The organism is Pseudarthrobacter kochi (assembly GCF_055412805.1).
The window spans coordinates 56,173-112,059 of the sequence record NZ_JBVAYV010000007.1 but is presented as its reverse complement, the minus strand read 5'-3'; the positions used below and the strand labels follow the sequence as shown (position 1 = coordinate 112,059).

The 55,887-nt window shown below is 67.1% G+C and carries 53 protein-coding genes (2 of these 53 cut by a window edge); 24 read left to right on the top strand and 29 right to left on the bottom strand.

What is annotated here, in order from left to right; genetic code table 11:
* The 4 genes from pucL to ACZY0Y_RS06070 all read left to right on the top strand — a co-directional run.
* Nucleotides 1-16, top strand: partial view of a factor-independent urate hydroxylase gene (gene pucL, locus ACZY0Y_RS06085; RefSeq protein WP_463957099.1) — the end only. 893 nt of this gene lie to the left of the window's left edge; the window shows 16 of its 909 coding nt (coding positions 894-909); the start codon falls outside the window, past its left edge; it ends in the stop codon at nt 14-16.
* Nucleotides 17-160: 144 nt separating this feature from the next.
* Complete coding sequence (aceB, locus tag ACZY0Y_RS06080) at nt 161-1,759, top strand: malate synthase A (protein ID WP_463885193.1); 1,599 nt, start codon at nt 161-163, stop codon at nt 1,757-1,759.
* A gap of 3 nt (nt 1,760-1,762) precedes the next feature.
* Nucleotides 1,763-3,061, top strand: a complete 1,299-nt coding sequence (locus ACZY0Y_RS06075) for a DUF6986 family protein (protein WP_463957098.1) — start codon at nt 1,763-1,765, stop codon at nt 3,059-3,061.
* A 24-nt stretch (nt 3,062-3,085) separates the two neighbouring features.
* Nucleotides 3,086-3,901, top strand: coding sequence for a bifunctional allantoicase/(S)-ureidoglycine aminohydrolase (locus tag ACZY0Y_RS06070; protein ID WP_463885197.1), 816 nt, complete (start codon nt 3,086-3,088; stop codon nt 3,899-3,901).
* Here ACZY0Y_RS06070 and ACZY0Y_RS06065 read toward each other — a convergent pair.
* On the bottom strand, nt 3,894-5,036 hold the full coding sequence (locus ACZY0Y_RS06065) for a 3-isopropylmalate dehydrogenase (protein ID WP_463957097.1): 1,143 nt from the start codon (nt 5,034-5,036) through the stop codon (nt 3,894-3,896). The two genes, ACZY0Y_RS06070 and ACZY0Y_RS06065, sit on opposite strands and share 8 nt — an antisense overlap.
* A complete protein-coding gene (locus tag ACZY0Y_RS06060; protein WP_463885201.1) occupies nt 5,033-5,749 on the bottom strand; it encodes a GntR family transcriptional regulator in 717 nt (238 codons plus the stop codon). Before ACZY0Y_RS06060 ends, ACZY0Y_RS06065 begins: the two co-directional genes overlap by 4 nt.
* Before the next feature lie 296 nt (nt 5,750-6,045).
* Here ACZY0Y_RS06060 and ACZY0Y_RS06055 point away from each other — a divergent pair, with 296 nt between their 5' ends.
* The 3 genes from ACZY0Y_RS06055 (at nt 6,046) to ACZY0Y_RS06045 (ending at nt 9,234) form a co-directional block, all read left to right on the top strand.
* Nucleotides 6,046-7,494, top strand: coding sequence for an aldehyde dehydrogenase family protein (locus tag ACZY0Y_RS06055; RefSeq protein WP_463885203.1), 1,449 nt, complete (start codon nt 6,046-6,048; stop codon nt 7,492-7,494).
* A 70-nt stretch (nt 7,495-7,564) separates the two neighbouring features.
* On the top strand, nt 7,565-8,338 hold the full coding sequence (locus ACZY0Y_RS06050) for an SDR family NAD(P)-dependent oxidoreductase (protein ID WP_024367975.1): 774 nt from the start codon (nt 7,565-7,567) through the stop codon (nt 8,336-8,338).
* 107 nt (nt 8,339-8,445) lie between these two features.
* Complete coding sequence (locus ACZY0Y_RS06045) at nt 8,446-9,234, top strand: FadR/GntR family transcriptional regulator (protein WP_084507675.1); 789 nt, start codon at nt 8,446-8,448, stop codon at nt 9,232-9,234.
* Nucleotides 9,235-9,311: 77 nt separating this feature from the next.
* Here ACZY0Y_RS06045 and ACZY0Y_RS06040 read toward each other — a convergent pair whose 3' ends face one another.
* From ACZY0Y_RS06040 to ACZY0Y_RS06020, 5 genes are all read right to left on the bottom strand, one after another.
* The gene (locus tag ACZY0Y_RS06040) at nt 9,312-10,736 is read right to left on the bottom strand and encodes an amidase (protein ID WP_463957096.1); all 1,425 of its coding nucleotides are present in this window, start codon (nt 10,734-10,736) and stop codon (nt 9,312-9,314) included.
* Nucleotides 10,737-10,807: 71 nt separating this feature from the next.
* Nucleotides 10,808-12,694 (bottom strand): dipeptide ABC transporter ATP-binding protein, encoded by a 1,887-nt coding sequence (locus tag ACZY0Y_RS06035; RefSeq protein ID WP_463957095.1) that lies wholly within the window; start codon nt 12,692-12,694, stop codon nt 10,808-10,810.
* 2 nt (nt 12,695-12,696) lie between these two features.
* The gene (locus ACZY0Y_RS06030; RefSeq protein ID WP_463885619.1) at nt 12,697-13,578 is read right to left on the bottom strand and encodes an ABC transporter permease; all 882 of its coding nucleotides are present in this window, start codon (nt 13,576-13,578) and stop codon (nt 12,697-12,699) included.
* Nucleotides 13,578-14,525, bottom strand: a complete 948-nt coding sequence (locus ACZY0Y_RS06025) for an ABC transporter permease (RefSeq protein WP_463885621.1) — start codon at nt 14,523-14,525, stop codon at nt 13,578-13,580. Before ACZY0Y_RS06025 ends, ACZY0Y_RS06030 begins: the two co-directional genes overlap by 1 nt.
* A gap of 51 nt (nt 14,526-14,576) precedes the next feature.
* The gene (locus tag ACZY0Y_RS06020) at nt 14,577-16,094 is read right to left on the bottom strand and encodes an ABC transporter substrate-binding protein (RefSeq protein ID WP_463885623.1); all 1,518 of its coding nucleotides are present in this window, start codon (nt 16,092-16,094) and stop codon (nt 14,577-14,579) included.
* A 204-nt stretch (nt 16,095-16,298) separates the two neighbouring features.
* Between ACZY0Y_RS06020 and ACZY0Y_RS06015 the strand changes: the two genes are divergently transcribed.
* Nucleotides 16,299-17,066, top strand: a complete 768-nt coding sequence (locus ACZY0Y_RS06015; RefSeq protein ID WP_463885625.1) for a FadR/GntR family transcriptional regulator — start codon at nt 16,299-16,301, stop codon at nt 17,064-17,066.
* A gap of 88 nt (nt 17,067-17,154) precedes the next feature.
* On the opposite strand, the gene ACZY0Y_RS06010 is transcribed toward ACZY0Y_RS06015, so the two are convergent.
* The 5 genes from ACZY0Y_RS06010 to ACZY0Y_RS05990 form a co-directional block, all read right to left on the bottom strand.
* Nucleotides 17,155-18,609, bottom strand: coding sequence for an amidase (locus ACZY0Y_RS06010; RefSeq protein WP_463957094.1), 1,455 nt, complete (start codon nt 18,607-18,609; stop codon nt 17,155-17,157).
* Nucleotides 18,606-19,871 (bottom strand): M20 family metallo-hydrolase, encoded by a 1,266-nt coding sequence (locus ACZY0Y_RS06005; protein WP_463885629.1) that lies wholly within the window; start codon nt 19,869-19,871, stop codon nt 18,606-18,608. Before ACZY0Y_RS06005 ends, ACZY0Y_RS06010 begins: the two co-directional genes overlap by 4 nt.
* Nucleotides 19,872-19,915: 44 nt before the next feature.
* Nucleotides 19,916-21,280 carry an MFS transporter gene (locus ACZY0Y_RS06000; RefSeq protein WP_463885631.1) on the bottom strand — a complete coding sequence of 455 codons (1,365 nt, stop codon included), beginning with the start codon at nt 21,278-21,280 and terminating at the stop codon, nt 19,916-19,918.
* A gap of 365 nt (nt 21,281-21,645) precedes the next feature.
* Nucleotides 21,646-22,563 (bottom strand): LysR substrate-binding domain-containing protein, encoded by a 918-nt coding sequence (locus ACZY0Y_RS05995; RefSeq protein WP_463957093.1) that lies wholly within the window; start codon nt 22,561-22,563, stop codon nt 21,646-21,648.
* A 35-nt stretch (nt 22,564-22,598) separates the two neighbouring features.
* Complete coding sequence (locus ACZY0Y_RS05990; protein ID WP_463957092.1) at nt 22,599-24,278, bottom strand: PucR family transcriptional regulator; 1,680 nt, start codon at nt 24,276-24,278, stop codon at nt 22,599-22,601.
* 115 nt (nt 24,279-24,393) lie between these two features.
* Between ACZY0Y_RS05990 and ACZY0Y_RS05985 the strand changes: the two genes are divergently transcribed.
* The 6 genes from ACZY0Y_RS05985 to bcp all read left to right on the top strand — a co-directional run bounded on the left by ACZY0Y_RS05985 (nt 24,394) and on the right by bcp (nt 30,326).
* Nucleotides 24,394-25,881, top strand: coding sequence for a CoA-acylating methylmalonate-semialdehyde dehydrogenase (locus ACZY0Y_RS05985; RefSeq protein WP_463885635.1), 1,488 nt, complete (start codon nt 24,394-24,396; stop codon nt 25,879-25,881).
* A gap of 28 nt (nt 25,882-25,909) precedes the next feature.
* Nucleotides 25,910-27,283, top strand: coding sequence for an aspartate aminotransferase family protein (locus tag ACZY0Y_RS05980; protein WP_463957091.1), 1,374 nt, complete (start codon nt 25,910-25,912; stop codon nt 27,281-27,283).
* A gap of 139 nt (nt 27,284-27,422) precedes the next feature.
* Nucleotides 27,423-27,584, top strand: coding sequence for a hypothetical protein (locus tag ACZY0Y_RS05975; protein ID WP_463885639.1), 162 nt, complete (start codon nt 27,423-27,425; stop codon nt 27,582-27,584).
* A 38-nt stretch (nt 27,585-27,622) separates the two neighbouring features.
* Nucleotides 27,623-28,414, top strand: a complete 792-nt coding sequence (locus ACZY0Y_RS05970; RefSeq protein ID WP_463957090.1) for a hydroxypyruvate isomerase family protein — start codon at nt 27,623-27,625, stop codon at nt 28,412-28,414.
* Complete coding sequence (gene allB, locus ACZY0Y_RS05965) at nt 28,407-29,750, top strand: allantoinase AllB (protein WP_463957089.1); 1,344 nt, start codon at nt 28,407-28,409, stop codon at nt 29,748-29,750. The genes ACZY0Y_RS05970 and allB overlap by 8 nt, the downstream gene beginning before the upstream one ends.
* Nucleotides 29,751-29,846: 96 nt before the next feature.
* Nucleotides 29,847-30,326 carry a thioredoxin-dependent thiol peroxidase gene (bcp, locus tag ACZY0Y_RS05960; protein ID WP_463957088.1) on the top strand — a complete coding sequence of 160 codons (480 nt, stop codon included), beginning with the start codon at nt 29,847-29,849 and terminating at the stop codon, nt 30,324-30,326.
* A 10-nt stretch (nt 30,327-30,336) separates the two neighbouring features.
* On the opposite strand, the gene ACZY0Y_RS05955 is transcribed toward bcp, so the two are convergent.
* Nucleotides 30,337-31,185 carry a class I SAM-dependent methyltransferase gene (locus ACZY0Y_RS05955; protein WP_463885647.1) on the bottom strand — a complete coding sequence of 283 codons (849 nt, stop codon included), beginning with the start codon at nt 31,183-31,185 and terminating at the stop codon, nt 30,337-30,339.
* A 98-nt stretch (nt 31,186-31,283) separates the two neighbouring features.
* Here ACZY0Y_RS05955 and ACZY0Y_RS05950 point away from each other — a divergent pair, with 98 nt between their 5' ends.
* The 3 genes from ACZY0Y_RS05950 to purM all read left to right on the top strand — a co-directional run bounded on the left by ACZY0Y_RS05950 (nt 31,284) and on the right by purM (nt 34,536).
* A complete protein-coding gene (locus ACZY0Y_RS05950) occupies nt 31,284-31,628 on the top strand; it encodes a hypothetical protein (protein WP_463885095.1) in 345 nt (114 codons plus the stop codon).
* Between the two features lie 65 nt (nt 31,629-31,693).
* The gene (purF, locus tag ACZY0Y_RS05945; RefSeq protein WP_463885094.1) at nt 31,694-33,376 is read left to right on the top strand and encodes an amidophosphoribosyltransferase; all 1,683 of its coding nucleotides are present in this window, start codon (nt 31,694-31,696) and stop codon (nt 33,374-33,376) included.
* Entirely contained in the window at nt 33,373-34,536 is a 1,164-nt protein-coding gene (gene purM / locus ACZY0Y_RS05940) for a phosphoribosylformylglycinamidine cyclo-ligase (protein WP_160663460.1), read from the top strand. The genes purF and purM overlap by 4 nt, the downstream gene beginning before the upstream one ends.
* 81 nt (nt 34,537-34,617) lie before the next feature.
* Here the strand turns inward: purM and ACZY0Y_RS05935 are convergent, their stop codons facing one another.
* Nucleotides 34,618-35,400 (bottom strand): VOC family protein, encoded by a 783-nt coding sequence (locus ACZY0Y_RS05935; protein ID WP_463885093.1) that lies wholly within the window; start codon nt 35,398-35,400, stop codon nt 34,618-34,620.
* A gap of 231 nt (nt 35,401-35,631) precedes the next feature.
* Nucleotides 35,632-35,865, bottom strand: coding sequence for a DUF3073 domain-containing protein (locus ACZY0Y_RS05930; RefSeq protein WP_024364970.1), 234 nt, complete (start codon nt 35,863-35,865; stop codon nt 35,632-35,634).
* Nucleotides 35,866-36,332: 467 nt separating this feature from the next.
* Between ACZY0Y_RS05930 and ACZY0Y_RS05925 the strand changes: the two genes are divergently transcribed.
* Complete coding sequence (locus tag ACZY0Y_RS05925; protein ID WP_463957087.1) at nt 36,333-37,046, top strand: septum formation family protein; 714 nt, start codon at nt 36,333-36,335, stop codon at nt 37,044-37,046.
* A 97-nt stretch (nt 37,047-37,143) separates the two neighbouring features.
* Here ACZY0Y_RS05925 and clpB read toward each other — a convergent pair whose 3' ends face one another.
* Nucleotides 37,144-39,813 (bottom strand): ATP-dependent chaperone ClpB, encoded by a 2,670-nt coding sequence (clpB, locus tag ACZY0Y_RS05920; protein WP_463957086.1) that lies wholly within the window; start codon nt 39,811-39,813, stop codon nt 37,144-37,146.
* Nucleotides 39,814-40,516: 703 nt separating this feature from the next.
* Here clpB and ACZY0Y_RS05915 point away from each other — a divergent pair.
* The gene (locus ACZY0Y_RS05915; protein WP_463957085.1) at nt 40,517-41,008 is read left to right on the top strand and encodes a carboxymuconolactone decarboxylase family protein; all 492 of its coding nucleotides are present in this window, start codon (nt 40,517-40,519) and stop codon (nt 41,006-41,008) included.
* A 40-nt stretch (nt 41,009-41,048) separates the two neighbouring features.
* On the opposite strand, the gene ACZY0Y_RS05910 is transcribed toward ACZY0Y_RS05915, so the two are convergent.
* Genes ACZY0Y_RS05910 through ACZY0Y_RS05895 form a run of 4 tightly spaced genes read right to left on the bottom strand, consistent with a single transcriptional unit; the run spans nt 41,049 to nt 44,130 of the window.
* A complete protein-coding gene (locus ACZY0Y_RS05910) occupies nt 41,049-42,098 on the bottom strand; it encodes a sulfate/molybdate ABC transporter ATP-binding protein (protein WP_463957084.1) in 1,050 nt (349 codons plus the stop codon).
* Nucleotides 42,095-42,898, bottom strand: coding sequence for an ABC transporter permease (locus ACZY0Y_RS05905; protein ID WP_463885096.1), 804 nt, complete (start codon nt 42,896-42,898; stop codon nt 42,095-42,097). The genes ACZY0Y_RS05910 and ACZY0Y_RS05905 overlap by 4 nt, the downstream gene beginning before the upstream one ends.
* A 54-nt stretch (nt 42,899-42,952) precedes the next feature.
* Entirely contained in the window at nt 42,953-43,723 is a 771-nt protein-coding gene (gene modA, locus ACZY0Y_RS05900) for a molybdate ABC transporter substrate-binding protein (RefSeq protein WP_463885076.1), read from the bottom strand.
* A complete protein-coding gene (locus ACZY0Y_RS05895) occupies nt 43,720-44,130 on the bottom strand; it encodes a TOBE domain-containing protein (RefSeq protein ID WP_160663436.1) in 411 nt (136 codons plus the stop codon). The genes modA and ACZY0Y_RS05895 overlap by 4 nt, the downstream gene beginning before the upstream one ends.
* 172 nt (nt 44,131-44,302) lie before the next feature.
* On the opposite strand from ACZY0Y_RS05895, the gene ACZY0Y_RS05890 reads away from it, so the two are divergent.
* The 3 genes from ACZY0Y_RS05890 (at nt 44,303) to ACZY0Y_RS05880 (ending at nt 47,817) form a co-directional block, all read left to right on the top strand.
* Nucleotides 44,303-45,637 (top strand): FAD-binding oxidoreductase, encoded by a 1,335-nt coding sequence (locus tag ACZY0Y_RS05890; RefSeq protein ID WP_463957083.1) that lies wholly within the window; start codon nt 44,303-44,305, stop codon nt 45,635-45,637.
* Nucleotides 45,638-45,728: 91 nt separating this feature from the next.
* On the top strand, nt 45,729-46,922 hold the full coding sequence (locus ACZY0Y_RS05885) for an AI-2E family transporter (RefSeq protein ID WP_463957082.1): 1,194 nt from the start codon (nt 45,729-45,731) through the stop codon (nt 46,920-46,922).
* Between the two features lie 25 nt (nt 46,923-46,947).
* The gene (locus ACZY0Y_RS05880) at nt 46,948-47,817 is read left to right on the top strand and encodes a DUF4031 domain-containing protein (protein WP_463885070.1); all 870 of its coding nucleotides are present in this window, start codon (nt 46,948-46,950) and stop codon (nt 47,815-47,817) included.
* A gap of 93 nt (nt 47,818-47,910) precedes the next feature.
* Here ACZY0Y_RS05880 and ACZY0Y_RS05875 read toward each other — a convergent pair whose 3' ends face one another.
* Entirely contained in the window at nt 47,911-48,423 is a 513-nt protein-coding gene (locus ACZY0Y_RS05875) for an SRPBCC family protein (protein ID WP_463957081.1), read from the bottom strand.
* Nucleotides 48,424-48,447: 24 nt separating this feature from the next.
* A complete protein-coding gene (locus ACZY0Y_RS05870) occupies nt 48,448-48,861 on the bottom strand; it encodes a YccF domain-containing protein (RefSeq protein WP_463885067.1) in 414 nt (137 codons plus the stop codon).
* A gap of 176 nt (nt 48,862-49,037) precedes the next feature.
* Here ACZY0Y_RS05870 and ACZY0Y_RS05865 point away from each other — a divergent pair, with 176 nt between their 5' ends.
* Entirely contained in the window at nt 49,038-49,433 is a 396-nt protein-coding gene (locus ACZY0Y_RS05865; protein ID WP_463885065.1) for a hypothetical protein, read from the top strand.
* Nucleotides 49,434-49,445: 12 nt separating this feature from the next.
* Here ACZY0Y_RS05865 and ACZY0Y_RS05860 read toward each other — a convergent pair whose 3' ends face one another.
* From ACZY0Y_RS05860 to ACZY0Y_RS05850, 3 genes are all read right to left on the bottom strand, one after another.
* A complete protein-coding gene (locus tag ACZY0Y_RS05860; protein ID WP_160663426.1) occupies nt 49,446-49,991 on the bottom strand; it encodes a YceI family protein in 546 nt (181 codons plus the stop codon).
* A gap of 147 nt (nt 49,992-50,138) precedes the next feature.
* Nucleotides 50,139-51,176, bottom strand: a complete 1,038-nt coding sequence (locus ACZY0Y_RS05855; RefSeq protein ID WP_463957080.1) for an LLM class flavin-dependent oxidoreductase — start codon at nt 51,174-51,176, stop codon at nt 50,139-50,141.
* A 46-nt stretch (nt 51,177-51,222) separates the two neighbouring features.
* Complete coding sequence (locus tag ACZY0Y_RS05850; RefSeq protein ID WP_463885836.1) at nt 51,223-51,834, bottom strand: phosphoribosylanthranilate isomerase; 612 nt, start codon at nt 51,832-51,834, stop codon at nt 51,223-51,225.
* A 202-nt stretch (nt 51,835-52,036) separates the two neighbouring features.
* Here ACZY0Y_RS05850 and ACZY0Y_RS05845 point away from each other — a divergent pair, with 202 nt between their 5' ends.
* Nucleotides 52,037-52,666, top strand: coding sequence for a HutD/Ves family protein (locus ACZY0Y_RS05845; RefSeq protein WP_463957079.1), 630 nt, complete (start codon nt 52,037-52,039; stop codon nt 52,664-52,666).
* Here the strand turns inward: ACZY0Y_RS05845 and ACZY0Y_RS05840 are convergent.
* The 4 genes in view from ACZY0Y_RS05840 to ACZY0Y_RS05825 are tightly spaced (at most 60 nt apart) and all read right to left on the bottom strand, a layout consistent with a single transcriptional unit that may run on beyond the window.
* On the bottom strand, nt 52,663-53,490 hold the full coding sequence (locus tag ACZY0Y_RS05840) for an ABC transporter permease (RefSeq protein WP_024365358.1): 828 nt from the start codon (nt 53,488-53,490) through the stop codon (nt 52,663-52,665). The two genes, ACZY0Y_RS05845 and ACZY0Y_RS05840, sit on opposite strands and share 4 nt — an antisense overlap.
* Before the next feature lie 22 nt (nt 53,491-53,512).
* Nucleotides 53,513-54,442, bottom strand: coding sequence for an ABC transporter permease (locus ACZY0Y_RS05835; protein WP_463957078.1), 930 nt, complete (start codon nt 54,440-54,442; stop codon nt 53,513-53,515).
* 1 nt (nt 54,443) lies between these two features.
* Entirely contained in the window at nt 54,444-55,631 is a 1,188-nt protein-coding gene (locus tag ACZY0Y_RS05830) for an ABC transporter substrate-binding protein (RefSeq protein WP_463885841.1), read from the bottom strand.
* A gap of 60 nt (nt 55,632-55,691) precedes the next feature.
* Nucleotides 55,692-55,887, bottom strand: the final stretch of a protein-coding gene (locus ACZY0Y_RS05825; protein WP_463957077.1) for an ABC transporter ATP-binding protein. The gene runs 878 nt beyond the window's last position; the window shows 196 of its 1,074 coding nt (coding positions 879-1,074); the start codon falls outside the window, past its right edge — the gene reads right to left on this strand; the stop codon is at nt 55,692-55,694.

Sequence of the window (55,887 nt, the reverse complement as noted above, 5' to 3'; positions counted from 1 at the left end):
TGCCGGGTTCTGCTAGGGACGGGCTCAGCCGTGACCGGCGGAGGGCGGCCGGAATCTAGCCCCGGGACGCTAGTGTGTTCGCCATGACCGACCCGCATCGCTGCTGCAGCATTCCCGCCGCCTGATTCACTGCCTTATTCACCGACCAGGAAGGACCACAATGGCACTCACCATTTCAGCCGCCACCCCCGTTGACCGTGCGGAGGAGATTCTCACCCCCGAGGCCCTGGCCTTCCTTGAGGAACTGCACCTGCGTTTCGCCGCCACCCGCGGGGACCTGCTCAAGGCCCGCGCCGTCAAACGCGAGGAGGTGGCCCGCACCGGCCGGCTCGATTTTCTGCCGGGGACCCGCGACATCCGCGAGGGCGAGTGGAGAGTTGCCGCGGCCCCCGCAGCCCTGCAGGACCGCCGGGTGGAAATGACGGGCCCGGCCGCACCGGCGAAGATGGCGATCAATGCACTGAACTCCGGGGCGAAAGTCTGGCTCGCCGACCTCGAGGACGCCAGCACCCCGACCTGGCCCAACGTGATCGAATCGATCCTGAACCTCCGCGACGCCGCGGCCGGCACCCTGGCCTACACGTCCCCAGAAGGGAAGGAATACACGCTCCGGACCGACGCCCCGCTGGCCGTCGTTGTGGCGCGCCCGCGCGGCTGGCACATGAGCGAGCGCCACCTGTTGATCGGCGGCGAACCCACCGTGGGCGCCCTGGTGGACTTCGGCCTGCACTTCTTCCACACCGCCAGGCAGTTGCTGGAGAACGGGCAGGGCCCGTACTACTACCTGCCCAAAATGGAGAGCCACCTCGAGGCCCGCCTCTGGAACCAGGTCTTCGTTTTTGCGCAGGACTACCTCGGCATTCCGCAAGGCACCATCCGCGCCACCGTCCTGATCGAAACCATCCCCGCAGCGTTCGAAATGGACGAGATCCTCTACGAGCTCCGCGACCACGCCTCCGGCCTGAACGCGGGGCGCTGGGACTACCTGTTCAGCATCATCAAGTATTTCCGCGACGCGGGCCCGCGCTTTGTGCTCCCGGACCGTGCCACCGTCGCCATGACCGCTCCGTTTATGCGCGCCTACACCGAACTGCTGGTCAAAACCTGCCACCACCGCGGCGCCTTCGCCATGGGCGGCATGGCGGCCGTCATTCCCAACCGCCGCGAGCCTGAGGTGACGGCCCAGGCCTTCGAGAAGGTGCGCGCGGACAAGACCCGCGAGGCGAACGACGGCTTTGACGGTTCCTGGGTGGCCCACCCGGACCTGGTGCCGGTCTGCCGCGACGTCTTTGACGCCGTCCTGGGCGAGCGGCCGAACCAGCTGGACAAGCAGCGCCCGGACGTGTCCGTCACCGCGGACCAGCTCCTGGACATCGCCTCCGCCGGCGGGACGGTCACCGAAGCGGGTTTGCGCCTGAATGTCTACGTCGCCATCGCCTACACCGCGGTGTGGATCTCGGGCAACGGCGCCGTCGCCATCCACAACCTGATGGAGGACGCCGCGACGGCGGAGATCTCCCGCTCGCAGGTCTGGCAGCAGATCCGCAACCAGGCGGTCCTCGCCGACACCGGCCGGACCGTGACCCGTGAGCTGGTGTCCGGGATCCTGGCCGAGGAAACCGCGAAGCTCCGCGGCGAGGTGGGCGAGGACGCGTTCGCGAAGCACTACCTGCCCGCCAGCAAGCTCATCGGCGGCCTGTGCCTCTCCGAGGACTACACGGACTTCCTCACCACCCCGGCTTACGAACTGCTGGGCTAATCCGTGACTCTTTCTCCCTCCGGGCGGCTCCCCGGGTCCTTCTCCGGGGCCGACCTGAGCCGGATCGACGCCCTGCTGGCGGCGACGGACCTGCTCCTGGAGCGGAACTATCCCGGCGACGACGGCTCCCGGCAGCCGGTCCACACGGTCTATGTCCCGGCCGACCGTTTCACTCCGACCACCGCCGCCGACTGGGGCGCCCAGGCGCTGGCTGTGGCCGAAGCCCATGGCGGGCTGGAGCAGCTGGGCGCCCTGCTCGGCCAGGACCCCGCCCTGGCTGCCGCCGTCGCCTCCCGCGTGGCCGCGAAGCTGGGCAGCGAACCGATCGAGGACCTTCGGCTGGACTTCGAGGACGGCTACGGGGACCGGGGTGACGACGCCGAAGACGCCGACGCCGTCGCGGCGGCGGCCGCCGTCGCCGCTGCGGTGGCGGACGGGAGCGCCCCGCCGTTCATCGGCATCCGGTTCAAGTGTTTTGAAGCAAACACCCGTGCCCGCGGGCTGCGCACCCTGGACCTCTTTGTCTCCGGCCTGGCCGCGGCCGGGGAGCTCCCGGACGGGCTGGTCCTCACCCTGCCCAAAGTCACCACCGTGGCGCAGGTCCAGGCGATGGACTATGCCGTGTCCCGGCTGGAGGACATCCACTTCCTGCCCGCCGGCCGCCTGCGGTTCGAGGTCCAGGTGGAAACGCCGCAGCTGATCCTGGGCCCGGACGGCACCTCTCCGGTGGCGCAGCTGCCGCACGCCGTTCCGGGCCGGATCAGCGCCCTGCACTACGGCACCTACGACTACTCGGCATCCCTGCAGATCCCCGCCGAATACCAGTCGATGGAACACCCGGTGGCGGATTACGCCAAAGAGGTCATGCAGCTGGCCGTCGCCGGTACCGGCATCCGGCTCTCCGACGGTTCCACTAACGTCATCCCCGTCGGCGACGGCGTGCAGGACGCCTGGCGGCTCCATGGCCGGCTGGTCCGCCGCTCGCTGGAACGCGGCTACTACCAGGGCTGGGACCTGCACCCGGCGCAGCTGCCGAGCCGCTTTGCCGCCACCTACGCGTTCTACCGGCAGGGACTTCCGGCCGCCGCCGCGCGGCTGCGCAACTACGTGGAGCGCACCGAGGGCGGCGTCATGGACGAACCCGCCACGGCCAGGGCACTGGCGGCTTTCGTGCTCCGCGGCATCCAGTGCGGTGCCGCAGGCGCGGAGGAAGTCCGCGCACTGACCGGCGTCGGGCTCCCGCAGCTGACGGTCCTGGCACACCCCCGGCTGGCACCGCCTGCAGCCTCCCGCACCCACTGACCCTTCTCACAACGGAGCACACCCGTGAGCAACTACTTTTCACCCGAAGGCGGCCTGCCGCCGCAGACCCAGCTCCTCACCGACCGCGCCGTGGTCAAGGAGGCCTACACGGTCATCCCCAAGGGGGTGCTGCGCGACATCGTCACGTCCAACCTGCCCGGCTGGACCAGGACCCGCGCCTGGATCATCGCCCGGCCCATCGCCGGCTTCGCCACGACCTTCTCGCAGCTGATCGTGGAAGTGGCACCGGGCGGCGGCAGCGACAAGCCCGAGGCGGAGGCCGGCGTCGAGGGCGTCATTTTCCTGACCAAGGGCGAGCTGACCCTGACGCTCGACGGCGGGATCCACCGGATGGAGGCCGGCGGCTACGCCTACCTCGCGGCCGGCTCGGACTGGAAAGTGTCCAACGACGGCGCCGCGGAGGCTGCGAGTTTCCAGTGGATCCGCAAGGCCTATGAGCCGCTGGAGGGGTACACGGCGACGTCCTTCGTAACCCGGGACCAGGACGTCGAGCCGCGGCCCATGCCCGGCACCAACGGCGTCTGGGCGACCACCCGTTTCGTGGACCCGGACGATCTGGCCCACGACATGCACGTCAACGTCGTCACGTTCCAGCCCGGCGGGTCCATCCCCTTCGCCGAGACCCATGTGATGGAACACGGGCTCTTCGTCCTCGAGGGCAAGGCCGTCTACCGGCTCAACGACGACTGGGTGGAAGTCGAGGCCGGCGACTTCATGTGGCTCCGAGCCTTCTGCCCGCAGGCCTGCTACGCGGGCGGGCCCGGCCCGTTCCGCTACCTGCTCTACAAGGACGTCAACCGCCAGATCCGCCTCACCTGAGCCCGAGCCCGCCCAACTCCCGCATCCCCGCTAGTTCCCCCATGATGGACCGCCCTGGCACTGGAGGCACGGATCCGCTGACGCCCAAAAGAGCCGCGATTTCAAAGCCCAGCTCCGAGGTGGATCTCCCCATCCCCGCGCCCGACGGTGCGGGCAGCTGGGACAGAACGTGCACGGCCGCGGCCTCCACCGCAAGAGCGGCTTCCCCCTCACCCAGATGTGCCAACATCATGGCGGTGGAGAGGATTGAGCCGATCGGGTTGGCCCATCCCCTGCCCGCAATATCAGGGGCGGACCCGTGAATGGCCTCAAACATGCTGGGCGCGGATCCATCCAGATTCAGGTTGGCGCTCGAGGCAACGCCAAGGCCGCCCTGGATCACGGCGCCAAGGTCCGTGATGATGTCGCCAAACAGATTATCGGTCACAACAACGTCGAAGCGTTCAGGTGAGAGCGGAAGGTGGAAGCACATGGCATCCACGTGCACGTAGTCCAGCTCGACGTCGGGGTACCGCTTGCTGAGGTCGTTGACCGTCTCCTGCCAGAGCCTTCCGGCTTCGACCAGGATGTTTGTCTTGTGGCAGAGAGTCAACTTGCGCCGTCGACTCTGGGCCAGCCGGAAGGAAAAGTCCACCACTCGCTCCACACCCACCCGCGTGTTGACTGATTCCTGCACGGCAACGGCGTAAGGCGTCCCGGCATGAACTGTGGAGCCCCGACCCACGTAGGCGCCTTCAGTATTTTCCCGCACAATAATCATGTCGCATCGCTCGGGTGTAAGCCCCGAGATGGGCGTCTTGACACCGGGATAGAGCTTCACAGGTCTCAGGTTTACCGCCTGCTGGAAAGTCCGGCGCATCTCCAGGATGAAGCCACGTTCCAGAATTCCCGGCGGCACGGCAGGGTCTCCCATAGCGCCGAAGAGGATTGCGTCCTGACCGCGGAGCCGCAGCTCCAGCTCCGGGGTCCACAGCTCTGAGGTGCGCAGATAGTGCTTGGCCCCGGCCTCCACCTCCATCCGTTCGGTGCTGAAGCCGAAGACGGATTCGGCGGCGTCGAGGACCGCCAGCGAAGCTTCGATGACTTCCGGGCCGATTCCGTCTCCGCGGATGATGGCTATCTTGTGGGTTCTCATGGGGCTCCTGGTTCTGATGGTTTGGATGAGGTCATGGCGCGGCGGACCAGGGATGCTGCGCCGCGCAGCCGAGCACGGGCCAGCCGTTCGGCGTCGTCCGCGTTTCCATGTTCCAGCGCTACGACGAGGGCGGCATGTCCTGCTTGCGCGGCGGCCACGGCCTCGGTTGTTGAAAGGACAGGCGGCCTGAAGAGCTGCTCGGTAAGGCGGATGAGTCCGCTCTGCCGCTGCACGAAACTGTTGCCCGAGGCCCGCAGCAGTCCCTCATGGAATCTTCCACTGAGCTGGGCAAAGCGCTTCTCCCGGCCAGGCAGCAGTTCCCGGGTCTCCGCTTCGGCAAGCTCGCGCAACTCCACCAGGGCGATCGGCCCAGCCGACGAGCCCTGGCGGACAGCGGCAAACCGGGCGCAGGCGAGCCGGGCGGCCAGTCCCTCCACGGCCTCGCGAAATTCCAGCGCGGCAAGCATCTCCTCTGCGCCCATCGTGGAAACGCGTGCACCGCCGCGGTCGTCCGTGCTGACGAGGCCCTGTTCCTCCAGCAATCGCAGCGCTTCCCGCAGCGGTGTCCGGCTCAGGCTGAGCTCAGCCGAGAGCTCCGCCTGGGGTAGCCGCTCGCCTGGCGTATAGCGGCCTTCGAAGATGCGTTCCCGCAGCAAGGCGGCCGTCTCTTCGACAAGGGGCACCGCACTGCGCCAGGCCGCCGTCTGGACCATCTACATTGCCTCTTTCCATTCCTGCTCGCTGACTGCGCGACGGCCGGCCCCGGGGTTATCCGGCGATCTGGACAGTGACCGGCCACCACAACCGCGTTGAAGCTTAACGGGATCCCATCCCGGTTCGTCAGTGCGACTTTGCCGCCGAACGTCGTTGATTGTCAATAGAGGCCCAGAATTCAGGCTCTTCTTCCGAATGTCGTCCGGATCGTTGACCGCGAGCTCCACCCACGTCTAGTCTGAGATCGTTACTGGTCAGACCACTAGACAGCCGCTCGCGGCAGGAAGCGGGCACCATGTCCACCTTCACGGCCCCATACCCGGATGGCCTCCCAATCGGCGATGGGTGGGCCGCCTGCACGGACCATCAGAAGATCGTCTTCCCCTATGACGGTTCGCTTGTGGCGGATTCCCCCGTGGGCAGCGTTGACCACGCCCGGCGTGCCATGGATGCAGCGGCCGCGGTGCGCCGCGAAATGGCTGCGCTGAGCACCGGGGCCAGGCGCGCCCTCCTGATGGCAATCCACGACGCCCTGGCCGCTCACGGCCCCGAGCTCATCGACTTGCTGATCCTGGAAACCGGCAAGCCGCGCGTCGACTGCAACACCGAGTTGGCCAGGTCGCTGACCACTTGGGCGGCCAGCGCCGAGGAGGTGGCCCATACACATGGCGAGACTGTCCCGCTGGATCTGCAGCCGCTTGGCGAGGGCATGTTCGGCTTCTGGACCCGCCGGCCGGCCGGAGTCGTCGTCGGCATTACGGGTTTCAACTACCCGTTGCTGCTTGCGAGCCACAAACTGGCCCCCGCGCTCGCCGCTGGCTGCCCTATCATCGTCAAGCCTGCACCGAACACGCCGCTGGCCTCGCTCTGGGCCGTGCACCTGATCCGCCGGGTCCTGATATCACACGGAGTTTCTGCCGCCGCCGTGCAGCTTGTCACGGGCGGCGTCGAGGTAGGTGCCAGCCTGGTTGCCGATCCGCGTACGGCGGTCGTCTCCTTTACCGGGTCCGCCGCTGTGGGCCACCAGATAGCCCGGGATGCCGCGCCGCGCAAGACAGTTCTGGAACTCGGATCCAATGCCGCTCTCATCGTCGCCGACGACGCCGTAATTGCGGACGCCGTCGACGCTGTGATCCGCGGCGGTTTCTACGCCAACGGCCAGGCGTGCATCTCGGTGCAGCGCGTGGTCCTGGTTGAAACCATCGCTGAGGAGTTCGAGCAGGCGCTGATGGCCCGTCTGGGCGAGGTGCGCGTGGGAGACCCTCGGGAGGAAGGAACCCGTGTCGCCCCGGTAATAAACGAAACGTCCTCGCGCCGGATCACCGGCTGGATCGCCGCCGCCATAGCGGACGGGGCGCGCCTTCTCAGTGGCGGGACCCTTATTGGTCGCAGCATCGCACCCACCGTGATCGCGGAGATTCCCGACGACGCAGAGCTTTGGTGCGAGGAAATTTTCGGCCCAGTGGTCTGCCTCCGGCGCGCGCCGGACGTGGCGTCCGCGATCGAGCTGGTCAACAGATCGCGTTATGGGCTGCAAGCCTCCATCTACACCAAGTCGCTTGAGTCGGCGTTCGAGGCCATCAACCAGCTGGACGTAGGCGGCGTCGTGGTTAACGAAATCCCCGGCTTCCGCTCCGACATCATGCCCTACGGCGGCGTCAAAGACTCCGGGATTGGCCGCGAGGGCCCGCGCTTCGCCATCGAGGAATTCACCGTGACCCGAATGGCTATGATCCGCCCCTAGCCAATACTTTTGGCAACCGCCACGCGCCCTGCCTCAAGTCGAATTCCAACCCAACGAAGAGAGTCGTGCTTTGGATTACAGTCAGCTTTTCCACCTTTCTGGCCGCCGCATTATGGTGATCGGCAGCGGCAGCGGCATCGGCCGCGAGTCCGCACTGGCCCTCGGCGCGCACGGCGCGGCCGTCATCTGCGCGGACCGCGACGGCGCGACGGCCGCCGAGACCGCGGCAATGATCGGGAACAACGCCACTGCCATCACCTTGGACGTGCTGGACCATAAGGCCGTGGGCGCCGCCGCCCTGGAGTTCCGTGATATCGCGGCGCTCGTTTTCACCGCGGCGACCAATGTGCGAAAGCGCATCGCAGACTACACGATGGATGAGTTTGACCGTGTGGTGAACCTGAACCTGCGCGCCTCATTCAGCGTTATCCAGTCATTTGCGCCCGCAATGGCCGCGAACGGCGGCGGCAGCATCATCGGATTTGCCTCCATCCGTGCGGTCACTGTGGAACCGGGGCAAGGCGCCTACGCGGCCACCAAGGCCGGCCTCGTGCAGCTGTTGCGCACCGCAGCAGCCGAATATGGTCAGTCCGGTGTGCGTGTGAACGCCATCTCCCCGGGGGTGGTGGAGACTCCGCTGACCGCGCAGATCAAGGACAACGCCGAATGGTACGACGCGTACGCGAGCAAGAGCGCGTTGGGCCGCTGGTCCCGGCCGGAAGAGCTGGCCGGCGCCGTCGTCTACCTTGCCTCCGACGCCTCCAGCTTTGTCACCGGTTCTGTGCTCACGGTCGACGGCGGCTGGACTGCCGTCGACGGCCGCTTCGATCCGCCCGACGCCTAGGCGGACACGACAGGCCGCCCCGCGGCCGGCAGGGATCGCCACGGCCGGTGCAACGTCTTCTAGAATGACACCAGTAGATCATGTGCACCAGCTAAGGGAGATGGACAGTGGCCGATGCTGTACCCGCTGTGCCGCGCCCTAAACGCGCCTTCGAGGCGGTCGTCGATCATATTGAACAGGCCGTACTCCGCGGCGAGCTGAAGGCCGGAGACCGGCTCCCCAGCGAACGGGAATTGGTTACCCGTTTTGAGGTGGGACGCTCGTCGGTGCGGGAGGCCATGCGCGTGTTGGAAAGCGGCGGGATCGTCGCTTCCCGGCCAGGCGATCCGCGTGGGGCCGTGATCTTGGCTCCCACCGCAGCGCCACTCAGCAAACTCATGACCCGGCTGACGGTCTCAAGCAGCAGCAGCCTGGCCGATCTGCTCATCTATCGTATGACGCTTGAGTCGGCCGCAAATTCACTCGCTGCCTCCCGTCGCAGCGACGCCGATCTGCTCAGACTGGAAAAGGCCATGGCACGGATGCGCCATTGTGTGGCCCTGGGACGACGCGAGTTTAGCCGGGCCGACCTCGACTTCCATGACGTGGTCGCCTGGGCCAGCGGGAATGCCATGATCAAGGTTTCCGCCGAAGCGGTCCGGGACTCCATCGAAACTCTCATCGAAAGTTCCATCCGCGGCAGCGGTGACGACGACGAACTTATGCTGCGCACACTCTCCCACCACGCGGAAGTCTTCGCCGCGATCCGCGATCGGGACGCGCACCGCGCGGAATATCTCGCACGCAGCAGCCTTTTCGAGTACTACGGCCAGCTGCTCGCGGAAGACGACCGTGCGGCCCTGGCCGCGCTGGCATCCTTCGGGGCGCCGGTTCCCCACACCGCAGGCACCGACTAAGGCCACCCGGCGGGGCCCGGACTGCGTTGATGGTCGCAGGAGCCCTCCGCCGCGGAGGGCCCTGTGAGAGTCGCAGCCTAGTCCAGCGCCGCCCAGTTCGGCACCGCTGAAGCCGGGCGCACTGATTCGTACCAGGCTGCAGCGCGCAGGACCTTGGCGTCTGCGCCCACCGGGCCCGCCAGCTGCACCCCGATGGGGCGGCCGTCGGGGGTGAAGCCGCAGTTGACCGTGGCAGCGGGTTGTCCCGACATATTGAACGGCACAGTGAAGGCGATATGCGCCATGGTGCTATCTGGATCGTCAATCGGCATAGGCTGCTCGGCGGCAAAGGCTGCCATGGGCGCTACGGGCGAGAGAACGACGTCGAAGCCTGCCGTGGCGGTGATGGTCGCCTTCTGCATCCGGTCGATGCAGTTGAAGTGGCTTATGGTCGCGGCCCCATCGAAGCTGGCTCCACGGGAGCACCATCGGACAATGTAGGGCAGCACCAACGCCTGATGATCTCGCGGCAGGGCGCTGTAGTCCGCCCAGGATCGGGTTCGCCAGAAGTTGTCGAGGCCATCGAGCATGTCCTGGTTGATGAAGGCGTCCAGATGGGTAACCTCAGCGCCGTGCCGGGCGAAGACCTCCGCAACGGCTTCCACGGCCGCCAGAACTTCCGGGTCTGCGTCGGCGCCCGCCCCGGCATTGGTCTGGAGCGCCACCTTCATGCCTCTGATGTCAGCTCCGGCAATCCCGCCGTCAGGGTCCAGCCAGTTCATCGGAGGGTATGGGCGAGCCGTGTAATCGCGAATGTCGGGCCGGGCCAGCACGCTCATGAAGAGCGTCACGTCTGCTGTGGTGCGGGCCATCGGGCCTGCGGCCCGGCCAATATACGGGACGTCCAGCGGTATTAGGCCGGCGCTGGGCTTGATCGTGGCCAGACCCTGCCAGGTTCCGGGCAGCCGAACAGACCCTCCGATATCCGTTCCGACGTGCAGTGGGCCATATCCCGCCGCAGCGGCCGCGCCGGCGCCGGCGCTCGAGCCGCCCGTCGTCCAGGCGGGGTTCCAGGCGCTGCGTGTCACCCCATGCAGGCTTGAGACGCCAGAGGAAAGCATGCCCCAGTCCGGCATCGTGGTGGAACCCATGATGACGCCGCCACTCTCCAGGATGCGGTCCGTGATCGGCGCATTGACGGTCGGCACCCGCGGACGGGGAAGGGCAGTGCCGCTGGGCATGGGCACGCCCGCGCGGGCAACATTCTCTTTGACTGTGGTGGGAACGCCGTCAATCGCGCTCAGGGGGCTGCCCGTGCTCCAGCGATGCTCGCTTGCCCGCGCATCCCGGAGCGCTTCCTCGGGGTTGAACACGAAGAGCGCATTGAGCACCGGCTCACGCTCCTCGATCCGGCTGACCACGGCGGCGCAGACTTCCACGGGAGAGAGCTCCTTTGCCGCGTAGGCCGCGCCGAGATCCCGGGCGCTTAGAAGGTGGATTTCGGTGAAAAGGGTAGCGGCCATGGGTGGTTCCTCACGTCGTTCGCGGCGGGGGGTTCCCTTCGGAAAAGCCCCGGCCTTGGGTGCTGGAATATCTAGTGCTGCAGGGCAGCCTCACGGGCCGCCATTTCAGCCCGCAGGGACATGGTGGCACCAACCAGTGTGCGGGTGTACTCATGCTGCGGCCGCTCGTAGATCTGCTCCGTGCTCCCGCTTTCCACAATCTCCCCCGACCGCATGACCACCACGTTGTCGCAGATGTGCCGGACCACGCCCAGATCGTGGGAGACGAAGACCAGAGTCAGTTGGTACTGATCCACCAGATCGGAGAGCAGGTTCAGCACTTGGGCGCGGACGGAAACGTCCAGGGCGCTGACCGGTTCGTCCGCGACAAGGACCCGGGGTCTGCAGATCAGCGCGCGGGCGATTGAGATGCGCTGGCGCTGACCGCCGGAAAACTGATGCGGGAACCGCTCAGCAGAATCGGCTGGCAAATCCACTGCGGCGAGCATTTCCCGGACTTGCCGGCGCTGGAGTGCGTTGTTTACCCGTTTGCCCGGGGCCAGCAGCGGCTCGGCGATGATGTCTTCGACCCGCATCCGGGGGTTGAGCGAACCCATGGGATCCTGGAAAACGATCTGGAGTTCGCGGCGCAGCTCGATGAGTTGGCTCTCGCGCGCCCCTGCCACCTCGTTCCCGGCCACGCGCACGCTGCCTGCGCTGGGCTGGTCCAGCCCGGCCAGGATTCGCAGCAGTGTGGATTTGCCGGAACCGGATTCCCCCACTACCCCGAAACGCTGCCCGGCATGAACGTCAAACGAGATGCCACGCAGCGCATTCACCTCGCCGGGCTTCTTGAACAGCGACGTCCGGCCGCGCTCGTAAGTGCGCACCAGATTGTTGACGCTGATGATGGGTTCCGTGGCTGCCTCCTTGCCCGTCGACACCGCGGGTCCGCCGTCGTTCGGCTGCACGCCCAACTCGGAGCCGTCCCGCCGGCCCGAGGAGGGCGGGTGCTCGTCGACTCCGGCCCCGCCGGTCCGGGACTCCTCGGCCGCCCTGGCAGAGGTCTTGAGCCGCAATACGCTCGACGGAACCGTGGACAGGACATCCTGGATGCTTGGCGGAACATAGGCCGCGGCCGAGGCCACCGTGAACAGCCGTCCATTCTCATCTGAGGCGTCCAAGTCGGACGCCGCGAGCAATCCGCGCGTGTAGGGGTGCTGGGGGCGTGTAAAGACCTCCTCCGTGGAGCCCTCCTCCACCACGATGCCGCGGTTCATGACCAGGACACGGTCGCAGCCGTTGGCCACAACGGACAGGTCGTGTGTGATGAACAACAACCCCGTGCCGCGCAGCTGCACAGATTCAAGAATCAGATCCAGCACCTGCCGTTGGACCGTGACGTCCAGCGCCGTCGTCGGCTCATCGCAGAGCAGCAGCTCGGGGTCGTTGGCCAATGCCATTGCCAGCATGACGCGCTGGCGCTGACCGCCGGAGAGCTGGTGCGGGTAAGCCTTGGCTGCCTCGGCGGGGTCCGGCAGCTTGACGCTGGCCAGCAGCTGAACTGCCTTGTCCCGGGCCTCGCGGCGTCCGGACACTGTCTTGTGCTTAAGCATGACCTCGGCGACTTGAGGGCCAACCTTCATCAGCGGATTCAGGGCTGTGAGCGGCTCTTGGAATACCATCGTCATGTCGTTGCCGCGGATCCGGCACATCTGCCGGTCCGAGGCCGTGACCAGGTCCTCATCACGCCCGGCGAGCCGGACAGAGCCAGTGGCGTTGACGCCCGGTGGCAGCAAGCCCATCAGGGCCGTGGTGGTCATGGACTTGCCGGAGCCGGATTCTCCGATAAGCCCTACCCGCTCGCCGCGGTCCATGGTTAAGTTGAAGTCCCTCACCAGGGAACGGTCCTTCGTGGCGATATTGAGTCCGGTCACCTGCAACAACGGTCCGGTAGTTGGTTTCTTCGAGATGGGCACGCTTACCGTTCTCCATTCAGCTTCGGGTCAAAGCGGTCCCGCAGGCCGTCGCCCAGCAGGTTGAAGCCCAGTACCGCGACCGCAATCGCGGCACCCGGCCAGACGACAAGCATCGGGAAAGTGCCCAGGAACTGCTGCGATTCCTGCAGCATGCGCCCCCAGGATGGCACCGGCGGCGGCGTGCCGAGACCCAGGAAGGACAGCGCGGCCTCGGCCAGCACGGCGAGCGCGAAGGTAACAGAGCATTGCACCACCACCATCCCCGCGATGTTGGGCAGCACATGGCGGCGTGCGATGCGGAAGGCGCTTTGGCTTGAGGCCCTCGCAGCGAGGACATACTCGGTGCTCATCACCTGGAGGGTGCCGCTGCGGGCCACTCGGGCGAAGCCAGGGATTGAGCCGATGCCAATCGCGACCATCGCCGTCGTCGTGCTCGCGCCGAAGACGGCACCAAACATGATTGCAAGCAACAGCGCGGGGAAAGCCAGCAGAATGTCGGCCCCTCGCATCGTGATCTCTTCAGTGGCGCCGCCGCGCATTCCGGCGAGGATACCCAGCGGCGTGCCGACCACCACGGCGATTCCCACCGAGATGAGTCCCACCATTAGTGTGATTCGCGCGCCATAGAGAATGCCCGAGAAGACGTCGCGACCGAACTTGTCGGTGCCCATTAGGTGTAAGGCGCTGGAGCCTTGGAGCCGTTCTGCGGGGAAGGCCTTGACCGGGTCGTACGGGGTCCAGAACAGGGAAATTAATGCGGCAAGGACGACGATGACCACGATTGTGGTTCCTACCGCCAAAGTCGCCGAGAGCCTCCGGAGGGGACGCCTGACGACGGCATCCGACTCCCCGGGAGGCGATGCAATGTCGGTGGACTGGGACATTAGGCCTTCTTCCGAATACGCGGGTCCAGGACTGTGTAGAGCAGATCGACCACCAGGTTGATGATGAGCGTGATAGCCACTAGCACCATGACGACCGATTGAACGGTGAGCATGTCGCGGTTGCCTACGGCGTCCAGCAGCATGGAACCTAGGCCGGGGATGACGAAGACGCGCTCCACGACGACGGCCCCGACGATCAGCGCGGCCAATTGCACGCTCGTCACGGTCAAGACCGGGATCGAGGCGTTGCGCAGGCCGTGGCGCACCAGGGCCTCCAACGGTCCCAGGCCTTTGGCCCGTGCCGTTCGCAGATAGTCTTCGCTCATGACCTCCAGGACCGCGGAGCGTACATACCGGGTCAGGATCGCTCCCTGCACGGAAGCCAGGGCCGCAACGGGGAGGACGAGGCGACGCAGGAAGTCCCCGAAGTCCTCGCCAGGCGGGGTCCAGCCGTTAGAAGGGAGCCACCCCAGCCCCACGGCGAATACTACGACGAGCAGGATGCCGGCCAGGAAGCCGGGAATGGCAACACCCAGCTGGCTCATTGCGCTGATCAGGACACCGCTGGGCTGCCGGTGCCGTACAGCGGCCAAGGTGCCGAAAGGAATCGCGATGAGCAGGGCCACGACCATGGACAGCATCACCAGGATCAGGCTCACCTGAACGCGGTCCGCGATCATCGGGCTGATATCTTGCCGCGTGACGAAGGAGACGCCGAAGTTGCCCTGCGGCAGGCCCGTGACCCAGTCGACGTACTGGACTGACAAGGGCCGGTCCGTGCCGAGCTGCCTTCGGGTCTCCTCGAGAAGCTCTGGTGAGGCATTGACGCCGAGGGCGATCTGCGCTGGGTCACCCGGGATGGCGCGCATGAGCAGGAACACCGCCACCGTGGCCGCAAAAAAGGTCACGATAAACCTGCTCAGGTTAACTAATAGCCGTACTACCATCCCGGCCCCCTTTCTAGAGCTCTACCGCTTGGTTGCGGACGTTCGGGCGTGTTACTTCCAGCCGGTTGCGGTGAGATCAAGAGCCTCGGTGACTGAATTGGCGGGTAGGCCGGTCACGTCGGCCTTGGCTACTACCAGGTTCGGAAAAAGGAAGAGGACATTGGCGGGGGCATCCGCGGTAATCGTGCGGACCACCTGTTTCATGCCGGCCACATATCCGGCCTGATCCGCCGCGTCAGCCGCTGCGGCGACGTCCTTGATCTTGGAATTGTCGTAACCGATGTAGTAGTCCGGGTTATTAAAGACCGTCAGCAGATCCCGGCTCTCAACGGCCAGCACCACCGACATTTGGTAGTCGTGCTTAGTGAAGACCTTGTCGAGCCACACAGCGGGGAATTCCGCCGTCTCAATCTTGGCGTTAATGCCGACCTCTGCGAGCTGGGATACAACAATTTGGGATACGGCATTGGCGTAGGGCCGAGTGGGGACAGTGAAGGTGATCTGCAGGTTTTCCGCGCCCGCATCTTTGAGCAACTGCTTAGCCTTAGCTGGATCGTAGGGGTATGCGTCGTTGTGATCCTCGTAGTACGGGTCGGTTGGCGGAACCGGGGCACCCAGCAGGGTACCGTACCCGCTCCAGGCGGTATCTAGAACGGCTTTTCGGTCGAGCGCGTACATGACGGCCTGGCGGACCCGCACGTCGTTGAACGGCGCCACCTTGTTGTTCATGGTTAGCTCCACCTTGCCATTGGACGTGCCTTCCAAAATCTGGAAGGCCTTGTCCTGCTCAAAGGTGGGCAGCAGTTCCGGTGCCTGCATGTTGTAGACGACGTCCACGTCGCCCGAACGCAGGGCATTGGTGGTGGCCGTTGCATCGGCGAAGTAGCGCAGGGTAACTGTCTTAACCTTTGGTGCGGTCCCCCAGTAGCTGTCCCGGGCGGCCATCTTGATCGCCTCTCCCCGCTTCCATGACTCAATGGTGAACGGGCCGGTCCCGATGGCAGTGTTGGCTAGATCCCCCACACCAGAGGGGTCAAACATGGCACCCACCGGGGTGCCGAGATCGAAAAGCCAAGCGTTGCTGGGTCTGCTCAGAACAACTGTCACCTCCGTGTCGCTCACGACATTGACGGCGTCCACGACGTCCATCTTCTTCTTGAGGCTGGAGACCCACGAAGATTTGACGCGTTCCAAGCTGAACTTGACGTCCTCAGCAGTGAACGCCTCGCCGTTCGAGAACTTGACATCCTTGCGCAGCTTAAAGGTGTAGCTCCTACGGTCATCGCTCAAGGTCCAGGACTCGGCCAGCGACGGTTGGATCTTGCCCTGCTGATCGATCTTCACGAGGCCCTCGTAGACGTTCGCCATCAGAGCCTGCGGGATTGCGGCGCCCGCCGTCTTGGTGAAATCCAAGTTGCTCGGCTCGCCCGTCAACGCAACCGTCAGCGAGGTCTTGGCGTCAGCCTTGTTAGTGGATCCTGCGCTTGAGCCGGCCGAACAGGCCGTCAGGGACATGGAGGCTGCTGCAAGGACGGCGGCGGCCGTTTTGAAACGCTTCGAGCTGCGCATATGGGCTCTCCTTCGGCGATGGGGGTATCTGCGGTGGAAGAAACGGTGTGACCTGCATAACATGAAACTAGATCGACCTTACTACCAGTTCACTGGTCTGACCAGTGAACTGGGTAAACGAGTTAATCACGTCAATTTGGGTCCGGGTGAGCCGTATGCTTTCCTCAAGCCAGCACCCGAGGTGGCCCTGCCGAAGGATTTCAAATGAACAACGTGACATTCACACCTGCCGTTGCGGTCCTGACATACGAACGCGTCGTGGAACAGATCGAGCACGCCATCGTCGCCGGGGATATACAGCCGGGCCAGCGACTGGCCAGTGAACGAGAGCTCATGGTGCAGTTCTCCGTCAGCCGCCCGACAATCCGGGAGGCCCTGCGTGTCCTTCAGGCCCAGGGACTGATCGCCTCCAAGCATGGCGGGCGAGGCGGACCCGAGGTTCTGGCTCCCTCCCCCGAAACCCTGACCCGGTCTTTCACCACGATGGCGCGCGTCGCGTCGCATTCACTCTCGGAGCTGGTCCAGTTCCGCATCGTGCTGGAAAGCTCGGCCTGCCAGCTCGCCGCCGCCCTGCACACACCCGAGCAGCTCAGTGCGATGCGCGAGGCGATCGGGCGGATGGAAGCGGAGGTCACCAACGGCTCGGACAGCTTCAACCGCGCCGATCTGGACTTCCACGCGAGCATCTGGGCGGCAAGCCACAACGACCTTCTGCAGATCTGCGGCCAAGCCGTTTCCGGCTCCATCCTTAACCTCATGGACGACCGGATGGGCCGCGCCTCGAACAAGAGCCGGGCCATGCAAGAATCCCTGGAGCGAGACCGTGCCATCTTTGCCGCCATCGCGGAGGGCAATAGCGCCGCCGCCGGCGACTCCGCGCGCAATGCAATCGCCTCTTATTTCGAGCAGTACCTGAACGACGAGGGCACAAGGGGCCTACAGGCTCTCGGCGCCGTGATCGACCCCCAATAGGACGTTTGGTGGTTGCCTGGACTTTGAATTGACGCAGCCAAGACGTCTCCGGATTTGGTCTGCATGACATAGAGGGCGGCCATGAGATTCAGATCATGACTCGTGACTCACCCAGCCCAAGGAGGCTGGGCCGGCGGTCCGCCCATGGCCGTAATTCCTCGACGGCAGCACCCACCGCGAAGACCGTCGCGTCATCGAACGGATGGCCCACAATCTGGACCCCCGTGGGGATGCCGCAGTCGGCCATGCCGCTTGGCACCGCGAGTACCGGGCAGCGGTTGGTGATGTTGAAGGGTGCCGTCATATGGCCCTGCCAGTAGTGGTCAAGCCGCACACCGTCCGCGGCCTCGATCCCGTCAAGGTACATTCCGTCGGCATCGAGGGCAGCGACGGCGGACGCCGGGCAGATCAGGGCGTCGAAGCCGTCCATCGCCGCGGCAAGCTCGGCCTGGATGCGGGTTTCCGCCCGGATCCCGTCGATGAAGCGGTTCTCCCCGGCCGCTTTGCGCGCGTCGGTCATGAATCGCCGGGTGTAGTCGGCAAGAAGCTCGGGTGCTTCAGCGGTCTCGTCTTCCATGGCCGGGCCCAGAAGATAGCCGAAATGGATAAACATCGTCCGGCTGATCTCCTCCGTGGTCCAGGGCAGGCCGATCTCCTCCACCACGGCACCCGCTGAGCGCAGGGCAGACGCCACGGCGCGCGTGTTGGCCTCCACGTCCGCGGCCACCGGGTAGTTCCCCAGCCGGACGCACAACGCGATCCGCAGGCCGGCCACCGCGGCGGCTCCAGCGGCCGGCGCGGAAAACGCCAGTCCGCCGTCGAGCGACGCGTGGTCCCCGGGATGCCGGCCGGCCATGACGTTTGCCAGGAGGGCCGTGTCTGCTACGGTCCGTGCCATCGGGCCGTCACCGCGGTAATGGTCCGCGGAGAGCGGCGCCAGGCCGGGAATCCGTCCGTAGGGCGCCTTGTAGCCGACAGTCCCGGTGAATGACGCCGGGAGCCGCGTTGAGCCGGCGATGTCGGAGGCCGTGGCGAGCGGCGCGAGTCCGGCGGCCAGCGCCGCCCCCGAGCCGCCCGAGGAGCCGCCCGGGGAGTACTGCGGATTCCAGGGGTTGCGGGTGACACCCCACAAGGGGCTATGCGTGACCGTGGCGCAGCTGTATTCCGGTGTTGTGGTGCGGGCATGAATGATTCCGCCTGCACGCCGGATCCGTTCGATGACGGGGTGGTCCGCCGTGGCACGATCCGCCTTCCGGGCGACCAGCCCCTGCGAGAGTGTGCGCCCCTTGAGCCCGTGCTTCTCCTTGGCCGCTACCGGCAATCCGAGCAGTGGCGTCAGGTCGCGGCCGCGGGCGTAGCTGGCGGCCGCCTGCCGGGCGACAGGGAGTGCTTCCTCGAACAGGGTTTCCGTCAGGGCATTGATGCCCCCGTTGACGGCTTCCGTCCTCGCGGCCACTGCTTCCAGCAGTTCGACGGGTGAGAGCTCCCTAGTCCGGAAAAGCCGCAGTGCCGTCGTGGCGTCGAGGTAGTGCAGTTCCGTCATGCCAGGACCGCAGCCGGCAGGGCGGCGGATTCGGCGAGGGCCCCGCCGATGAGCTGGCGGGCGACTCCGGTGAGCATGTCCACTCCGGTCACCATGTCGGCGTCGGTGGTGAATTCGCGCTCACAGTGGGATACGCCGTCCACACTGGGGATGAACAGCATGACGGACGGCGCCACGGTGTTTATGGCAACAGAATCGTGGCCCGCCATGGTCTGGATGCGCCGCGAGGAGAGGCCCAGGTCGGCGGCCACTTTGTCCGCGAGTTCCAACCCGGCCTCGGGAAAGCGGCGGATGGGGCGGATGTCAAAGTCCGTGACATTGACCTTGATGTCGTGCGCGCGGGCCAGCGCGTCGATGTCCGCAAGGAGCTTGGCGCGGGCTGCCTGGACGATGTCCGGATCGCCCGAGCGAAGGTCGGCTACGAGATGCACTCTGCGCGCCACGACGATGGGTGAGTTCGGTTCAAGGGTTAGCTGGCCCACGGACGAGACGAGGGCCTCGTCTGCGAAATCCTGGGTGACATCGTGGACCATGAGGATGATCTTGGACGCCGCCACCAGGGCGTCATGCCGGTCGGCCATGGCAGTGGCTCCGGTGTGCGACTGTTCGCCCAGCACTTCAATGTCCAGCTTCTGGGTGTACCAACTGCTGTCGACTAGGCCGATCGTGATCCCCTCCCGCTCCAGGATCCGGCCCTGCTCGATGTGGATTTCGGCGTAGCTGGCGACATCAGGTCCCTCGGATGTGCCGAGGTACCCGATGCCTTCCAGCGCGTCGCGGACGGTGATGCCCTGCAGGTCGGCGACGTCCAGCATCCGCTCCCGCGGCAGCAATCCGGCGAAGACCGAGCTTCCCATGATGCTCGGGGCGAAACGGCCGCCCTCCTCGTTGAACCAGTTCACCACCGCCAGGTTGAACCGAGGTGCCGCGCCGCCCTCGGCGACCTCGGCCTCGAGCCGCCGGGCCGCGTGCATCGCGGCGATGACACCATATGCTCCGTCGAATCGCCCGCCGAGCGGCTGGCTGTCCAGATGCGAGCCGATGAGCACATACGGCGCCCCCGGTGTCCACTCCAGCAGCCCGAACATGTTGCCGATTCCGTCCACCCGAAGTTCCCATCCGGCGTCGTGCACCCACGTGGAGAACCAGTTTCGCGTCTGCGCGTCCTCCGCCGTGGCGGCCTGGCGGTCAACACCGCTCTGGGAGGTGGCGCCGATGGTCGCGACGTGGTGGAAGTCTTGAAGGAAAGCTGCTGAGTTCATGGGAAGTCCTTTGTGTGATGCGGTGGCGGGGAACAGGCGGCGGCTTAGCCCATGCGCCCGCGGGTCTCGGGAACCTTGGTGAACAGCACCAGGAGGAGCACGACGAGGGCGGCGGCCGCCATGTAGAAGCCGGGGGCGTGGGGCACGCCGGTGCCCCCGACGAGGGCCGTGCCGATGAACGGTGCGGTGCCGCCGAAGAGTGCATAGGCGCCGTTGTAGCTGATGGCGGCGGAGGTGAAACGCGTCCGGGTCGTGAAGATCTCGACGAAGAAGGTGTAGCAACCGCCGCCGTAGATGCAGAGCGCGACTACGAAGAGCGCCTGACCCAGCAGAGCGAGGGGCAGGCTGCCGCTCGTGACAAGCATGAAGCTCGGAACCGAGCACAGGGCCAACGCGGCGGAACCTGCAATGAGCATCGGTTTACGGCCGAATCGGTCGCTGAGCCGGCCGCCGATGGGAAGCAAAACGGCGTAGAGGGCCAGTGCTGCGGCATTGGCCATCAGCGATTGCTCTCGGCTCAGGTGACCGGTGGTCTGGACGTAGGACACGAAGTAGGCCGAGAGGAAGTAGAAGCCCATCGCGGTGAGACCCATAACGAACATGACCTGCACCATGCGGAGCCTGTTTTCGCGGAAAGACTCCCGGACCGGGCTGAATTCCTTGGTCTGTGCGGCCTTGGCCTCGTTGAACGCGTCGCTTTCCACGGTGCGGCTGCGAATCCACACGCCGAAGAGGGCCAGTGGCAATGCCAGCAGGAACGGCACGCGCCATCCCCACGCCATGAATTCTTCGTTCGGCATGGACTGGCTGAGGATGAGGATCATCGAACCGGCTACGACGGAGGGCAGCGCCGTGGCGGCGATGGTGATGTTGAGCCAGAACCCGCGGCTCTTGACGGGGGCGTGCTCGAAGACAAAGGACGGCGCCCCCACGGATTCGCCGCCGGCGGAGAAGCCCTGGATGAGGCGGCAGAGGACCAGCAGGACAGGTGCCCAGGCGCCGATCTGGCCGTAGGTCGGGAGGAGCCCCATCAGTGCGGTTGCCCCGCCGATGGCGATGAGTGTGATGGTCAGGACACGGCGGCGGCCGATCCTGTCGCCGAGGGCGCCGAAAAACAAACCGCCGATGGGGCGGACAACGAACGCTACGCCGAACGTCGCGAAGGTGGCCAGCAGCGCCGTGACGGGATTGCTGCCCGGAAAGAACAGCTGCGAGAAGATGACGGCGGTAAGGCCGTAGAGAGTGAAGTCGTAAAACTCGATGAACTGGCCGATGCTGCCACCCGCCAGAACCCGCTTCTGCATCTTGCTGATGCGTGGGGTTGCGGGGGCGGAGGCCTGGTCCTGGGCAGTTGTCGTCAGCGCGGCTCCGGGGAGCGGTGGCTGGTCCTTGATGTCGTTGATCGTCATGACAGCCACGCTAGAGGCGCCATGTTTCCGAAGCCCTGTGGCGCGTTACGGCCCAGGGAAATGAATTCAGCCGTTGTTACCGCGGTGTTGCCGCCCTGGCCGTGTCTGGATACGTTGCGGACACATGGGGCGTGAATCGGAACCATTGAATCTCCTTTGATCAGCGTGGCGTTCAAGCTCAAGGATTCGGCCTAGGCCGTCGCTGCGGGGATTTTCTCGCTGGAGGGACTCCGGCATCACCGCACTGCAGCAACTGTGTGTGATCCGCCTCACATCTGTCCAATTGATAGTTTTTGGCGAATCAATCGATTTTGTCGATGCGTAATTTTGGGGTTTGCGGCCCCAGTGCTGCCCTCATTGCCCGGCTAGTGCCGAGCGGCGCCATAAAGACGGATGCACGTCTGTTCAAAGGCGAGCGCCCTGCGGGTCGGGGTGACTCCCTCCGGCCGGACCAGCATCACTTCGATCGGGGGGAAATCGTCGGTCAGGGTGAGCGCCACAACCCGTCCCCCGGAATACGTCAGGTCGCTGTGGAGTCGCTGGTTGAGCATCGCGTACCCGTGGCCCTTCGCCACAAATGACCGGACCGTTTCATAACCGGCGAATCGGTGCCGCACATTGGGTGTCACTCCGGCGATGGCGTAGAGCTGCTCGTAGTATTCGCGGCTGTGCGGCAGGTCCAGCACCACCGATGGTTCGCCGTCGAGATCCTTCAGCGCGATGCTCCGCTCGGGGCTGGACGCTGCGGGATGCTCGGCGTGGACCAGCACGTGGGGCGGCACCCGCTCCAGCACGGTGCTGGTGAACCCTCGGCCCAGACCGAGGCCGTACATCAGGGCCACATCGCACTGCCCTTCCAGCAGGGCGGTCTGCAGGCTCGCCAGGTCAGCTTCGAGGAACGAGACCTCGACTCCCGGATGTTGGCGTTCGAAGGTCTGAAGAATTGCCGGGAGCCTGAACGGTGCCAGCGGCGAAAAGACGCCGACTTTGAGCTCGCCGACGAGGCTCGTCGCAAGCCCCCGGGCCGACTCGTACAGGGAATCGGCATGTTCCAGCAGCACCTTGATGTCCTGGGCCAACTGCCGGCCTGACGGCGTCAGCCGCAGGCCACGCGCCCGCAGGCGAACAAACAACTGCGTGGCCAGGCTGGCTTCAAGCTGGGCCATCGCGGTGGAGAGGGTGGACTGGGTAACGAGCAGCCGTTCGGCCGCAGCCGTCATATTTTCGAGCTCTGCCACCACCGCGAAATACCGAAGCTGGGTCAGGGTAAAGGGCTTCGCCATTCGTCAATGATCGCATTCTGGCTGGATCGGGATGGTCACAGGGTTCGCAGCCGGTACAGGAGGAGTGCGACATGCAACGAGGTCCTCGATTCGGCGTCGTCGAGGTCGACGGCGAGAAGCTCCTCAAGCCGGCCCAGTCGGGCGTAGAGAGTCGGCCGGCTGAGGTAGCCGTTGCGGGCGAGGGCGGCCTTATTGCCACCGGACTCGAGGTACTGCCCGAGCAGCTCAAGGTAGCCTTCCGCGCCCCGGGCTTCGGCGTGCAGCACACCGGCCAGCTCGGACTCGACGAACTGCTGCACGCGGGGGTCTTTGCGCAGCAGGGCCAGCAGCCCCCGCAGTCGAACGTCGGTCGCCCGGTAGAACGGTTTGCGGTCCCCCGGCAGGGTCGCTGCCGTTTCGGCAACATGGGAGGCCTCGTCAATACCCGCTGCCGCCTCCAGCAGGGAACCGCGAAGGCGGCCGACGCCGATGCTCCACTCCACCTCAGCGTGGCCGGGGGGCCGGCTGCCAGCCAGGGAAGGGCCGGACGGGGGAATGTCCCCGGCAAGGGCGCCAGCGAGGCGCTGGAGCATCGGATCTTCGAGTTGCTTCGCCGGGATTGCCAGGATCATGCCGACCGAGCCTGAACGGATACTCGCTGTCAGCGCGGTGCCCGAGACGGACTTGAGGGCACGGGCGAGCTGCTCGAGCAGTGCGCGCTCCTCCTGCTGACCGGCGAGCGGATCTCCCCCGGGCGCCTGGTGGTCGGGTGAGGCACCGGAGCTTTCTCCGCCGCTCCTGAACACAACCGGCACATAGTATGGCGAGCGTCTGAGGCCAAGCGCGGCGGCACGCGCCTGCGCTTCGCCCTCGCTCAGCCCGCGGGGCTGCCGCAGGGCATTGAGGAGCCCGGCCTGCGCCTGGTGGCTAAGCTCGCGCCGGTCCCGCTCAGCCAGCCGGTTGATGGCAAGAGTCTGCGCCGCGCGTTCCAGCACCATGGCCGCCGCCTCGTCGTCCTCGAGCGGCACGGGAACCACGAGCCGCCCCCAGAGTTGCCGGCGCACGCCCACCGGCGTCTGCAACCACGCCTCGGGCCCGCTCCGCGTTGTCTCGGACGCGGACGGCGTGGTCCGCGACCTCCGTTCCCAGTCCTCGAGGAGCTCGGTGGTCTGGAGCTTGCGGGCTGAATATGCGAGGACAAGATGCGAGAGGTCCTCCAGAACCACGGGAGCACCGATCATGGCGGCCGCCCGTTCCACGACTTGCTCCGTCCCCGCGCTTTCCAGGCTCAGCACGGTAAAGGCTTCGTGGACGTCCCGCGCCCGTTCGACGCGCTCCAACTGCTCGGCCACGATCATCCGGTGCACGATCTCCGTAATCTGCACGAAGCGCACGCGCCGTTCGACGACGATCACGGGCAGCGCCGTGCCAAGCGCGGCCGCGCGCAGGGCGGCCATGCTGCCCATTCGGTTTCCGATGATTTCCACGATCAGGCCGGAGGCTCCCGCCTCCTCCAGGGAACGGACAAACGATGCCGTGAGACCTGGCGCATTCTCCAGCTCAAGACCCGTGGTGAGCACCAACTCGCCGCCGGACAGCAGCCCGGAAATGTCGAGCACTTCGCTGACATGGACCCAGCGGACAGGGTGATCCAGGGCTCCTTCGCCGCCGAGGATCTGCGGACCTGCGTCGCGCAGCACGGGAAGGCCAAGGATTGAGCGGACGGTGGGCAACATTTACAAAGTGTAAAGCACGCCACAATTCTCTTTACACACCGGCTCTTATGGTGTGACTCCGTGCCGGACACACTGGACGAAAGACACCGCCCGTCCCTCTCACTAGGAGAATTACTTGAACGTCATTGAGCACTGGATTAACGGCAGCTACGTTCCGGCCGGCAGCCGGTCTGCCCCCGTGACGAACCCGGCGACGGGTAAGATCACCGGCCAGGTTTCCCTGGCCAGCCACGAAGAGAGCCGCGCCGCCGTCGCGGCGGCCAAGGCCGCGTTCCCCGCCTGGCGGGACACCTCCATTGCCCGCCGCACACAAATCCTCTTCTCCTTCCGCGAACTGCTCAATGCCCGCAAGGGCGAGCTGGCCGCCATCATCACGTCCGAGCATGGCAAGGTCCTCGATGACGCCCTCGGCGAAGTGACCCGGGGGCAGGAGGTCGTGGAGTTCGCCTGCGGCATCCCGCACCTGCTCAAGGGCAGCTACACGGAGAACGCGTCCACCAATGTGGATGTCCACTCCATCCGGCAGGCACTCGGACCGGTCGCAATCATCAGCCCGTTCAACTTTCCGGCCATGGTGCCCATGTGGTTCTTTCCACTCGCCATCGCCGCCGGGAACACCGTTGTCATCAAGCCCAGCGAAAAGGACCCCACGGCCATCAACTGGATGGCCGAACTCTGGAAGGAAGCCGGCCTGCCGGACGGCGTCTTCAACGTCCTGCACGGCGACAAAGTGGCTGTCGACGCCCTGCTCAGCGACCCCGACATCAAGGCCGTCTCCTTTGTCGGATCCACGCCGATCGCCAAATACGTCTACCAGACCGCGACCGCGAACGGGAAGCGTGTGCAGGCCCTCGGCGGCGCCAAAAACCACATGATTGTCCTGCCCGACGCCGACCTCGACCTCGCCGCCGACGCGGCTGTGAACGCGGGGTTCGGTTCGGCCGGAGAGCGGTGCATGGCCATCTCGGCGCTCCTCGCCGTAGGCGGCATAGCCGATGAGCTCGTGGCGAAAATTGCTGAGCGTACACGGTCGCTCCGCACCGGCGACGGCCTTCGAGGCTGCGACATGGGCCCGCTCGTCACGGCGGTCCACCGCGACAAGGTCGCAGGCTACGTCGACGCCGGGGAGGCCTCCGGTGCCACGCTGGTAGTTGACGGACGCAACGTGGCCCCCGACGCGGAAGGTGACGGCTTCTTCGTCGGCCCCACCCTCTTTGACAACGTCACGCCGGACATGTCCATCTACCAGGACGAAATCTTCGGCCCCGTCCTGGCCGTGGTCCGGGTTGACGGCTACGAACAGGCCCTGGAGCTGATCAACACCAACCCCTACGGCAACGGCACCGCTATTTTCACCAACGACGGCGGCGCGGCCCGCCGCTTCGAGAACGAGGTGGAAGTGGGCATGGTCGGCATCAACGTCCCTGTGCCGGTCCCCATGGCCTACTACTCCTTCGGCGGCTGGAAGAACTCGCTGTTCGGCGATACCCACGCCCACGGCACGGAGGGCGTCGGGTTCTTCACCCGGGGCAAGGCTGTGACCTCCCGCTGGCTGGATCCCAGCCACGGCGGCATCAACCTCGGCTTCCCGCAGAACGCCTGACCGGCGCCACAACAGAAAGGCACTTGACATGACTTCCACTCTTGACAGCGGCGTCCTGCCGCTGCAGCACGGCCCCGAAGGCGCCCGTCGGGCGTACGAACTGGACCGCAAACACGTCTTCCACTCCTGGTCCGCCCAGGACCTCCTGGACCCCATGGTCATCACCGCGGCCCAGGGATCCCATGTATGGGACGGTGAGGGCAACAAGTATCTGGATTTCTCCTCCCAGCTGGTCAACACAAACATCGGCCACCAGCACCCCGCCGTCGTATCCGCGATCGCCGCCCAGGCCGCGAAACTGTGCACCATCGCCCCGAGCTACGTCAATGACGCCCGGTCGGAGGCAGCCCGGCTGATCGCGGAGCGGACCCCCGGCGAGCTGGACAAGATCTTCTTCACCAACGGCGGCGCGGATGCCAACGAGCACGCCGTCCGCATGGCCCGGCTCCACACCGGCCGGCACAAGGTCCTCTCGGCCTACCGCTCCTACCATGGCAGCACCCAGCTCGCCGTGAACCTCACAGGGGATCCGCGCCGCTGGGCCAGTGACCACGCCAGCACCGGGACCATCCACTTCTTCCCGCCCTACCTGTACCGCACCGCGTTCCATTCCACGACGCAGGAAGAGGAAAGCCAGCGCGCCCTGGAACATTTGGAGCAACTGGTCAGTTTTGAAGGTCCGTCCACCATCGCGGCGCTGATCCTCGAATCGATTCCGGGGACCGCCGGGATCTACCTGCCCCCGCCCGGCTACCTTCAGGGCGTGCGGGATCTCTGCACCAGACACGGCATCATCCTGATCGCCGACGAGGTCATGTCGGGCTTCGGACGGACCGGCAAGTGGTTCGCCATCGAGCACTTCGACGTCGTCCCGGACCTGCTCACGTTTGCCAAAGGCGTGAATTCCGGCTATGTCCCGCTGGGCGGCGTAGCCATCAGCCCCGAAATCGCGGCCACTTTCGGACAGCGTGTCTACCCCGGGGGCCTGACCTACTCCGGCCATCCGCTGGCAACAGCGGCCGCTGTGGCCACCATCAACGCCATGGAGGACGAACAGATCGTGCAACATGCAGCGACTCTCAGTGAGACCGTCATCGGGCCGGCCCTGTCCGACTTCGTGGAAAACCACGCGTCCGTGGGCGAGGTGCGCGGAACAGGGGTCTTCTGGGCCATCGAGCTGGTCAAGAACCGTGAAACGCGCGAGCCAATGGCCCCCTACGGTAGTTCCAGCCCGGAAATGAATCAGCTTGTCGCCGCGTGCAAGTCCCGCGGCTTGCTCCCGTTCGCGAATTTCAACCGTATCCATGTGGTTCCTCCGTGCAATATCAGCACAACCGACGCCCAAACTGGCTTGGCCATCCTGGATGAAGTTCTTGAGATCGCAGACGGCCTAATCAGCTGAGCATATTGACAGGCGGTGACTTGCTGTCCCGTTTTGGGACAGCAAGTCATGTGGGCGCGCAAGCCGGGAACCAAACATCGGCGGCGCGGGCAACACGAGCGTCGGGCACCTCCTAGGCGCAGCTTGCTAGCCTGAGGGGGTGAAGTACGAATCGCTGTGGATCGGAATGCTGGTTGGCGCGGCCCTCGGCTTCGCCATCGGCGTGGCCACCGCCGACAAGCCGTTCACGGGCCTGCTAATCGGCATTGCCGTCGGGGCGCTGGTGGGCCTGGCGGCCCGCAAGGACCCCAAGAAGGGGTAGCCCTGGTCCAGCCCCGCCCGCACCGGAAAGAACCCACCATGACGTATTCCGTGAACTGCTCCATCCTGCTGACCGAACTGCCCCTCCTCGAGCGGCCTGCCGCGGCGAAGGCCGCCGGCTTTGACGCCGTCGAGTTCTGGTGGCCGTTCGCAACCTCCGTCCCCGGCGATGCCGAGCTCGCCCGCTTCGAGCGGGCTATCACCGACGCGGGCGTCCAGCTGGCCGGCCTGAACTTCAACGCCGGCGACATGCCGGCCGGGGACCGGGGCCTGGTGTCCTGGCAGGGCCGTACTTCCGAGTTCAGGGACAACATCGACGTGGTGGCTGGCATCGGTGGACGGCTCGGCTGCACCTCCTTCAACGCCCTCTACGGGAACCGGCAGGACGGGATCACCCCCGAGGCCCAGGACGAGCTGGCAGTCGCCAACCTCACGGCTGCGGCCGCTGCCGTGGCCCGGATCGGCGGCACCGTGCTGCTCGAACCGGTCAGCGGCGCCCCGCGCTACCCGCTCCTCACGGCCGACGACGCCCTCCGGGTCATCTCCCGCGTGCAGGAGGAAACCGGCGCGGAGAACATCAAGCTCCTCGCCGATTTCTACCACCTCTCGGTCAACGGTGACGACGTCGCCGCCGTCATCGAACGGCACGCCAAAGACTTCGGCCACATCCAGATCGCCGACAGCCCCGGCCGCGGGGCCCCCGGAACCGGCGGGCTGCCCCTCGGCGATTGGATCGCCCGCAGCCGCCAACTCGGCTACGAGGGCTACATCAGCCTCGAATACAAGGAACCGTTGGCAACCGCCTTCGACTGGGAGCGCCTGAATGTCTGAAGAAACCTTCGACCTCGTCATCCGGGGGCAGCGCGTCCTGACGACGGCGGGCATCGCGCCGCGCGAGGTGGGGGTGCGCGGCGGCAGGATCGTGGCGATCGAGCCGCTCGGCAACGGGCTGTCCGGCGCCGAGGTCATCGACCTCGCGGACGACGAAATCCTCCTTCCCGGGCTGGTGGACACGCACGTCCACGTCAACGAACCCGGCCGCACCGAGTGGGAGGGCTTTGCCTCGGCAACCCGGGCCGCGGCGGCCGGCGGTGTGACCACCATCATCGACATGCCGCTCAACAGCATCCCGCCCACCACCACGGTGGACGCCCTCAAGCTCAAGCGCGAGGTCGCCGGGGACCAGGCGTTCGTGGACGTCGGGTTCTGGGGCGGTGCCGTCCCCGGCAACAAGGCGGACCTCCGCCCTCTGCACGACGAGGGTGTCTTCGGCTTCAAGTGTTTCCTGCTGCACTCCGGAGTGGACGAGTTCCCGCACCTGGACGCCGAGGAGCTGGAGGAGGACCTGGCCGAGCTGAAGTCCTTCGATTCGCTGATGATCGTCCATGCCGAGGACTCCCGCGCGATCGACCGTGCCCCGCACCCGGGCGGTGACCAGTACGCGACGTTCCTCGCGTCCCGGCCCCGCGGCGCGGAGAACAAGGCCATCGCCGAGGTGATCGAACGGGCCCGCTGGACCGGCGCCCGCGCCCATATCCTGCATCTGTCCTCCTCCGATGCCCTCCCGATGATCGCCAGCGCCAAGCGCGACGGCGTCCACCTCACGGTGGAGACCTGCCCGCACTACCTCACCCTGATGGCCGAGGAAATCCCTGACGGGGCCACCGCGTACAAGTGCTGCCCGCCGATCCGCGAGGCCTCGAACCGGGAGCTGCTCTGGAAGGGCCTGCAGGACGGCACCATCGACTGCATCGTCTCGGACCACTCCCCGTCCACCCTGGACCTCAAGGACCTGGAAAACGGCGACTTCGCCGTGGCCTGGGGCGGGGTGTCCTCGCTGCAGCTGGGCCTGTCCCTGATCTGGACCGAGGCCCGGCACCGCGGCATTCCGCTGGAACAGGTGGTGTCCTGGATGGCCCGGAAGCCGGCCGAACTGGCGAGGCTGAACACCAAGGGCCAGCTCGCCCCGGGCTACGACGCGGACTTCTGCATCTTCGCGCCCGAGGAGGCCTTCGTGGTGGACGTCTCCAAGCTGAAGCACAAGAACCCCATCACCCCGTACGACGGCAAGGCACTCTCCGGCGTCGTCCGCCGAACCTTCCTGCGCGGACACGAAATCGACGGACGTACGCCCGGCGGAAGGCTGCTCCGCAGCGGCGTTAGCTGACGGCTCCATCTGACGGCTCCCCGGAATACCGGGTCTGGTCCGGTGGTTGTGCCACGGAACAACGCATTTTCAGTCCACAGACCCCGAAGGATCCCCATGAGCCCCAACCCGACCATCAAGCTCCAGCCCGGAACCCCCGCCCCGGAATTCACGCTTCCGGACGCCGCGGGGCAGAAGGTCTCGCTGGCCGACTACCGCGGCAAGAACGTCATTGTGTACTTCTACCCGCAGGCCGCCACCCCGGGCTGCACCACCGAGGCCTGCGATTTCCGCGACAACCTGGCCTCCCTGCAGGGTTCCGGCTACGAGGTGCTGGGCATCTCCCCCGACGCCCCCGAGTCGCTGGCGCACTTCACCGGCGACTTCGCGCTGACTTTCCCGCTGCTCGCCGATGAAGACCACGCCGTGGCGCTGGCCTACGGCGCCTGGGGCGAGAAGCTGGTCAACGGCGAAGTCACCGAAGGCATCGTCCGCTCCACGGTGGTCCTGGACCCCGAGGGCAAGGTGAAACTGGCGCGGTACCAGGTCAAGGCGCAGGGCCACGTCGCCGCGCTGAAGGAAGAACTGGGCGTCTAGGCCAGCGGCGTTAAGCCCGCGTCCCTGCCACGATGGTGGCCGTTGAACGGAGCCTGATGGCGCCGTCGTGTTCGTAGCGGCCCAGCAGCGCGAAGACGTCGGAGCGGATCAGCTCGCGGGATTCCCGGTCCGCCCTCGCCAGCCCCACCCCCACGGTGGTCGCAATCTCGGTCATGAACTCCCAGTAGAGATCCGGCGACGCCTGGACCAGGTCCGTGCTGACTTTCCGCTCGCTGACATCGACCAGTCCCGCCTCGGTGAAGACCCGGGCCATAAACCCCGGCGCAGCGCAGCGGTACAGCCCGGGTGCGCCGGTCGACGGCACCGGCAGTTCGGTATGGCGGGCGATGGTGCCGAGGATCAGTGTGGCCCACGGGTTCTCGGCGGCCCGGCCCCAGACGGCGGAACTGATCCGCGCACCCGGCTTGGCGACACGCACCATCTCATCCACCGCGGCGGACACTCCGGGGAAGAACATCAGCCCGAAGCGGCAGAGGACGGCGTCGAAGCTGCTGTCGCCGAAGGGCAGGGCGGCCGCGTCGCCGACGGCGGTGCGCACGTTCGCCAGCCCGCGGGCGGCCGCCTTTTCCGATGCAACCCGCAGCATCCCCTCGGAGAGGTCCAGTAGGACGACGCTGCCCCGCCGTGCGAGTGCTGCCGCCGTGAGGCCCGGTTCGCCCGTGCCGGATGCAACGTCGAGGACGGCGGAGTCCGGGCGGAGCCGTGCCTCCTGGATGACGGCGTCGCCGAAGGGGGCATGCCAGCCAAGCACTTCGGCATCCCATTTTCGCCAGCCTGCGGAGAATTCATCCCAGGTGCTGCGTTGCTGGTCCCTGATCCGCTCCGCTGAGGCTGACATGGCGCTCCTCTTGGCTGTTCCGTGCCCTCCCCCAACCCCTAGTGTGCTCCCGCCGCCCCGGCGGTAGCAATGGCTGCCGGGGCAGTAGGCTTAACGGCATGTCTACCCCCGAAAACTCCGGCACCGCAGGCGAGCAGCACGTCCCCGAACGGCGCCAGGTCACCGTGCGCCGGGCGCCGAAGTACGTGCCGTTCCTGGTCCTGGGCGGGCTCCTGGGCTTTGCCGTCGCCGCGTTCCTCGCCTACGGCCTCCCGGGCGATGAAAGCTACGACGCCGGTTCCGTGTTCGGTTTCTTTATGATCCTGTGCGGCGCGGGCGGCGTCATCCTGGGCGGCCTCGCAGCGCTCATCCTGGACCGCCTGAGCGTCCGCCGGGCCAGGCGCGCCGTCGTCGAATCCGTTCCGGATTCGGTGCCCGATCCTGAGGATCAGCCGGGGGCCTGAGCGGGCCGCAGGTCATAAACCGGCCGCCGGGAAAGTCCTAGCGCACAACGTGAGATAATCGACCAGTGGCACGCGGCGATGGAAAACTTTCTCATGATCTTCTCTCTGGCGAAAAAGGCCCGCAGGACGCATGTGGCGTCTTCGGGGTCTGGGCTCCCGGTGAAGAGGTTGCAAAACTCACCTATTACGGGCTGTATGCACTGCAGCACCGCGGTCAGGAGTCGGCTGGTATAGCCACCAGCGACGGCAAGCGGATCAACGTCTACAAGGACATGGGACTCGTCTCCCAGGTCTTCGACGAGACCACGCTCAACACCCTGACCGGGCACCTGGCCGTCGGCCACTGCCGCTATTCCACTACCGGCGCGAGCCACTGGGCCAACGCGCAGCCCACCCTGGGCGCGACCGCGACCGGCACCGTGGCCCTGGCCCACAACGGCAACCTGACCAACACCGCCGAGCTCAAAGCCATGATCGTGGACCGCAACGGCGGCCAGCTCACCGGCGAAATGAAGCAGGGCAACACCTCGGACACCGCCCTCGTCACCGCCCTGCTGGAGGGCGAAGAGGGCAAGTCCCTCGAACAGACCGCCATGGAACTGCTGCCCAAAATCAAGGGCGGCTTCTGCTTTGTCTTCATGGATGAAGGCACCCTCTACGCGGCCCGCGACACGTATGGAATCCGTCCGCTGTGCCTGGGCAGGCTGGAGCGCGGCTGGGTGGTCGCCTCCGAGCAGTCCGCCCTCGCCACCGTCGGCGCCAGCTTCATCCGCGAAATCGAGCCCGGCGAGTTCATCGCGATCGACGAGGACGGCGTCCGCTCCCAGCGCTTCGCCGAAGCGACGCCGGCCGGCTGCGTCTTCGAATACGTCTACCTCGCCCGTCCGGACGCCTCCATTGCGGGCCGCTCCGTGTACGAGTCCCGCGTGGAAATGGGCCGCCAGCTGGCCCGCGAAAACACCCAGGAAGCGGACATCGTCATCCCGGTGCCGGAGTCCGGCACCCCCGCGGCCGTGGGCTACGCCGAGGAATCCGGCATCCCCTTCGCACACGGCTTCGTCAAGAACGCCTACGTGGGCCGGACGTTCATCCAGCCCTCCCAGACCCTCCGCCAGCTCGGCATCCGGCTCAAGCTCAACGCCCTTGAGTCCGTGATCCGCGGCAAGCGCGTGGTGGTGGTGGATGACTCGATCGTCCGCGGCAACACCCAGCGCGCGATCGTCCGGATGCTCCGCGAAGCCGGCGCCAAGTCCGTGCATATCAAGATTTCCTCCCCGCCAGTCAAGTGGCCGTGCTTCTACGGGATCGACTTCGCCTCCCGCGCAGAGCTGATCGCGAACGGCGCCACTGTCGAGGAGATCACCCAGGCCATCGGCGCCGATTCGCTGGCCTACATCTCCGAGGACGGCATGATCGGCGCCACCCAGCAGCCGCGCGAACGGCTGTGCACCGCCTGCTTCACCGGCAAGTACCCGATCGAGCTCCCGGGAGCGGACAAGCTCGGCAAGAACCTGCTGGAACGCACGGATCTCGGCAGCCATCCCGCGGCCGGAGACGCCGCCCTTGGTGCCGCAGCGACGCAGACTGCCGCCGAGGCCGCCGCGGACATCAGCGCCGACGACGATCCGGCCGAAAAAGTCGGCGCCACCGGCTGCGATCCGGGCCCGGACGCCGAATTCGAAGAACTGCTCACCGCTGACGATCGCATTGATCGTTCCATTGCTGCCGACAAGAAAGAGCCCGTATGACTCCCGCCTCCCCGGCCGCTGACATGAACGCCGCCCAGAACGCCGTCGGCATCACCTACGCCTCCGCCGGCGTCGACGTCGAAGCGGGCGACCGCGCCGTAGAACTCATGAAGGACGCCATCAAGGCGACCCACAACTCCTCGGTGGTTGGCGGCGTCGGCGGCTTCGCCGGCCTGTACGACGTCTCGAAGCTGCTCACCTACAAGCGCCCGCTGCTGGCGACCTCCACCGACGGCGTCGGCACCAAGGTCGCGATAGCGCAGGCCATGGACATCCACGACACCATCGGCTTCGACCTCGTCGGCATGGTGGTCGATGACATTGTGGTGGTCGGCGCCGAACCGCTGTACATGACCGACTACATCGCCTGCGGCAAGGTGGTCCCGGAACGCATCGCGGACATCGTGCGCGGCATCGCTGCCGCCTGCTCCGTTGCCGGCACCGCCTTGGTGGGTGGCGAAACCGCCGAGCACCCGGGGCTGCTGGGCGAGCACGAGTACGACGTCGCCGGTGCCGCCACCGGTGTTGTCGAAGCCGCCGACCTCCTGGGCCCGGACCGTGTCCGCGCCGGCGACGTCGTGATCGGCATGGCCTCCTCCGGGCTGCACTCCAACGGCTACTCCCTGGTCCGCCGCGTCATCAACCACGCCGGCTGGGCCCTGGACCGCCACGTCTCCGAGTTCAGCCGCACGCTGGGCGAGGAACTCCTCGAACCGACCCGCGTCTACGCGGCCGACTGCCTGGACCTGGCCCGCACCTTCCCGGTGAACTCCGCCCACGGCGTGCACGGCTTCAGCCACGTCACCGGCGGCGGCCTCGCCGCCAACCTGGCCCGGGTCCTGCCGCAGGGCCTGCTGGCCACCGTGGACCGCGCCACCTGGCAGCTCCCGGCGATTTTCCGGCTCGTGGCCGAGCTGGGCAACGTCCCGCTGGCCGACCTGGAGCGCACGCTGAACCTGGGCGTGGGCATGGTGGCGATCGTCTCCCCCGAAGCCGCTGACGCCGCCGTGAACCGCCTCAATGAACGCGGACTGCCGGCCTGGGTCATGGGCACTGTGGAGGAAAACTCCGACTCGGTGGTCAAGACCGGCCCGGATTACGTGCAGGGCGCCAAGGGTGTCGACGGCGGCGCCGTCCGGCTGGTCAACGCCTACGCCTAACCCTCATCGAGTGCTCCACAAGTGCCTTTTTGAAGCTTCAAAACGGCACTTGTGGAGCACTCGATCTGTGTTTAAGCCGGCCTAGACCTCCAGCACGCTGAACACACCGCCCTGCGGATCCTCGAGGGTGGCGATGGTGCCGGCTTCCTCGAGCTCGTCCGGTTCGATCAGGACCGTGCCGCCGGCAGCCACGGCCGCTGCGACGGCCTCCGCGACGCTGGACACCCCGAAGTACACCTGCCATCCCGGCTTGAGTGTGCCCTCGGCGTCCGCCGGGACCGCCGCGATCCCGGCCACCTCCGCGCCGTCCACCACGAGCGTGGTGTACCGGCCGCCGTCGTCCTGGGGGTATTCGGTCACGTCGTGCCCGAAGAGCTGCTGGAAGAATCCGACGGCGGACTGCGGTTCGGGCGTGAGCAGTTCGGCCCACGCCAGGGCTCCGGGCTCCCCGCTGCGGGCCGCGCCGAAGTGGCTTCCGGCCTGCCAGGCGCCGGTGGTCCCTCCCCCGGGCGGGGCGAAGAAGACCATCACGCCGGTACCGCCGACCGCCTCGGGACCGAACTCGAGGGTTCCGCCGGCGTGCACCAGGTCGGCTGCGAGCTCCCCGGCGTCGGAGGATGCGAAGTACACGTTCCATTGCCCGGGCGCGCCGGCGGCCTGCTGCTGCGGGTTCTGCGGCGCGATCACGGTGACCAGGTCCCCGCCCAGGAAGGCCTGTGCGTAGCTGCGACCGTCCGGGGTGGGCCGGTCCTCGTACCGCCAGCCGAAGACCGCGGCATAGAACGCCTTGGCCGCCGCGACATCACTGGTCTGAAGGTCCGTCCAGCAGACCTCGCCCTCGGTGAACTCCGTGCGAATGGCCATGGCAATCCTTCCGTAACTTTCCTGGTGCGGGCCGGGTGGAACCGGCAGTTTCAACCTAGCTTGAGGGCCCGGCCGGGACAACTGCGCGGCATGGGCTGGCGGACGGGCCGGCCACAGTATCCGGACAGCAGAAAACCCGCCGTCCACCCCCGTACTGGGAGCGGCCGGCGGGCCTGAAATCATGTGGTCGGCAATCCGCTAACGGAAGAGCATGCCGGAAAGAAGTGTCGACTAACCTATCCGACGGGAATCTACCTCGTCGTCATCCTCTTCCACATCGTCCGCGTACTTGTCCACATAGGCCGAATAATCCGGCTCAACAGGCTCATTCGAGAACCGACTCGGTGCACGAACCTCGGAGCTCTTGAGCTCACGCTGAAGCGCAGTGTAGTCAGTGTTCGGGGAATAGTACTTAATATCCCGAGCCTGCTTGGTAGCTTTTGCCTTTTGACGGCCGCGCCCCATGGCGTGACCCCCTTTTGTACTCGGACCGGAGGTGGTCACCATTGGCGTTAGTGAGGCCCCGGAATGTTTGGTCAATTTGTCGTACACCTAGATTACATGCTTTCAGCGGTAACTGCTCCCCGGGACGGCCGCCGTGGACAGTGTTGCCCGCTTCCCGACCCCGGACGGTCCCCCGGCGGCACGCGGGCCGCCCGGCATCTTAGATAGAGTTCCGTAGTGGGTTCCCGGAAACGGGCCCCTCCGCCGGGCGTCCAGCCCCGGCAAAGACGCACGGAAGTGGTGAATTCTCAGTGACCGAAGAGAACGAAAGGCCCGGCGACGCCGGCACGCCTGGTGTTCGCCCTGCCGGTGGGCCCGGCGACCGGTCAGCCCCAGCTGTCCCGCCTGCCGGACCGGCCGTTCCCCCGAAACCGTCGACGCCGCCAACGTCCGCGACGCCGGTTGTAGCGCCGCCCGCTGGTCCGCCTGTGGCGCCGCCGACGACGCCGGTTGCGCCGCCGCCCGTCCGCCCGTCAGTCCCGCCGGTCATCCGGTCCGACGCCGGGCGGCCCGGCTCACGCCGCCGCCGGGGTACCCAGGACGCCGCGGGGGCAGCCGGCGCCGCACTCGCGGGAGCCGGCAAAATAGCTGCGGAAAAAGCAACACAACTGGGCGGCTGGGTCCGCCGCCAGGCTCCGGCGCGGATCGGCGCCGCGGTGGCCGCCGTCGTCGTCCTGGGTCTGATGATCTGGTGGCTGAGCTCGCTGGGCGGCGGCGCCAAGCAGCCCGCGGCGGGCACCTCCCCCGCCACCTCTGCGACGTCGTCCGCGCCCGCCAGCCGGGGGCCGCTTCCGCTGGAAGGGGTGGGCCCGCTCGACTTCCGGCTCGGCGACTGCTTCAAGGATTTCGACCCGGAAGCGCCCACGTCCACGGTGGTCGACTGCACCACCGGCCACTCGGCCCAGCTGGTCGCAATCGAGCATTACGCCGACGGGGACTCCTACCCGGGCCGGGACCCGCTCAAGCAGAAGGCTCTGGACGCGTGCAAGGCTGCGCCCCTGACGGAGAAGCAGTCCGCCTATGTGCTGGGCTACAAGCTCGCGTACCCAAGCTCCACGAGCTGGGACAACGGCGACCGCCGCGTCGACTGCTATGTCACCGCGGACACCGGAAACGTCATCATGGAATCGCTGATTCCCTAGGAGTCTCCCGAGCGGTTCAGCCCCACAAGAACTGCCAGCCGGAACCAGGTCCGGCTGGCAGTTCGTGTTTAAGGCTTGTGCCTGCGGCGGCGGGACCTTACTCCTTGCGGCTTACGGAGAGTCCGCTGCCGGTGGAGGCGCCGCCGTCGGGCCGGTCAGACGCCTGGGCGCCGCCCATGGTGAGCTCCGTGAGGTCCGGGGCCGTATCGACCAGTACGGTGTCGCCGTCGGTGATCTCGCCGGCCAGGATGGCCTTGGCCAGCCGGTCGCCGATTTCGCGCTGCACGAGGCGGCGCAGCGGCCGGGCGCCGTAGGCCGGGTCGAAGCCGGTCACAGCGAGCCAGGCGCGGGCCCCTTCGGTCACTTCCAGGTTGAGTCGGCGGCCCTTGAGGCGTTCGCCCAGCTCCTTGACCTGCAGCTCCACGATTCGGGACAGCTCCTCGACGCTCAGCGGGTCGAACAGCACCACCTCGTCGAGCCGGTTCAGGAACTCGGGCTTGAAGGAGGCGTGCACGGTGGCCATCACGGCCTCCCGCTTGGCGTTCGCGTCCAGCGTCGGGTCGACCAGGAACTGGCTGCCCAGGTTGGAGGTCAGGACCAGGATCACGTTGCGGAAGTCCACGGTGCGGCCCTGGCCGTCGGTGAGGCGGCCGTCGTCGAGCACCTGCAGCAGGATGTCGAACACCTCGGGGTGGGCCTTTTCCACCTCGTCCAGCAGGAGCACGGAGTACGGACGGCGGCGGACAGCCTCGGTCAGCTGGCCGCCCTCCTCGTAGCCCACGTAGCCGGGAGGCGCCCCGACGAGGCGGGCCACGGAGTGCTTCTCCGAGTATTCGGACATGTCGATCCGCACCATGGCGCGTTCGTCGTCGAAGAGGAAGTCGGCCAGGGCCTTCGCCAGCTCGGTCTTGCCGACGCCGGTGGGGCCGAGGAACAGGAAAGAACCGGTGGGCCGGTTGGGGTCGCTGATCCCGGCCCGGGCGCGGCGGACGGCGTCGGACACCGCGGTGACCGCCTTGGACTGGCCGATCAGCCGCTCGCCCAGCACGTGCTCCATCTCGAGCAGTTTCTGGCTCTCGCCCTGCAGCATGCGTCCGGCGGGGATGCCGGTCCAGGCGGAAATCACCTCGGCGATGTCGTCGGCGGTGACCTCCTCGGCCACCATAAGGTCCTGTTTGGCCCCGCCGCCGGCCACGCGGGCCGACTCCGCTTCGGCGGCTTCATTGAGTTCCCGCTCCAGGGCGGGAAGTTCTCCGTACAGGATCCGGGAGGCGGCCTCGAGGTCGCCTTCGCGCTGGAATTTCTCGGCGGCGGAACGCAGTTCGTCGATCCTGGCCTTGAGGTCGCCGACGCGGTTCAGGCCGGCTTTCTCGGCCTCCCAGCGGGCGTTGAGCCCGGCCAGCTCCTCTTTTTTGTCGGCCATGTCTGCCCGGATGGCGGCAAGCCGCTCCACTGATGCGGGATCCGTCTCGTTGGCCAGGGCCAGTTCCTCCATGGTCAGGCGGTCCACGGAGCGGCGCAGCTGGTCGATCTCCTCCGGGGCGGAATCGATCTCCATGCGCAGCCGGGAGGCGGCCTCGTCCACGAGGTCGATCGCCTTGTCCGGGAGCTGCCGGCCGGAGATGTAGCGGTTGGAGAGCGTGGCCGCGGCGACGAGGGCGGAGTCGGCGATGGCCACCTTGTGGTGCGCCTCGTAGCGTTCCTTGAGTCCGCGCAGGATGCCGATGGTGTCCTCGACGCTCGGCTCCCCGACGAAGACCTGCTGGAAGCGGCGTTCCAGGGCGGGGTCCTTCTCGATGTTCTCCCGGTACTCGTCCAGGGTGGTGGCACCGATCAGCCGGAGCTCGCCGCGGGCCAGCATGGGCTTGAGCATGTTGCCGGCGTCCATGGAGCTGTCCCCGGACGCGCCGGCGCCGACCACGGTGTGGATCTCGTCGATGAAGGTGACGATCTGGCCTTCGGAACCCTTGATTTCCTCCAGGACGGCCTTGAGCCTCTCCTCGAATTCGCCGCGGTACTTGGCGCCGGCCACCATGGAGGCGAGGTCCAGGGCGATCAGGGTCTTGCCGCGCAGGCTTTCGGGGACGTCCCCGGCGACGATCCGCTGGGCGAGTCCTTCGACGACGGCGGTCTTGCCGACGCCGGGCTCGCCGATGATGACGGGGTTGTTCTTGGTCCGGCGGCTCAGCACCTGGATGATGCGGCGGATCTCGGCGTCGCGGCCGATCACGGGGTCCAGCTTGCCGGAGCGGGCAATCGCGGTGAGGTCGGTGCCGTACTTCTCCAGTGCCTGGAAGCTGTTTTCGGGGTCGGCGTTGTCCACTTTGCGGTCGCCGCGGACGCCCGGCAGGGCGGCGAGCAGGGCCTCGTGGGATGCTCCGGCGTCGCGCATCAGCTTCCCGACGGCGTCGCTACCTGACGCGAGCCCCAGCAGCAGGTGCTCGGTGGAGACGAAGGAATCGCCGAGCCGCTCGGCCTCGTTCTGGGCATTCTTGATTGCCTGCAGGGCCGTGCGGGACAGCTGCGGCTGCTGCACCGAGCTGCCGGACGTGGACGGCAGCGCCTTGATGGCGGAGCTGGCCTGGACGCTGACGGAATCCGGGTCCGTGCCGGTGGCGCGGAGGAGTGCGACGGCGACACCCTCGCGCTGGTCCATCAGCGCCTTGAGCAGGTGGGCGGGTTCGAGCTGCGGGTTACCCGCCGTCGAGGCGTTCATGGCGGCTGCCGCAAGAGCCTCCTGGCTCTTGGTGGTGAATTTGGCGTCCAAAGAGAGCTCCTTCCGGGAACATGCTGATATTAAAGTTGAGTCTACTCCGCTCAACTTTGCATTGGGTCCCTTTGGCTCCATGTTTGCCCACGGCGAAACGGCTGTCTAGGGCCGGAGTCCCCTCAGGGCACCTGACCCGTCCCCGGGGGACATGCCCTCCGCCCGCCCGGGCCACTGGACATAGTCCCAATATGCCCACTCGCCACGCCCCCCGGTTGGACATGTCCGCATGGATTCGGCACCGAGAATGAGCATGTCCCCCCGCGAGCGCAGGCTGCAGGGCTGGCCCTGGACTGGGCGTGCCCCCACGGACCGCCCTCCACGAGTGTGCATGCCCTCCGCCCGCCCGGGCCACTGGACATAGTCCCAATATGCCCACCCGCCAGGCCCGGGACTGGGCATGTCCCCGCGGGGTTGGCACCAAGAATGGGCATGTCCTCCGCGGCCACAGACTGCAGGACTCAGGACTGGGCATGTCCTCACGGGCGGGCCCGGCTAACCCGTTAAACCATTTCGACGGTCGGCTCCCCCAAGGAGCCGACCGTCGAATAATGGGGACTGGTCCGATGTCGGCGGACCAGCTCCGTGGAGCGGTCGAGGGAACCGCTCCTGCAGGGAATTTCGCTATACCTGCATCTTGTCACGCATGTGACAAATTTGTCACGTAGATTTTCCGGTGTTTCGCATGGGTAGTCTTTTGACCATGGATGAGACAGCAGTAGCGCAGCACCACACCACCCGATCCGTGTTCCTGGACAAGGAGCACCCTGCCGCGTGGCGGGCCCTGAACGGACTCGGCCTGAAAGCCAAGGAGGCCGCGGACGAGGCCGGCCTGGACCGGACGCTAATCGAGCTGCTGAATGTCCGAATTTCGCAGATCAACGGCTGCGCGTATTGCCTGGACCTGCACGTGGGCGACGCCGTGAAGAACGGCGAATCGGCGCAGCGCTTGGCCGTCCTCCCGGCCTGGCGGGACACCGACCTCTTCACCGAGAAGGAACGTGCCGCCCTGACCCTGGCCGAGGCCATCACCAACATCTCGGACGCCGGCGCCCGCGAGCGCGAGGGCGCCGCCGCCAGGAAATACCTCACGGACGGGGAGTTCTCCGCCATCAGCTGGCTGGTGATCACCATGAACGCCTTCAATCGGGTCTCAATCGTCAGCCAGCACCCCGTCCGCAAGGACCGCGGATAGCCTGCCCGGTCCCGACGCCGTCACACCGGTCCCGACGCCGTCACACCGGGTAGATCGACACCGCCGCAGCCTTGACCACGAAGTAGACGCCCAGGCCCGGCGCGAGACCCAGGTCCGCGGAGGCGGCCGGGGTCACGTCCGCGGACAGCTCGCCGGCGCGGACCCGGATCTGGTCGCCGTGCGGCTCAAGGTCCGTGACTGTGACGCGGAACGAGTTCCGCGGGCTGCCGTGCGCCTCGCTCAGGAACACTGACACGGCCGACGGCGGGAACGCGGCCACGCCGGCCTGCCCGGCAACCAGCGGCGCGTCGTGCTGACCGGCAAACTCGAGGCCCTCGGCCGTCCGGATCCCTGCGGACGTCACGGTTCCCGAGACGAGGTTCAGCCCGGCCAGCCCCGCGGCGAAGCGGCTGCGCGGCCGCCGGAGGACCTCACGGGTGGGGCCGTCCTCGGTGATCCGGCCCTCCTCCATCACGATCACCCGGTCCGCGAGCATGTAGGCATCCAGGACGTCGTGGGTGACGATGATGGCACGCCGCCCGGCCAGCACCCGCTTGAGCAGCCGCCGCAGCAGCGGAGCCGCATGGATGTCCAGGGCGGACAGGGGCTCGTCCAGCAGCAGTACCTCCGGATTCACGGCCAGGGCCCGGGCCGCCGCCACGCGCTGCGCCTGACCACCGGACATGTCCCCCGGCCGCCGGTCGGCGAGGTCGGCGGCGTCGACCTCGGCCAGCCAGCGCCGGGCGGTCTCCCGGGCCTCACGCTTGGGTACCCCCGCGCTCCGGGGCCCGAAGGCCACGTTCTCGAGCGCGCTCAGGTGCGGAAACAGCAGGGGGTCCTGGGACAGCAGGGCGGTTCCGCGGCGGTGCGGCGGAGTCCAGGTGTGCACTTCCCCGGCAAGGTCGAACAGCACCCGGCCGTTCACCTCGGCCCGGCCGGCGTCCGGGCGGAGCAGCCCCGCGATCACACCGAGCAGGGTGGATTTTCCGGCCCCGTTCGGGCCGAGCACGGCAACGCTCTCGCCCGGCGCCAGGCTCAGCGAGACCTCAAAGCGGCGGGCGGCGACGGCGGCGTCGAGCGTGAACGTCATGCCGAGACCTGCCCCGGTGTGCCCGCACCGATGGCCGCCTTGCTGCCGGACCCGGCGGGCCCCGGGCCGCGGTAGGAGAGCCCGACGACGACGACCGCCACCACGACCAGCAGCAGGGACAGCGCGACGGCGGAGTCGGCGTCGGTCTCGCGCTGCAGGTAGATTTCCAGCGGAAGCGTGCGGGTGACTCCCTGCAGGCTCCCGGCGAACGTGAGCGTGGCGCCGAATTCACCCAGGCTCCTGGCGAAGGACAGCACGGCCCCGGAGGCGAGCCCCGGCAGGACCAGCGGCAGGGTGACGCGGCGCAGCACGGTGGTGGGGCGCGCGCCGAGGGTTGCGGCGACGGCCTCGTAGCGGCTTCCGGCCGAACGGAGGGCGCCTTCGAGGCTGACCACGAGGAACGGCAGGGCCACGAACGTCTGGGCGAGGACCACCGCCGTCGTCGAGAACGCGATCTGGATGCCGGCGATTTCGAGGCTCTGGCCCAGGAGGCCCTGGCGGCCGAAGGCGTAGAGCAGCGCGATGCCGCCCACGACCGGGGGAAGGACGAGCGGCAGCAGGACGAACGAACGCAGCAGCCGCTGGCCGGGGAAGTCGCCGCGGGCCAGCACCAGCGCCAGCGGCACCCCGAAGAGCACGCACAGGGCTGTGCTCGCGGCGGCGGTGCGGAGGCTCAGGCCCAGGGCCGTGAGGGACGATTCGGAGGTGACCAGGGGGATGAACTGTGGCCAGTTGACCCGGGCAACCATGGCCGCGAGCGGCAGCAGCACAAACAGCGCCCCGGCGGCGGCGATGGCCATGACCCAGCGTGGGATCCCGTTGTAGGCGCTGTCCCGTCGGCGTTTCACGCGGCCCTAGGGGATTCCGAAGCCGGCGGCACTGAGGAGTTTCTGGCCCTCGGGGCCCGTGACCGTTGCAATGAAGGCGGCCGCTAGGTCCTTGTTCCTGGCCGTCCGTACCGCGGCGATCGGGTAGGTGTTGACGGCCTTGGCCGCCTCGGCGAACGGGACTTCCTTCACCTTGCCCCCGGCTGTCCGGACGTCCGTGACGTAGACCAGCCCGGCGTCGGCCTCTCCCGAAATGACTTTGCCCAGGACATCGGTGACAGACGATTCCTCGCTCACCGGCGTCAGGGTGATGCCGGTTTCCTTCTCGACCGTCGTCGCGGCGGCGCCGCAGGGAACCTGGGCGGCGCACATCACAACCTTCACCCCGGGCCTGGCGAGGTCGGCGAAAGAGCCGATCGACGCCGGATTGGCCGGGGGCACGGCGATGGTCAGCACGTTGGTGGCGAAGTCCCGGGGCGATCCTTCCACAAGCGAGGCGTCGGAGAGCTTGGCCATGTTCCTGGTGTCGGCGGAGGCAAACACGTCCGCCGGTGCGCCCTGGCTGATCTGGGTGGCCAAATCGGAGGACCCGGCGAAGCTGAGGGTCACCGTGGTTCCTGGGTTCCTGGTCTCGAACTGCTCGGCGAGCGCCGTGAAGGGTGCCTTGAGGGACGCCGCGGCGAAGACGGTGAGGGTCTTGCCGGCGCCGCCGTTTCCGGCAGGCGCGGCGCAGCCCGCCAGGCCGGCGGCAACGAATCCCGCCGCCAGCAGGGCGGCCGCCCTGAACGCGGGCCTCATATGACGCCCTTGCCTTTGGGGGTCTCAATGATCACCGTCGTGGCTTTGACGACGGCGGTGGCGACCGAGCCGAGCTCCAGGCCGAGGTCCCGCACGGCCTCGCTGCTCATCAGGGACACCACCCGGAACGGCCCGCACTGCAGTTCCACCTGGGCCATGACGGTGTCGGCGGTGATCGCGGTGACGAGGCCGACGAAACGGTTGCGGGCCGAGCTGCCCGCCCTGGCCGGGTCGTCGGGAAGCTGGGCCTGCTCCCGGGCGAGCCGCGCGAGTTCCAGCCCGTCCACGGCGAGGCGCCCGGCGTCGTCCTTGTGCGGGGTCAGGCTTCCGTTCTCGGTCCAGCGCCGGATGGTGTCATCGCTGACACCCAGCAGCCGGGCCGCCTCGGAAACGCGAATATTAGGCATAGGGACATTCTAACCCGCATCTGCGGAGCTGGAGCTGGCATTTGGGCGCAAAATCGAAAACCCAGAATGGCACCCGACAGCTTCTTCAAACCGATTCCCATAGCTTGGGCGCTGTCGTTGGTCCTAAAATCTTTGCGAGGGGTGGAGCCTCGGTCGCCCAAGGAGCAGCGCCATGAAATGGGTCAGGCCGGAGAACCCGGACTACGACGAAACACGCAAACTTTTCAACGCGATGATCGACCGGCGCCCGGCCGTCATCGCCCAATGTGCGGACCCGGGCGAGGTGGCCGAGGCTCTGCAGCATGCCAAGGACTACAGCCTGGCCGTTGCCGTCCGCGCCGGCGGGCATTCCGTTGCCGGTATGTCGACCAATGACGACGGTTTGGTAGTTGACGTCCGGCCAATGAAGTCAATCTCGGTGGACCCGGACAACAAGACGGTGACGGTGGGGGCCGGCGTGACGTGGGGCGAGTTCGACCGGGCCACGCAGGAACACGGCCTCGCCTGCACCGGCGGGCGGGCTTCCACCACCGGCGTCGCGGGCTTCACGCTGGGCGGCGGTTCGGGGTGGCTGGAGCGCTCATACGGCTTCGCGTGCGACAACCTGCTTTCCGTCAATCTCGTGACGGCCTCCGGAGAGCGGGTGACCGCCAGCGCCCAGGAGAACCCCGAGCTGTTCTGGGCCCTCCACGGCGGCGGAGGCAACTTCGGCGTCGCCACCGAGTTCACGTTCCGCCTGCATCATCTGGGTCCTGGGGTTCAGGCAGGCCTGATGCTCTGGCCCGGCGATGCCTCGGCCGAGATCAGCCGCGCCTACCGGGAGCTTTGCCTTGCTGCCCCCGACGCCGTGGGCACTGCCCTGGTGTTCCTGACGGCACCGCCCGAGCCGTTCGTTCCAGCCGGGATGGTGGGAAAACAAGGAGTAGGGCTCGCCTATCTTTATGCGGGAGACCCCTCTGACGGTGCGGAACACGCTGCGCCGTTCCGGGACCTGGGCCCGGCCGTGGATCTGGTCAGCGAAATGAATTATGCCGATTTCCAGTGCATGATCGACGACCCGCCAAACCTGTACAACTACTGGAGCGCCGACTATCACGACGAGTTGCCGGACCCCGCCCTGGACGTGCTCGTGGAGTCAGCGCAGAACCTGCCGGGCCCCCACTCCCAACTTCTGGTTGCCAGCTGGGGCGGGGCGGTGGCGGGGCCGGAGGCTGCCCAGACACCACTGCAGAACCGCAACGCCCAGTGGGTCTCGCACCCGTTCGGGCTGGAGGAAACACCGGAAGGCGGCCAGGTGGCGAAGGCCTGGGTGAAAAAGTTCCGCCAGGACATCTCCCCCTATGCCACGGGCGGCGTCTGGCTCAACTTCGTCGGCGACGAAGGCCAGGACCGGGTCCGGGCGGCCTTCGGCGAGGAGAACTACAACCGGCTGGCCCGGGTGAAACGGGACTTCGATCCGGAGAACACGTTCCGCGGCAACCAGAACATCCGGCCCGCCGCTTCCTGATAGCCGGGCCAGTCCCCCGGGGCTTGCACCCTCCGGCTGTGAGACGGTTGGTAAGTAGCATGACCATCCGACAGTGGGAGAGAAACACAGCATGGGCAGTCCGGAAAAGACAACACCCTGGGGCGACAGCCTGGGCCGCGCCAGTATCAGGACTGCACAGGTCCTCCTGCTGCTGGTCCTGTCAGTGGTGGTGGTCTACGCCCTGATCCAGGTGCGCCTCGTGGTGATTCCCGCGCTGCTGGCCCTCATCCTCGCCGCCGCGATCGCGCCCTTCGTCCACTGGCTGCGCCGCCGGGGCTGGCCCAGCACCGCCGCCACCACCGTCTCCTTCCTCGTGCTTTTGCTCGCGTTTGGTGCGGTCATCACCGGAATCGTCTTCGCCGTCATGAGCCAGGCCGACCAGCTGGCCAGCAAGGCCACAGAGGGCTTCGACCGGGTCTACGCCTTCATCCGCACGGGCCCCATCCCCGTCGATGACCAGCAGATCCAGCAGGCGCGCGACGCCGTCGTTGACTTCGCCACCAGCAGCACCGTTGGCGCGGGCGCCATCTCCGGGCTCAGCGCGGCCGGCAACTTCCTCACCGGCGCCCTCCTGATGGCGGTGATCCTGTTCTTCTTCCTGAAGGACGGCGAGAGCATCTGGGCCTTTGTGCTGCGGGCGTTCAAGGGCAGGAACCTGGTGAAGGCACGCCGCGCCGGGGAGCGAAGCCTCAACGTGCTCGGCGGCTACGTGCGCGGAACCTCCATCGTGGCCCTGGTGGACGCGTTCTTCATCGGCCTCGCGCTGGTTGTCATGGGCGTACCGCTCGCACTGCCGCTCGCCGCGCTGACCTTTATCGGAGCCTTCATCCCGCTGATCGGCGCCACCCTGGCCGGCATCCTCGCCGCGCTTGTCGCCCTTGTCGCCAACGGCCCGTTCGCGGCCCTGATCGTCATCATCGTCGTGATCGTCGTCAACCAGCTGGAGGGCAACTTCCTTCAGCCCGTCGTGATGGGCCAGGCGCTCAACGTGCATGCCCTCGTCATCCTGCTGGCCCTCACCGCCGGCACCATCCTCGCCGGCATCATCGGTGCGATCCTGGCCGTTCCCCTCGTGGCGGTGGGCTGGGCCGCGATCAAGGCCTGGAACTCCGGGGACGACATCACCCCCGAGGCCATCGCGGAGGCCGAGCATGAGACCCGGCTCAATGAAAAGGGCGAAGGGGTGCGCTCCAAGCCACAGCGTGCACGGACCCGGAAGGAAGAGCAGTCCGACACCGCGGCCGTTGACGCCAGCCAGGGCTGATCCGCCGCCGGATTAGACTTCCTGCATGGCCATCTACCTTGATCCTCCGCTCTGGCCGGCGCATGGAACGCACTTCTCGCACCTGATCTCGGACACCTCGCTGGCGGAGCTGCACGCCTTCGCGGCGGCGGCCGGCATCCCGGACAGGGCGTTCGACGGCGACCACTACGACGTCGCCGAAGCCCGGTACAGTGCCCTCGTGGCGGCCGGGGCCGTACCGGTGGAGGGGCGGATCCTGGTCCGCAAACTGATCGCCAGCGGGCTGCGGATCCCGGCCCGGCGGCGCAGCAGTTCACTCAAGCTCCCCCTGCTGACCCGCTGGAACGATGTCCTCCCGGGCCACGACGCGCTGTTCCTGGACCTGCTGGACCGCTGGGGCGAGGAGCACCGGAGGTACCACGGCCGCACGCACCTGCTGGCGGTCCTGGAGGCACTGGACCTCCTCACCGGACTCGCCGACCCGCCGCGCACCGTGCTGCTCGCCGCCTGGTTCCACGACGCCGTCTACCGCGGGATCGCGGGCCAGGACGAGGAGGAGTCGGCCCGGCTCGCCGAGGACCGGCTGGCCCACGCCGGGCTCCCCGCGGCCGAGGTGGACGAGGTGGCCCGCCTCGTGCGGATGACGGCCGACCACCGGCCGGTGCCGGGCGACGGGGACGCCGCGTTGCTCAGCGACGCGGACCTCTCCGTGCTGGGCGGCGAACCGGCAGCCTACGCCCGGTATCTCGCCGCCGTCCGGCAGGATTTTGCGCACATCGGCGACGACGACTTCGCCGCCGGGCGCGCCGCCGTCGTCCGCCAGCTCCTGCAGCTGGACCCGCTCTTCCACACCCCGCGGGGCCGGGACCTCTGGCTGGAGGCGGCGCGGCGGAACCTGCAGGGTGAGCTCGGATAAGCGGGACGCCTCAGTCCACAGCAACGCGGGGTCACGTAACGCCCATAATCCCTCTCGGGATGGGCGTTACGTGACCCCGCGTTGCCTGGTTTCTCAGGCGCCCCGGCGGAGGTGTTCGGCGAGGCGGTCGAAGGACTCGCGCCAGCCGATGCCCTGGCCGTCGCGGTTGTCGATCGTGTCGAAGGGGCCCTGGAAGAACGTCATCCGGGTGCCGCCGTCGATCTCTTCCAGCTGGAAGGTCACCTCGGTCTCGAAGCCCCGGGTGCCGTCCGGTTTGTCCCAGGCATGGGTGAAGACGAAGAGGTTGGGCGGTTCGATGTCCGTGTGGACGCCGCTCCACCAGTTTTCCTTGCCGGTGCTGTCCTGGACCATGCACGCCCGGTAAAGGCCACCGATTTCCAGATCCGCGTCGATGCTTTCCCGGGGAGTGTGGAAACCGCGGGGCCCCCACCACGCCGGGGCCTGGTCGGGGTCCGTCAGGGCGGACCACACCCGGGTAATGGGTGCCTGGAATTCGCGCGTAATGACCAGCATGAGGTCTTCGGGCGGAGTGGGGGTTTCTCCCTGGCCGGACGGGGCTGGAACGGCAGTGACGTCCTCGGACATTTCGGGCTCCTCCTCTAAGACGGGCTAGCGGTAGGACTTGTTGTAGGTCGTCACAAAGGGCTTGTCACTCGGGACGATCTGTTTGCCGAGCGGCATGAGCGAGACCGGGATGAGCTTGAGGTTGGCGATGGCCAGCGGGATGCCGACGATGGTGATGGCCATCGCGAAGGCGGTGACCACGTGGCCGATCGCGATCCAGATGCCGGCAACGAGCAGCCAGATGACGTTTCCCAGCAGCGAGAACACGCCCGTGCCGCCCGGGCGGTCCACCACGGTGCGCCCGAAGGGCCACAGCGCATAGTTCGCGATCCGGAACGACGCGAGCCCCCACGGGATGGTGACGACCAGCAGACAGCAGATGATCCCGGCCACGAAGTAGCCGAGCGCGAGCCAGAGTCCACCAAAGAGCAACCAGATGATATTAAGCAGTGTCTTCATGGGACCATTCTCCCCTGCCGGAGACCGATCCGGCCTAGGGGTTCACCCTGAACAATTCCAGAAATTCGTCCGGGGACCCGGGCGGACAGCGCATAGCTTTGCGAACGCACGGAAGGGCATAATACTTGGACCATGCCTGCACTCCTGAAGCTTGCCCTGATCGCTGGGAGACGCAGATGACAACCATCGGGGACCTGCTCGGCCCCATTCTCGAAGTCATGACATGGGTGGGTTTCGTTCTGGGCCTGCCGCTGCTGGTGTGGGGCTGGATCGCCCGGAGGCGCCGGTGCCAGTGGGCCGGGACCACCGGCAAGGTGATCAGCGCCGGCGGGTTCACCGGCTACAGCTGGACGGACCACCACGACGCCGACCACCGGTCCCTGCTGCCGGCGGCCGAGTCGGGCGGCCTGGTGGTGGGCACCGACGTCGAGCTCTTCTACGACGTGTGCCACCCGTCGCGATGGGGGCTGAACCCGCCAAAGCACGATATTGCGGCCTGGACACTTGGCTGGATCCTCACCGGGGTGGGGATCCTGTCCACAGTCGGCGGCTTCGTGCTGCTGCTCTTCTAGGCCTGCGTGACCCTAGGCCTGCTTCACCATGGCCGCTTCGACACTGATCTTGACCTTGTCGCTGACCAGCAGCCCGCCGGCCTCGAGCGCGGCGTTCCAGGTCAGGCCGAATTCCTTGCGGCTGATGTCCGTCTCCGCACTGAACCCCGCGCGGGTGGCGCCGAACGGGTCCACCGCGATCCCGGTGAACTCGACTTCCAGGTCCACCGGCTTGGTGACGTCGCGGATGGTGAGGTCGCCGGTCAGGACATAGTCCTCGCCGTCGCCCCTGATCCCGGTGGCACGGAACGTCATCTCCGGGTACTTTTCGACGTCGAAGAAGTCAGCGCCGCGGACGTGCGCGTCGCGGTTGGCGTCGCCGGAGTCAAAGCTGGCCGTTTTGATGCTGGCATGCAGGCTGGCGTCTGCGAGGGAGTCGCCGACACGCGCCTCCGCCGCGGCCTCATTGAAGCGGCCCCGGACCTTGCTGATGCCGGCATGGCGGACGCTGAAGCCGACTTCGCTGTGGGACATGTCCAGTGTCCAGACGCCGGGGGTCAAACCTTGGGGCAGTGTCACAACGGTCTCCTTCGCGGGTGGCGGGCCGGGCCCGCCGGGTCATCGGGGCACTCCCCCAAGGAGCCATGCTAGCCACGCCGCCGCGGCGCGGCTAGCCTATTGCGGAACCCGGCCGGCTACGCACCGCGACGGCTGCAACCCCCGGGGTTAGGCCGCCGGCTGCGGCGCCCAGCCGATCGCCGGTGCGATGTGCCGGACGACGGTGCCCAGCAGCTTGGCGTTGAAGTCCACGCTGAGCTGGTTGGGGACGGTGAGCAGCAGGGTGTCGGCGGCCTGGACGGCGGCGTCAGTGGCGAGGTCCCCGGCAATGGCGTCAGGCGCGCCAACGAAGCTCCTGCCGAACCGGGCCACCAGCCCGTCGATCACCCCGACCTGGTCGCGTTTCTCCCGCAGGGCGCTGAGGCCGAAGTACCGCCGGTCCTCATCGTCGACGATCGGCAGGACGCTGCGGCTGACCGATACACGCGGCTCGTGTTGATGGCCGGCGTCGGCCCAGGCCTGGCGGAACATGCTGATCTGCTCGGCCTGAAGCTGGTCGAAAGGCACACCCGTGTCCTCCGTGAGCAGCGTGGAACTCATCAGGTTCATGCCCTGCTCCGCGGTCCAGACGGCGGTGGCGCGCGAGCCGGCGCCCCACCAGATCCGCTCGCCGAGGCCGGCGGAATGGGGCTGGACGGGCAGCAGCCCGGATCCGCCGCCGGCGTAGCGCGGCTCGGCCTCCGCCATCCCGGCGCCCGAGATGGCGCGGCGGAACACCGCCGTGTGCCGCCGCGCCATGTCCGCATCGGTCTCGCCGTCAGCCGGCACATGGCCGAACGCCGCGGCGCCGTCACGGGCGGGCTCGGGTGAACCGCGGCTGATCCCCAGCTGCAGCCGCCCGCCGCTGATCAGGTCCGTCGCGGCGGCTTCCTCGGCCATGTACAGCGGGTTCTCGTAGCGCATGTCGATCACGCCGGTCCCCATTTCGATCCGGCTGGTCCGGGCGGCGACGGCGGCCAGCAGCGGGAACGGGGAGGCCTGCTGCCGGGCAAAGTGGTGCACGCGGAAGTACGCGCCGTCGACGCCCAGTTCCTCGGCGGCGACGGCCAGTTCGATGCCCTGCAGCAGGGCGTCGCGGGCAGTCCGGGTGCGGGAGCCCTCCCCGGGTCCCCAGTGTCCAAAGGACAAAAATCCGATGCGCTTCATGTCAGGGGCAACACGGTGCGGTCCGGCGGCATTCCTGCGGCCGCGTTCAGGGCTTCGTTGCCGTGGACTTGGCCGCCGTCACGAAGTCCCGGATTTTGGCCAGGTCCTTCACCCCGCGGGAGGATTCGACGCCGGAGGAGACGTCCACACCCCAGGCGCCTGCCTCCGAGGCCGCACCTGCGACGTTGGCCGGATCCAGCCCGCCGGCGAGGAGCCAGTTGCGCCCGGCCAACCCCTTGGCGCGGACCGAGGCGTAGTCCCAGGACTCGCCGGAGCCGGGGACGGCGGCGTCGATCAGGAGCAGGTCCTCGCCCCAGTCCGCGAACGCCCCGGGCGGGGCGGACATGGTGACGGCCCGGATCAGCTTGAGTCCGGCGTCGTGCACGGTGCGCACGTCTTCCGGGGTGCGGTCGCCATGGATCTGGACCCAGTCCAGCCCGGCGTCGCGCGCCACGGCGACGGCGTCCGCCGCGGCTTCGTGCCGGAAGACCCCGACGGCGGGGAGCCCGGCCGGGACGTGGGCCAGGAGTCCCCGGGCCTGTGCGGGAGTCACTTCGCGGGGGCTGCGGGTCAGGACAAAGCCGACGGCGTCCGCCCCGGACTCCGCGGCGGCCCGGACCGACTCCGGTGTGCTGAGCCCGCATACCTTGACGAACATTCGGCTCCTTTTGCAGTTGTTCCTCTGTGTTTTCTGCCTCCGACGTTAGCAAGGACAGTGGCACGCCGGCGCCTCACCTGCCCCCGGGGTGAGATTTGGCGCCCATGTTTGTCCGGAACATGGGCGCGAAGTCGGACCTCGGCGCTATGGGCAGGGGCGCGGCCCCGCGACTACGTTCCCGGCCGGCGGATAGGGTGGTGGGATGGAGATCATCCGCTATGCCGAGCTGAAAGCCCAACCCTGGCGCAACGGCGGCGGGGTGACCCGCGAAGTGGCCAGCCATCCCGCGGCAACCGCCCGTCAGGACGGCACCGGTACGGACAGCACCGCTTCGGCGAGCGGCTGGGACTGGCGGGTGAGCATCGCCGAGATGTCCAAAGCGGGCGGGTTTTCGGCGTTTCCCGGCATGGACCGCGTCCTCACCGTGGTTGAGGGCGAGCTGTTGTTGCTGAGCGTCGACGGCGCCGAGCACCCGCTGGAGAAGTACCGCCCGTTCCGGTTCTCCGGCGACGCAGCTGCGGGCGGGGCACTGCCCACGGGCGACATCCGCGACCTGAATGTCATCACCCGCCGCGGAGCGTTTAAGGGCTACACCTCCATCATCGAACTCTCGAAGAAGCGGGCGCACCCTGTGTTCGGGGGCCAGCTGGGGATCCTGCTGCAGGGCCAGGCGGCGGTCAGCCCCGGGGGCGCCGCCGCCGGCGGCGGGCCGGGCGCCGGGCCGCAGGCGCTGGACCGCTATGACGCCGTCGTCGGTTCCGACACTGCCTCCCCCGAGATCCTGGGCCGCGGCTTCCTGGCCGTCGTGTCGATCGACCCCGTCGCGGACTAGCCCTCCTTAGCCTTCACACGCGCCGCGCCGATCCCCACCGAGTCCTCGGACAGCCGCTGCGCGAGCCAGATCGGCACGATCGAGACGACGATCAGGACGACGGCCACCACGTTGACCACCGGGGCCTGGTTGGGCCGGAAGAGGTTCTGCAGGATCCAGATCGGCAGGGTGGTGTCCCCGGCGCCGATGGTGAATGTGGTCACGATGATCTCATCGAAACTGAGGGCGAAGGCCAGCAGGCCGCCGGCCAGCAGCGCCGAGCGGAGCTGCGGGAACGTGACCAGCCGGAACGTGGTGAAAACGCCGGCCCCCAGATCGGCGGAGGCCTCCTCCAGACCGCCCTGCATCCGGCGCAGCCGGGCAATGACGTTGTTGAAGACCGTCACCATGCAGAAGGTGGCGTGCGCGATCACGACCGTCCACAGGCTCAGCGAAACACCCAGGATGGTGGTGAACATGTTGTTCAGGGCGATGCCGGTGACGATCCCGGGCAGCGCGATCGGCAGGATCACGAGCAGGCTGATGACGTCCCGGCCGAAGAATTGGTAGCGCAGCAGTGCCAGCGCCAGGAGCGTCCCCAGCACCAGCGAAATGATCGTCGAGACCGCCGCCACCCAGAGCGAGGACACCAGGGCCTCGCGGACGCCGGTGGAGTCGAGCGCCCGCCCCCACCACTCCAGGGTCAGTCCCCGCGGCGGCCAGCCGAAGGTCCGGTCCGCGTTGAAGGAGTTGACCACGACCAGCAGCAGCGGCGTATAGATGAAGAGGAACACCAGTGCGGTGACGACGCCGAGGATGGCTTTGGCGCTTCGGGAAAGTCTCATGGTGCTCCTGACTGTCCGGGGTTCACAGGCTGTTGAGTGCGCCGGTGCGGCGGACGATGAAGAGATAGAGCGTGATGATCGCGATCGGGACCAGCGAGACGGCGGCGGCGAACGGCAGGTTGTTCGCGGCTCCGACGTTCGCGTAGACCACGGTGCCGAGCATCTGGGTGGTGCCCCCAACGATCTGGGCGGTGATGTAGTCCCCGAGCGAGAGCGAGAACGTGAAGATCGTCCCGGCAATGATGGAGGGGACCAGCAGCGGGAACACCACCAGGCGCACGGTGGTCAGGGGCTTCGCGCCCAGGTCGCTGGAGGCTTCCAGCAGCGAATCGGGGACCCGGTCGAACCCTGCGTAGATCGGCAGGATCATAAACGGCAGCCAGATGTAGGACAGCGTCAGGATCACGGCCGTTTCGCCGTATCCCGGGGACTCCAGCCCGATCGGCGCCCCCAACCACTCCAGCAGCCCGCCGTCGGCGAGCACGTTCCGCCACGCGTACGCCTTGACCAGGTAGCTCGCCCACAACGGCATGAGGACGGCCACGACCAGCAGCTTCTGCCACCGGGCACTGGCCACCTTGGCGATGAAGAACGCCATGGGCAGCGCGAGGACCAGGTCGATCAGGGTCACCGCGATCGCCATCCACAGTGTCCGCAGGGTGATCCGCTGGTAGACCGGGTCAGTCAGGACCGTCACCACGTTTTCGGTGGTCCAGTCCGTGGAGACCTTCCCGGTGAAGGTGTCCACGGTCCAGAACGCGGTGATCAGCAGCGCCGCCAGGGCGGCGATGTAGACGAGCACCAGCCAGCCGGCGGGGGCAGTGATGAGCCCCGCCAGCCGCAGCCTGGGCGAGCGGTGAAGCAGCGCCGAGACCTTGTGGGCTTTGGGCCGGGGCACGGTGGAAGCGGCCGGGGGTGGCCCGGGGGCCGGGTGCTGCGTCCGGAGCGCCATCTCAGCCCTTAATTTCGGTCCAGGCCTTCGTCCACTCCGAGTAATCCGTGCACTTGACGTCCTTGCGGCCGTCCAGGCATCCGGCCACCGGCGTGGTCCAATACCAGATCTGCTTCGCGTAGGCCTCATCACCGGAATGGTAGGTCTCGCAGTGCGACTTGTCCGCGGTGAGGTCGCAGGCCTTGGGGTTGGCCGGCGATTCGCCGAAGTACTCCGCCACGGCAGCATTGGCCTTGGGGCTGGCGATGTAGTCGAGCCACATGTAGGCGCAGTTCTTGTTCTTGGACTCCGAATTGATCATCCAGGTGTCCGACCAGCCCGTGGCGCCCTCTTCGGGGAGCAGGGTCTTCACGTTGGCCCCGTCCGCGACGGCGATGTTCGCGCCCACCTGCCAGGTGGTGCCGACCACCGTGCTGCCGCTGGCGAAGGCCTGGACCTCCTTGACGACGTCGCTCCAGTACTCGCCGATGTGCTTGCGCTGCTCTTTCAGCAGGTTAACCGAGGCAGCGAGCTGGTCCTTGTCCAGCGCATAGGGGTTCTTGATGCCAAGCTCCGGCTTGTGGGCCATCAGATACACGGCGGCGTCGGCAATGTAGATCGGCGAATCGTAAGCGGTGACCTTGCCGCTGTGCTTGGCGGCGTCGTCGAACACGGCGCCCCAGGAGGTGGGCGCCGGGGTGACGGCATCCACGGAGTACATCAGCAGGTTGGCTCCCCAGCCGTGCGGCATCCCGTAGTTCTTGCCGTCCACCGTGTTCCAGGCCTTGTCCTTCAGGAAGGGGTACACGTCGGCGTAGTTTTTCAGCAGGCTCATGTTGACGGGCTCCACGTTGTTGCCGGCAATCAGCCGCAGGGAGGCGTCGCCGGAGGCCGAAACGACGTCATACTGGCCGGTGCGCATCAAGGTCACGGCTTCGTCCGAGGTGCCAAAGGGCTTGAAGCTGACCTTGCATTTGGTCTCGGTTTCGAAGGGGGTCACCCAGTCGACGGCGGGGTCGTTGCTTCCATCCTCGACGTAGCCGGGCCAGGCGAGGATGGAGAGCTGCCCTTCGCCCGGGCCGATTTCGGACTTGACCGGCTGCGCGGACTGCGTGGCCGATCCCCCGCCGGTGGTGCCGCAGCCCGCCAGTGCAAGGGCTGCCGCCGCGGCCACCCCGACCACGAGGGAGGCCCTGTTCCTTGTTGCCATCATCCTTACCTTTCGTTGCAGGGGTGAATCAGATTCAGTCTCTGTCCGTGAACGTACGTTTCAGGAACCGTGGGACGGCAGCCAGACGGCGTCATCGTCGTCCCAGCTCACTGTGACGCGCCGGTCCAGCAGTTCCGCGTCGCCGCCGGGCAGCGTCTCCGGCGCCAGTACGACGACGGCGGGACCGTCCTCGAGCTGAACCCGCACCTGGGTGGCGTGCCCCACGTAGACGAGCGATGTGACCGTTCCGGGGCGG

What these genes read in the sequence shown, in the direction of transcription:
- aceB (WP_463885193.1), top strand. Translation starts at nt 161, where the DNA reads ATGGCACTCACCATTTCAGCCGCCACCCCCGTTGACCGTGCGGAGGAG.
- ACZY0Y_RS06065 (WP_463957097.1), bottom strand. Translation starts at nt 5,036, where the DNA reads ATGAGAACCCACAAGATAGCCATCATCCGCGGAGACGGAATCGGCCCG.
- ACZY0Y_RS06060 (WP_463885201.1), bottom strand. Translation starts at nt 5,749, where the DNA reads ATGGTCCAGACGGCGGCCTGGCGCAGTGCGGTGCCCCTTGTCGAAGAG.
- ACZY0Y_RS06055 (WP_463885203.1), top strand. Translation starts at nt 6,046, where the DNA reads ATGTCCACCTTCACGGCCCCATACCCGGATGGCCTCCCAATCGGCGAT.
- ACZY0Y_RS06040 (WP_463957096.1), bottom strand. Translation starts at nt 10,736, where the DNA reads ATGGCCGCTACCCTTTTCACCGAAATCCACCTTCTAAGCGCCCGGGAT.
- ACZY0Y_RS06030 (WP_463885619.1), bottom strand. Translation starts at nt 13,578, where the DNA reads ATGTCCCAGTCCACCGACATTGCATCGCCTCCCGGGGAGTCGGATGCC.
- ACZY0Y_RS06025 (WP_463885621.1), bottom strand. Translation starts at nt 14,525, where the DNA reads ATGGTAGTACGGCTATTAGTTAACCTGAGCAGGTTTATCGTGACCTTT.
- ACZY0Y_RS06020 (WP_463885623.1), bottom strand. Translation starts at nt 16,094, where the DNA reads ATGCGCAGCTCGAAGCGTTTCAAAACGGCCGCCGCCGTCCTTGCAGCA.
- ACZY0Y_RS06015 (WP_463885625.1), top strand. Translation starts at nt 16,299, where the DNA reads ATGAACAACGTGACATTCACACCTGCCGTTGCGGTCCTGACATACGAA.
- ACZY0Y_RS06010 (WP_463957094.1), bottom strand. Translation starts at nt 18,609, where the DNA reads ATGACGGAACTGCACTACCTCGACGCCACGACGGCACTGCGGCTTTTC.
- ACZY0Y_RS06005 (WP_463885629.1), bottom strand. Translation starts at nt 19,871, where the DNA reads ATGAACTCAGCAGCTTTCCTTCAAGACTTCCACCACGTCGCGACCATC.
- ACZY0Y_RS06000 (WP_463885631.1), bottom strand. Translation starts at nt 21,280, where the DNA reads ATGACGATCAACGACATCAAGGACCAGCCACCGCTCCCCGGAGCCGCG.
- ACZY0Y_RS05995 (WP_463957093.1), bottom strand. Translation starts at nt 22,563, where the DNA reads ATGGCGAAGCCCTTTACCCTGACCCAGCTTCGGTATTTCGCGGTGGTG.
- ACZY0Y_RS05990 (WP_463957092.1), bottom strand. Translation starts at nt 24,278, where the DNA reads ATGTTGCCCACCGTCCGCTCAATCCTTGGCCTTCCCGTGCTGCGCGAC.
- ACZY0Y_RS05980 (WP_463957091.1), top strand. Translation starts at nt 25,910, where the DNA reads ATGACTTCCACTCTTGACAGCGGCGTCCTGCCGCTGCAGCACGGCCCC.
- ACZY0Y_RS05970 (WP_463957090.1), top strand. Translation starts at nt 27,623, where the DNA reads ATGACGTATTCCGTGAACTGCTCCATCCTGCTGACCGAACTGCCCCTC.
- allB (WP_463957089.1), top strand. Translation starts at nt 28,407, where the DNA reads ATGTCTGAAGAAACCTTCGACCTCGTCATCCGGGGGCAGCGCGTCCTG.
- bcp (WP_463957088.1), top strand. Translation starts at nt 29,847, where the DNA reads ATGAGCCCCAACCCGACCATCAAGCTCCAGCCCGGAACCCCCGCCCCG.
- ACZY0Y_RS05955 (WP_463885647.1), bottom strand. Translation starts at nt 31,185, where the DNA reads ATGTCAGCCTCAGCGGAGCGGATCAGGGACCAGCAACGCAGCACCTGG.
- ACZY0Y_RS05950 (WP_463885095.1), top strand. Translation starts at nt 31,284, where the DNA reads ATGTCTACCCCCGAAAACTCCGGCACCGCAGGCGAGCAGCACGTCCCC.
- purM (WP_160663460.1), top strand. Translation starts at nt 33,373, where the DNA reads ATGACTCCCGCCTCCCCGGCCGCTGACATGAACGCCGCCCAGAACGCC.
- ACZY0Y_RS05935 (WP_463885093.1), bottom strand. Translation starts at nt 35,400, where the DNA reads ATGGCCATTCGCACGGAGTTCACCGAGGGCGAGGTCTGCTGGACGGAC.
- ACZY0Y_RS05930 (WP_024364970.1), bottom strand. Translation starts at nt 35,865, where the DNA reads ATGGGGCGCGGCCGTCAAAAGGCAAAAGCTACCAAGCAGGCTCGGGAT.
- ACZY0Y_RS05915 (WP_463957085.1), top strand. Translation starts at nt 40,517, where the DNA reads ATGGATGAGACAGCAGTAGCGCAGCACCACACCACCCGATCCGTGTTC.
- ACZY0Y_RS05910 (WP_463957084.1), bottom strand. Translation starts at nt 42,098, where the DNA reads ATGACGTTCACGCTCGACGCCGCCGTCGCCGCCCGCCGCTTTGAGGTC.
- ACZY0Y_RS05905 (WP_463885096.1), bottom strand. Translation starts at nt 42,898, where the DNA reads ATGGCCATCGCCGCCGCCGGGGCGCTGTTTGTGCTGCTGCCGCTCGCG.
- modA (WP_463885076.1), bottom strand. Translation starts at nt 43,723, where the DNA reads ATGAGGCCCGCGTTCAGGGCGGCCGCCCTGCTGGCGGCGGGATTCGTT.
- ACZY0Y_RS05895 (WP_160663436.1), bottom strand. Translation starts at nt 44,130, where the DNA reads ATGCCTAATATTCGCGTTTCCGAGGCGGCCCGGCTGCTGGGTGTCAGC.
- ACZY0Y_RS05890 (WP_463957083.1), top strand. Translation starts at nt 44,303, where the DNA reads ATGAAATGGGTCAGGCCGGAGAACCCGGACTACGACGAAACACGCAAA.
- ACZY0Y_RS05885 (WP_463957082.1), top strand. Translation starts at nt 45,729, where the DNA reads ATGGGCAGTCCGGAAAAGACAACACCCTGGGGCGACAGCCTGGGCCGC.
- ACZY0Y_RS05880 (WP_463885070.1), top strand. Translation starts at nt 46,948, where the DNA reads ATGGCCATCTACCTTGATCCTCCGCTCTGGCCGGCGCATGGAACGCAC.
- ACZY0Y_RS05875 (WP_463957081.1), bottom strand. Translation starts at nt 48,423, where the DNA reads ATGTCCGAGGACGTCACTGCCGTTCCAGCCCCGTCCGGCCAGGGAGAA.
- ACZY0Y_RS05870 (WP_463885067.1), bottom strand. Translation starts at nt 48,861, where the DNA reads ATGAAGACACTGCTTAATATCATCTGGTTGCTCTTTGGTGGACTCTGG.
- ACZY0Y_RS05865 (WP_463885065.1), top strand. Translation starts at nt 49,038, where the DNA reads ATGACAACCATCGGGGACCTGCTCGGCCCCATTCTCGAAGTCATGACA.
- ACZY0Y_RS05855 (WP_463957080.1), bottom strand. Translation starts at nt 51,176, where the DNA reads ATGAAGCGCATCGGATTTTTGTCCTTTGGACACTGGGGACCCGGGGAG.
- ACZY0Y_RS05850 (WP_463885836.1), bottom strand. Translation starts at nt 51,834, where the DNA reads ATGTTCGTCAAGGTATGCGGGCTCAGCACACCGGAGTCGGTCCGGGCC.
- ACZY0Y_RS05845 (WP_463957079.1), top strand. Translation starts at nt 52,037, where the DNA reads ATGGAGATCATCCGCTATGCCGAGCTGAAAGCCCAACCCTGGCGCAAC.
- ACZY0Y_RS05840 (WP_024365358.1), bottom strand. Translation starts at nt 53,490, where the DNA reads ATGAGACTTTCCCGAAGCGCCAAAGCCATCCTCGGCGTCGTCACCGCA.
- ACZY0Y_RS05835 (WP_463957078.1), bottom strand. Translation starts at nt 54,442, where the DNA reads ATGGCGCTCCGGACGCAGCACCCGGCCCCCGGGCCACCCCCGGCCGCT.
- ACZY0Y_RS05830 (WP_463885841.1), bottom strand. Translation starts at nt 55,631, where the DNA reads ATGGCAACAAGGAACAGGGCCTCCCTCGTGGTCGGGGTGGCCGCGGCG.